At 40.1% G+C, this 57,671-nt stretch carries 46 protein-coding genes and 5 tRNA genes (1 of these 51 only partly in view); 26 read left to right on the top strand and 25 right to left on the bottom strand.

Annotated features, from left to right (window positions below; genetic code table 11):
- The 4 genes in view from BUC12_RS01485 to BUC12_RS01470 are tightly spaced (at most 39 nt apart) and all read left to right on the top strand, a layout consistent with a single transcriptional unit that may run on beyond the window.
- On the top strand, nucleotides 1-2,464 hold the 3' portion of the coding sequence (locus tag BUC12_RS01485; RefSeq protein WP_062175403.1) for a SusC/RagA family TonB-linked outer membrane protein. 731 nt of this gene lie to the left of the window's left edge; the window shows 2,464 of its 3,195 coding nt (coding positions 732-3,195); its start codon lies off the left edge, out of view; it ends in the stop codon at nucleotides 2,462-2,464.
- A gap of 39 nt (nucleotides 2,465-2,503) precedes the next feature.
- On the top strand, nucleotides 2,504-4,180 hold the full coding sequence (locus tag BUC12_RS01480) for a SusD/RagB family nutrient-binding outer membrane lipoprotein (protein WP_062175402.1): 1,677 nt from the start codon (nucleotides 2,504-2,506) through the stop codon (nucleotides 4,178-4,180).
- Nucleotides 4,181-4,205: 25 nt separating this feature from the next.
- Nucleotides 4,206-5,462 (top strand): hypothetical protein, encoded by a 1,257-nt coding sequence (locus tag BUC12_RS01475; protein ID WP_062175401.1) that lies wholly within the window; start codon nucleotides 4,206-4,208, stop codon nucleotides 5,460-5,462.
- Nucleotides 5,463-5,490: 28 nt separating this feature from the next.
- Entirely contained in the window at nucleotides 5,491-7,815 is a 2,325-nt protein-coding gene (locus BUC12_RS01470; protein WP_062175400.1) for a glycoside hydrolase family 3 N-terminal domain-containing protein, read from the top strand.
- A 161-nt stretch (nucleotides 7,816-7,976) separates the two neighbouring features.
- Here the strand turns inward: BUC12_RS01470 and mnmE are convergent, their stop codons facing one another.
- Entirely contained in the window at nucleotides 7,977-9,371 is a 1,395-nt protein-coding gene (gene mnmE, locus BUC12_RS01465) for a tRNA uridine-5-carboxymethylaminomethyl(34) synthesis GTPase MnmE (protein WP_062175399.1), read from the bottom strand.
- A gap of 165 nt (nucleotides 9,372-9,536) precedes the next feature.
- Between mnmE and BUC12_RS01460 the strand changes: the two genes are divergently transcribed.
- Together BUC12_RS01460 and BUC12_RS01455 are read left to right on the top strand one after the other, a co-directional pair.
- On the top strand, nucleotides 9,537-10,964 hold the full coding sequence (locus BUC12_RS01460) for a sensor histidine kinase (RefSeq protein ID WP_062175398.1): 1,428 nt from the start codon (nucleotides 9,537-9,539) through the stop codon (nucleotides 10,962-10,964).
- A complete protein-coding gene (locus tag BUC12_RS01455) occupies nucleotides 10,961-11,656 on the top strand; it encodes a response regulator transcription factor (protein ID WP_062175397.1) in 696 nt (231 codons plus the stop codon). The genes BUC12_RS01460 and BUC12_RS01455 overlap by 4 nt, the downstream gene beginning before the upstream one ends.
- Before the next feature lie 20 nt (nucleotides 11,657-11,676).
- Here BUC12_RS01455 and BUC12_RS01450 read toward each other — a convergent pair whose 3' ends face one another.
- The gene (locus BUC12_RS01450; protein WP_139261984.1) at nucleotides 11,677-12,162 is read right to left on the bottom strand and encodes a hypothetical protein; all 486 of its coding nucleotides are present in this window, start codon (nucleotides 12,160-12,162) and stop codon (nucleotides 11,677-11,679) included.
- A 563-nt stretch (nucleotides 12,163-12,725) separates the two neighbouring features.
- On the opposite strand from BUC12_RS01450, the gene BUC12_RS01445 reads away from it, so the two are divergent.
- The 5 genes from BUC12_RS01445 (at nucleotide 12,726) to BUC12_RS01425 (ending at nucleotide 18,387) form a co-directional block, all read left to right on the top strand.
- Entirely contained in the window at nucleotides 12,726-13,073 is a 348-nt protein-coding gene (locus BUC12_RS01445) for a translation initiation factor (RefSeq protein WP_062175395.1), read from the top strand.
- Nucleotides 13,051-16,308 carry a UvrD-helicase domain-containing protein gene (locus tag BUC12_RS01440; RefSeq protein ID WP_062175394.1) on the top strand — a complete coding sequence of 1,086 codons (3,258 nt, stop codon included), beginning with the start codon at nucleotides 13,051-13,053 and terminating at the stop codon, nucleotides 16,306-16,308. Before BUC12_RS01445 ends, BUC12_RS01440 begins: the two co-directional genes overlap by 23 nt.
- A gap of 80 nt (nucleotides 16,309-16,388) precedes the next feature.
- The gene (locus BUC12_RS01435; protein WP_062175393.1) at nucleotides 16,389-17,015 is read left to right on the top strand and encodes a tetratricopeptide repeat protein; all 627 of its coding nucleotides are present in this window, start codon (nucleotides 16,389-16,391) and stop codon (nucleotides 17,013-17,015) included.
- The gene (locus BUC12_RS01430) at nucleotides 17,012-17,809 is read left to right on the top strand and encodes a polymorphic toxin type 23 domain-containing protein (protein ID WP_062175392.1); all 798 of its coding nucleotides are present in this window, start codon (nucleotides 17,012-17,014) and stop codon (nucleotides 17,807-17,809) included. Before BUC12_RS01435 ends, BUC12_RS01430 begins: the two co-directional genes overlap by 4 nt.
- Nucleotides 17,809-18,387 carry a hypothetical protein gene (locus tag BUC12_RS01425; RefSeq protein ID WP_062175391.1) on the top strand — a complete coding sequence of 193 codons (579 nt, stop codon included), beginning with the start codon at nucleotides 17,809-17,811 and terminating at the stop codon, nucleotides 18,385-18,387. The genes BUC12_RS01430 and BUC12_RS01425 overlap by 1 nt, the downstream gene beginning before the upstream one ends.
- Before the next feature lie 4 nt (nucleotides 18,388-18,391).
- On the opposite strand, the gene bla is transcribed toward BUC12_RS01425, so the two are convergent.
- The 19 genes from bla to BUC12_RS01330 form a co-directional block, all read right to left on the bottom strand.
- Entirely contained in the window at nucleotides 18,392-19,126 is a 735-nt protein-coding gene (gene bla / locus BUC12_RS01420; RefSeq protein ID WP_062175390.1) for a subclass B1 metallo-beta-lactamase, read from the bottom strand.
- A 103-nt stretch (nucleotides 19,127-19,229) separates the two neighbouring features.
- On the bottom strand, nucleotides 19,230-23,513 hold the full coding sequence (rpoC, locus tag BUC12_RS01415; protein WP_062175389.1) for a DNA-directed RNA polymerase subunit beta': 4,284 nt from the start codon (nucleotides 23,511-23,513) through the stop codon (nucleotides 19,230-19,232).
- Nucleotides 23,514-23,604: 91 nt separating this feature from the next.
- Complete coding sequence (rpoB, locus tag BUC12_RS01410) at nucleotides 23,605-27,417, bottom strand: DNA-directed RNA polymerase subunit beta (RefSeq protein ID WP_062175388.1); 3,813 nt, start codon at nucleotides 27,415-27,417, stop codon at nucleotides 23,605-23,607.
- Nucleotides 27,418-27,524: 107 nt separating this feature from the next.
- A complete protein-coding gene (gene rplL, locus BUC12_RS01405; protein ID WP_062175387.1) occupies nucleotides 27,525-27,902 on the bottom strand; it encodes a 50S ribosomal protein L7/L12 in 378 nt (125 codons plus the stop codon).
- A gap of 44 nt (nucleotides 27,903-27,946) precedes the next feature.
- Entirely contained in the window at nucleotides 27,947-28,459 is a 513-nt protein-coding gene (gene rplJ / locus BUC12_RS01400; RefSeq protein WP_062175386.1) for a 50S ribosomal protein L10, read from the bottom strand.
- A gap of 16 nt (nucleotides 28,460-28,475) precedes the next feature.
- Nucleotides 28,476-29,174 (bottom strand): 50S ribosomal protein L1, encoded by a 699-nt coding sequence (gene rplA / locus BUC12_RS01395; protein WP_062175385.1) that lies wholly within the window; start codon nucleotides 29,172-29,174, stop codon nucleotides 28,476-28,478.
- Nucleotides 29,175-29,191: 17 nt separating this feature from the next.
- A complete protein-coding gene (gene rplK / locus BUC12_RS01390) occupies nucleotides 29,192-29,635 on the bottom strand; it encodes a 50S ribosomal protein L11 (protein WP_062175384.1) in 444 nt (147 codons plus the stop codon).
- A 67-nt stretch (nucleotides 29,636-29,702) separates the two neighbouring features.
- On the bottom strand, nucleotides 29,703-30,248 hold the full coding sequence (gene nusG / locus BUC12_RS01385; protein ID WP_062175383.1) for a transcription termination/antitermination protein NusG: 546 nt from the start codon (nucleotides 30,246-30,248) through the stop codon (nucleotides 29,703-29,705).
- An 18-nt stretch (nucleotides 30,249-30,266) separates the two neighbouring features.
- Nucleotides 30,267-30,458, bottom strand: coding sequence for a preprotein translocase subunit SecE (secE, locus tag BUC12_RS01380; RefSeq protein ID WP_062175382.1), 192 nt, complete (start codon nucleotides 30,456-30,458; stop codon nucleotides 30,267-30,269).
- An 18-nt stretch (nucleotides 30,459-30,476) separates the two neighbouring features.
- Nucleotides 30,477-30,549 (bottom strand) — tRNA-Trp (locus BUC12_RS01375).
- Between the two features lie 53 nt (nucleotides 30,550-30,602).
- Nucleotides 30,603-31,790: an elongation factor Tu gene (gene tuf / locus BUC12_RS01370; protein WP_062175381.1), complete on the bottom strand. Its 1,188-nt coding sequence runs from the start codon at nucleotides 31,788-31,790 to the stop codon at nucleotides 30,603-30,605.
- Between the two features lie 118 nt (nucleotides 31,791-31,908).
- Nucleotides 31,909-31,980: transfer RNA gene (locus tag BUC12_RS01365), tRNA-Thr, on the bottom strand.
- Between the two features lie 6 nt (nucleotides 31,981-31,986).
- A tRNA-Gly gene (locus BUC12_RS01360) sits at nucleotides 31,987-32,059 on the bottom strand.
- Between the two features lie 6 nt (nucleotides 32,060-32,065).
- A tRNA-Tyr gene (locus BUC12_RS01355) sits at nucleotides 32,066-32,148 on the bottom strand.
- A 49-nt stretch (nucleotides 32,149-32,197) separates the two neighbouring features.
- A tRNA-Thr gene (locus BUC12_RS01350) sits at nucleotides 32,198-32,271 on the bottom strand.
- 118 nt (nucleotides 32,272-32,389) lie between these two features.
- Nucleotides 32,390-32,689 (bottom strand): ribosome hibernation-promoting factor, HPF/YfiA family, encoded by a 300-nt coding sequence (gene hpf, locus BUC12_RS01345; RefSeq protein ID WP_062175835.1) that lies wholly within the window; start codon nucleotides 32,687-32,689, stop codon nucleotides 32,390-32,392.
- A gap of 33 nt (nucleotides 32,690-32,722) precedes the next feature.
- Nucleotides 32,723-33,607: a tyrosine-type recombinase/integrase gene (locus BUC12_RS01340; protein ID WP_062175380.1), complete on the bottom strand. Its 885-nt coding sequence runs from the start codon at nucleotides 33,605-33,607 to the stop codon at nucleotides 32,723-32,725.
- Nucleotides 33,608-33,670: 63 nt separating this feature from the next.
- The gene (rpsU, locus tag BUC12_RS01335; RefSeq protein WP_062175379.1) at nucleotides 33,671-33,862 is read right to left on the bottom strand and encodes a 30S ribosomal protein S21; all 192 of its coding nucleotides are present in this window, start codon (nucleotides 33,860-33,862) and stop codon (nucleotides 33,671-33,673) included.
- 264 nt (nucleotides 33,863-34,126) lie between these two features.
- On the bottom strand, nucleotides 34,127-35,917 hold the full coding sequence (locus tag BUC12_RS01330; RefSeq protein WP_062175378.1) for a hypothetical protein: 1,791 nt from the start codon (nucleotides 35,915-35,917) through the stop codon (nucleotides 34,127-34,129).
- Between the two features lie 486 nt (nucleotides 35,918-36,403).
- Here BUC12_RS01330 and BUC12_RS01325 point away from each other — a divergent pair, with 486 nt between their 5' ends.
- The 5 genes from BUC12_RS01325 (at nucleotide 36,404) to thrA (ending at nucleotide 43,517) form a co-directional block, all read left to right on the top strand.
- A complete protein-coding gene (locus tag BUC12_RS01325; protein WP_062175377.1) occupies nucleotides 36,404-37,222 on the top strand; it encodes an enoyl-ACP reductase FabI in 819 nt (272 codons plus the stop codon).
- 104 nt (nucleotides 37,223-37,326) lie between these two features.
- Nucleotides 37,327-37,935, top strand: a complete 609-nt coding sequence (locus BUC12_RS01320) for an L-threonylcarbamoyladenylate synthase (RefSeq protein WP_062175376.1) — start codon at nucleotides 37,327-37,329, stop codon at nucleotides 37,933-37,935.
- Between the two features lie 74 nt (nucleotides 37,936-38,009).
- Nucleotides 38,010-39,461, top strand: a complete 1,452-nt coding sequence (locus tag BUC12_RS01315) for a S41 family peptidase (RefSeq protein WP_062175375.1) — start codon at nucleotides 38,010-38,012, stop codon at nucleotides 39,459-39,461.
- Nucleotides 39,462-39,627: 166 nt separating this feature from the next.
- Complete coding sequence (locus BUC12_RS01310; protein ID WP_157257467.1) at nucleotides 39,628-41,052, top strand: S41 family peptidase; 1,425 nt, start codon at nucleotides 39,628-39,630, stop codon at nucleotides 41,050-41,052.
- Between the two features lie 23 nt (nucleotides 41,053-41,075).
- Complete coding sequence (gene thrA, locus BUC12_RS01305) at nucleotides 41,076-43,517, top strand: bifunctional aspartate kinase/homoserine dehydrogenase I (RefSeq protein ID WP_062175373.1); 2,442 nt, start codon at nucleotides 41,076-41,078, stop codon at nucleotides 43,515-43,517.
- 94 nt (nucleotides 43,518-43,611) lie between these two features.
- Here thrA and BUC12_RS01300 read toward each other — a convergent pair whose 3' ends face one another.
- The 3 genes from BUC12_RS01300 to BUC12_RS01290 are packed head-to-tail and all read right to left on the bottom strand — an operon-like array spanning nucleotide 43,612 to nucleotide 46,233.
- Nucleotides 43,612-44,466: a hypothetical protein gene (locus tag BUC12_RS01300; RefSeq protein ID WP_139261983.1), complete on the bottom strand. Its 855-nt coding sequence runs from the start codon at nucleotides 44,464-44,466 to the stop codon at nucleotides 43,612-43,614.
- An 11-nt stretch (nucleotides 44,467-44,477) separates the two neighbouring features.
- Nucleotides 44,478-45,374 (bottom strand): hypothetical protein, encoded by an 897-nt coding sequence (locus BUC12_RS01295; RefSeq protein WP_062175371.1) that lies wholly within the window; start codon nucleotides 45,372-45,374, stop codon nucleotides 44,478-44,480.
- A gap of 10 nt (nucleotides 45,375-45,384) precedes the next feature.
- Nucleotides 45,385-46,233, bottom strand: coding sequence for a hypothetical protein (locus tag BUC12_RS01290; RefSeq protein WP_062175370.1), 849 nt, complete (start codon nucleotides 46,231-46,233; stop codon nucleotides 45,385-45,387).
- Between the two features lie 331 nt (nucleotides 46,234-46,564).
- On the opposite strand from BUC12_RS01290, the gene BUC12_RS19965 reads away from it, so the two are divergent.
- Nucleotides 46,565-46,714 (top strand): hypothetical protein, encoded by a 150-nt coding sequence (locus tag BUC12_RS19965; RefSeq protein ID WP_175552596.1) that lies wholly within the window; start codon nucleotides 46,565-46,567, stop codon nucleotides 46,712-46,714.
- A gap of 502 nt (nucleotides 46,715-47,216) precedes the next feature.
- Nucleotides 47,217-48,359: a carboxynorspermidine decarboxylase gene (nspC, locus tag BUC12_RS01285; RefSeq protein WP_062175833.1), complete on the top strand. Its 1,143-nt coding sequence runs from the start codon at nucleotides 47,217-47,219 to the stop codon at nucleotides 48,357-48,359.
- 2 nt (nucleotides 48,360-48,361) lie between these two features.
- Here nspC and BUC12_RS01280 read toward each other — a convergent pair whose 3' ends face one another.
- Nucleotides 48,362-49,195 carry an RsiV family protein gene (locus tag BUC12_RS01280; RefSeq protein WP_062175369.1) on the bottom strand — a complete coding sequence of 278 codons (834 nt, stop codon included), beginning with the start codon at nucleotides 49,193-49,195 and terminating at the stop codon, nucleotides 48,362-48,364.
- A gap of 122 nt (nucleotides 49,196-49,317) precedes the next feature.
- Between BUC12_RS01280 and BUC12_RS19960 the strand changes: the two genes are divergently transcribed.
- The 8 genes from BUC12_RS19960 (at nucleotide 49,318) to BUC12_RS01245 (ending at nucleotide 57,545) form a co-directional block, all read left to right on the top strand.
- The gene (locus BUC12_RS19960; protein WP_157257465.1) at nucleotides 49,318-49,485 is read left to right on the top strand and encodes a hypothetical protein; all 168 of its coding nucleotides are present in this window, start codon (nucleotides 49,318-49,320) and stop codon (nucleotides 49,483-49,485) included.
- A 97-nt stretch (nucleotides 49,486-49,582) separates the two neighbouring features.
- Complete coding sequence (gene rpe / locus BUC12_RS01275; protein ID WP_062175368.1) at nucleotides 49,583-50,233, top strand: ribulose-phosphate 3-epimerase; 651 nt, start codon at nucleotides 49,583-49,585, stop codon at nucleotides 50,231-50,233.
- A gap of 18 nt (nucleotides 50,234-50,251) precedes the next feature.
- Nucleotides 50,252-52,213, top strand: coding sequence for a ComEC/Rec2 family competence protein (locus tag BUC12_RS01270; RefSeq protein ID WP_062175367.1), 1,962 nt, complete (start codon nucleotides 50,252-50,254; stop codon nucleotides 52,211-52,213).
- Between the two features lie 33 nt (nucleotides 52,214-52,246).
- Nucleotides 52,247-53,305: a DHH family phosphoesterase gene (locus BUC12_RS01265; RefSeq protein ID WP_062175366.1), complete on the top strand. Its 1,059-nt coding sequence runs from the start codon at nucleotides 52,247-52,249 to the stop codon at nucleotides 53,303-53,305.
- On the top strand, nucleotides 53,302-53,898 hold the full coding sequence (locus tag BUC12_RS01260; protein ID WP_062175365.1) for a DUF4827 family protein: 597 nt from the start codon (nucleotides 53,302-53,304) through the stop codon (nucleotides 53,896-53,898). The genes BUC12_RS01265 and BUC12_RS01260 overlap by 4 nt, the downstream gene beginning before the upstream one ends.
- Nucleotides 53,899-53,920: 22 nt before the next feature.
- Nucleotides 53,921-55,306 carry a phosphoglucosamine mutase gene (gene glmM, locus BUC12_RS01255; RefSeq protein ID WP_062175364.1) on the top strand — a complete coding sequence of 462 codons (1,386 nt, stop codon included), beginning with the start codon at nucleotides 53,921-53,923 and terminating at the stop codon, nucleotides 55,304-55,306.
- Between the two features lie 606 nt (nucleotides 55,307-55,912).
- Nucleotides 55,913-56,272, top strand: a complete 360-nt coding sequence (locus BUC12_RS20435; RefSeq protein ID WP_062175363.1) for a DUF6713 family protein — start codon at nucleotides 55,913-55,915, stop codon at nucleotides 56,270-56,272.
- Between the two features lie 436 nt (nucleotides 56,273-56,708).
- Nucleotides 56,709-57,545, top strand: coding sequence for a lysophospholipid acyltransferase family protein (locus tag BUC12_RS01245; protein WP_062175362.1), 837 nt, complete (start codon nucleotides 56,709-56,711; stop codon nucleotides 57,543-57,545).
- Nucleotides 57,546-57,671: the final 126 nt, after the last annotated feature.

Raw genomic sequence — 57,671 nt, 5'->3', positions numbered from 1 at the left:
GGCTCTTTATGGTAGCCGCGCAAGCCACGGCGTAATTTTGATCACAACCAAGAAAGCCGGAGGAAAGGATAGTTTCAGTGTAGAATACAACGGAACACTAACCTTCGATACACAGTTGGCCAAATGGAACAATGTACAGCAGGTATATGGTATGGGCAGTAACGGAACTTACAGTATCGATGCCGTATCTAATACCAATAAAAGCTGGGGACCGAAAGCGGACGGAACCAACATGCTCAAATACTTCGACGGCGTGGAGCGTCCTTACCTCATCATACCCGACAATACTTCGGGCTTCTTCCGTACAGGGCTTACAGCCACTAACTCTGCCATAGTCAGCGCAAACAGCGGAAAAACGGGCGTACGTTTCACTTATACCGATATGCGTAACAAAGATATCGTACCCGAAACGCATATGAGCCGCGACATTTTTAATCTGCGTACCAATACCACCCTGTCTAAAGTGGATTTAGACTTCAGTGCTAATTATACGCGTGAAGATGTAAAGAACCGTCCTGCATTGGGAGACAGCAAATCGAATATCGGTAAAAACCTGATGACACTTGCCACAACTTACGATCAAAAGTGGCTGAAAACTTATCAGGACGAAAACGGAAATTATGCAAACTGGAATGGTATGGACCCTTACAACGTGAATCCTTACTGGGACATATATAAAAATTCAAACGATTCGAAGAAAGACCAGTTCCGCTTCAACGGAAAAGCTCTCTGGAATATCAACAGTCATGTAAAGTTGCAAGGAACTATCGGAGCCGAACTCAACTGGTTTACCTTCGAGGATTACAAAGCTCCTACTACACCCGGTTATGAAGCAGGTCGCCTGCAAAACAGCAGCTTCCGCAACCGTATGTATAATTTTGAGGTACTTGCTCTTTACAATAACAGCTGGGGCGATTTCGATTTCAACGCTACTCTCGGAGGTAATATGTATAAAGTGAACAACCAGACTACTATCATTACCGGACAAGATATGCAAATCCGTGACGTGGTGGCTATGATGAGCTTCAATGAAACCAGCTTCGATCAGAACAGTTACCGCAAGCAAATCAACTCTGCCTACGGAGCTATCAATCTGGGATGGAAACACATGTTATACTTTGACACTACCCTGCGTGGCGACCAGTCTTCGACCTTACCTACAGGCAACAATATGTATGTTTATCCATCGTTCTCGGGTAGCTTTGTATTCTCGGAACTGACCAAATTGCAGGATGCCATGCCTTATGGAAAACTCCGTATGTCATGGGCACAGGTAGGTAGCGACACCGACCCTTATCAATTAGGGCTTGTTTATACCAAGTCGAAGTTTACTTATCCGGGCTATACTATCGGATATATCAATAATAATACGATACCTAATAAAAACCTGAAACCGACAAAGACCAATTCATTTGAAATAGGTCTGGAAATGAAATTCCTGAAAAACCGTGTTGGTCTCGATGTTACCTATTATACACAAGTCAGCAAGAACCAGATTATGAGTATGGCCACTTCATGGACATCAGGTTACACTCACCGCCTCATCAATGCCGGCGAGATAGAGAATAAAGGGATAGAGATCTCACTCAACACACGCCCTGTCGAAATCAAAGATTTCTCTTGGGACTTGAATATTAACTTCTCTAAGAACAGTAATAAGGTTAAGAAACTTGTAGATGGAATGGACATGATCGAGTTGGAGAAAGCCAGTTGGCTCGATGTTCAGGTGGCAGCTAAAGTAGGCGAAAACTTTGGTTCTATCGTCGGTCCTGACTTCTTACGCAATGAAAACGGAGATATCCTTATCGATCCAACGACAGGTTTACCTCAGTACGACAAGAGCAACCATGTACTAGGTAACGCTTCATGGGATTGGACGGGAGGTCTCGCTACTACTTTAACTTACAAGAACCTTTCGCTCTCGGCTCTCTTCGATGTGAAGGTGGGCGCCGACCTCTACTCTATGTCAGCCCGTGCTTCTTATGAATCGGGTAAGGAGAAAGCAACACTTACCGGACGCGAAGAATGGTACAGATCGGAAGAGCAGCGTCAAGCCGCAGGCATCGCCAAAGGGTCATCTGATTGGAATCCTACGGGCGGCTTTGTCTCTCCAGGTGTAATTGACAACGGTGACGGTACCTACCGCCCCAATGATATTTACATCAATCCCGAAGATTACTGGATGAGCGTCAGCCGTAATGCCCCGTCAATGTTTATCTATGACAACTCCTACATAAAATGCCGCGAGATAACATTGACTTACAATGTACCACAATCATGGCTGAAAAGTACAATAAAAGGTCTCACCCTCTCATTTGTTGCGCGCAACCCGTTCATCGTGTGGAAGAATATTCCAAATATTGATCCGGATTCAAACTACAATAATACAACCGGTATGGGGTTAGAATATGGTTCGTTGCCATCCCGCAAGAGTTATGGTGTCAATGTTAACGTAAAATTCTAACGAGACCTCAATTTTTATTCACATATAATAAGATATACAATGAAATACAATCAATCATATATCACAACAATACTGGTGGCATGCGCCATGTTCTTCGCCGCATGTAGCGACAGTTACATGGAAGACATGAACACCGACCCGTCGAAGGCTCCATCCATTGATCCTAATGCCCAGCTTACTACAGCTCAATTACAGACTTATGGAAGTCTCGATATGGTAGAAATTTACCGTAACTACCTATATGCATTCAATCAGCACCTTATGGGATGCTGGAATACTACTAACTTTGGAGGCCGCCACACACAGGATAACAGTGAGATGGGTCGTGTATGGACTATATTCTATTCCAATGGTATTAAAAACATCACCGATGCTGAATACCGTACAGCCGATGATCCCGAAAAGGTAAATATTAACTCTGCTCTGCGTATATACAAAGTTTATCTGATGTCCATTATCACCGACATTTATGGAGATGCTCCTTACAGTGAGGCGGGCAAAGGCTACTTAGAGGATAAATTCAATCCCCGCTATGATACACAGGAAGAAATATATAATGGTTTCTTCGTTGAGTTGAAAGCTGCTGTTGCCAATTTCGATGCCAGCAAAGACAAGATTACAGGTGACGTTATTTTTAATGGTAGTGTGGATAAATGGAAAAAACTAGCCAACTCGCTTTGCTTACGTTTCGCCATGAGAATTTCCGATGTGGCTCCCGAAAAAGCTCAAAAAGAATTTGAGGAAGCACTGGCTGCCGATGGAGGCATTATTGAAAATGCCAGTGATGACGCACTTATTAAGTATATAGATATAGCGTTCAGTTTTGGACAGGAAGCTTATACCGACTATCGTGGTAATGCCCTGTCGCAGTTACTCTTCGGTAATGACCCTGCCAATAATCCCAGTTATCTGTGCTCTACGTTCTTCAATCAACTCTACAATAGTGGCGATCCGCGTACGTTCAGAATTGCCCGCTGTTATTATGACGAACTTATGAGTACTACAAGTCCCGACAATCGTGTTGACCTGACAGATGAAATGCTTGAAAAGAATATCCCATTTCAGCCACGCGATCCGGGTGCATACTCTTGGGAACCATGGCCGGCAGGTTACGACAGCGATATATTGAAAAAAATGGCCGAAACCAATTCGAATGTCACTATCAGTGTGACTCGCGAAACCGAACCTAAATTAGCGAACAATTTCCTTAATGGCAGTAATCCGGGCGTGGTAATAACTTCTTCGGAAGTGAAATTCCTGTTGGCAGAAGCAGCATTAAAAAAATGGAATGTCGGAGGCAAATCTGTAGAAAGTCTATACAAAGAAGGTGTACGTGCGGCTATGAACTTCCTGACCGATAATTATGATTGTGAAGCGGTGTCTGACGAAAGCTTCAACGAGTTTATTCAAAATAATGGTATAGGCTATACTGACGAGCAAAAGAAGGAATCCATTAATACTCAGGCATGGATTCTCCACTTCACTAATCCGGCTGAATGTTGGGCAAATGTCCGTCGTTCGGGTTATCCAAAACTTAAATCTCCGGCAGAATATGGCTTTGGTCAATTCCTTACCGGCGGTTCTGAAATTCCCGTACGCCTTTGCTACCCCGTACTTGAGTCGTCTTACAACAAAAAGAGTTATGATGAGGCATTGAGCCGCATGGGCGGCACTAATAGCTGGAACACAACTGTATGGTGGGATGTTACGAAATAACTATAACAACAAATAAGAGTCAAATATGAAAAAGATATATTATATACTACTTGCCATGCTGGCTATGAGTTTTACATTCACAGCCTGCAGCGACGAAGATCCGTTCTCAACAGCTACCGCTGATGATGAACCACGGATACTTGATCCTATTTTTCCCGATCGGACAAACGGACAACTACCTGTTATTGCGACTATCAGCCGGAATGCGAATCTTACCATAAAGTTGACAGTCACACCAGCAGATCATACCACTATATCGTGGCTGATCGATGGTAATGAAGTGCAGACAGGAACTACGCTCGACATGAATCTCAAAGCGGGCACATACGGTTTTAAGGTAATAGTCTCGACCGAAGCCGGTAAATCAACTTATAGGGAAGGTACCGTACAGGTAAACCCTCTATCAGATGATCCATGGGCAATAGACAAAGGACTTGAACGCATTATCGTTCCGGGTACAAAAGCGCTTCTTTACGGCGATAACCTCAACAAGGTGAAAAGCATTATCATTGATGGTAAAACTATTACCGATGTTACTTATATCACATCTGAAGACGGGAACTATATAGAATATGCCGTACCTGCCGATTTGACGGAAGGCGAGTATCGAGTGATTTTCGTAGATGCTGATGGCAATGAATATGGAGCAAATAAAGTCAATGTGTCCCGGTCTGCGCTTGTCACCGGAGGAGCCGACCGCACCAATGCCAACAAAGAATGGGTGATAACCGGTATTAATCTCGATCAAATCGCCTCATTGACATTTGCCGGACAAGCTATCACCGAATTCACACGGCAGACTGCTACAGAAATTGCAATTATCTGTCCTGAACTAGGAGACGGAGAATATAAGCTGACAGGAAAGACGAAAGACGGAGAAGATGTGCAATTCTATAATTCCGGCATCATTGTTACCGAACAGACAGTTGTAGTTTCTTCTGAAACAGTTCTTTGGCAAGGACGTCATTATGTGTCATGGGATTTGCCAGACGGTAATCCGAACAAAATGTTCAACCTGATCGGTAAAGATGTATTTGCTTCTATTAAGGCTGGTGCGACTTTGAGTATCCATTATTCTGTAGCTTCAGAAGATGCTTATCATCAGTTGCGTACTACTTCTGGCTGGTGGGCCGATCTGCCCGGCACTTCTGTGATTGAATTCTCGGAAGGCGGTGTGAAAGAAGTACAACTCACCCAAGAGGTTTTGGATAAGATTCAGGCAGAAGACGGATTCCTTTGCATAGGACATGGCTACTATGTGGATATGGTAACTGTTCTGTAATATTGATTAAAGAATAATATTTTCTGATATGATACTAAAAAAAATACTACTAATTTCAACAACAGTGGCAATGGCTGCCTGCTCTACGCAGGTAGCTCCTCCTGCCATTCCTAAAGACTCCAAGATAGAACAACAGGTCGATTCTGTCCTCTCCAAGATGACTCTAGATGAAAAGATAGGTCAAATGACAGAACTGGCCATTGATGTACTGGGTGACTTTGAGAATGGTGAGTTCAAACTCGATGATGCTAAAGTCCATAAAGCCATTGCAGAGTTCAAGGTAGGCTCCTTTCTCAATGCACCGGGACCCGTTGCACAAAGCAGGGAAAAATGGCAGGAAATTATCGGCAAGATACAAGCCGTTTCAATGAAAGAAATTGGCATCCCATGTGTTTATGGGCTTGACCAAACTCACGGTACTACTTATACATTGGACGGTACTTTGTTCCCGCAAAACATCAATATCGCCGCTTCATTCAACCCTGATCTGGCTTACGAGTCGGCACGTATCACTGCTTACGAAACCCGTGCCGCCAATTGTCCGTGGACTTATTCACCCACAGTAGATATGGCACGTGACCCGCGATGGTCTCGTGTTTGGGAAAGTTTTGGCGAAGATTGCCTCGTTAACTCGGTAATGGGAAGTTCAGCTGTTCGTGGTTATCAGGGCGACGATCCTAATCACATTCCCGCCGACCGCATCGCTACATCTGTAAAACACTATATGGGTTATAGTATGCCACGTACCGGTAAAGACCGCACGCCGGCCTATATATCCGAATCCGATCTGCGCGAAAAGTGTTTTGCGCCTTTTAAAGCATGTGTAGAAGCCGGAGCTTTGACTATCATGGCCAACAGCGGTTCTATTAATGGAGTACCCGTACATGCCAGCTACGAACTGCTCACCAAATGGCTCAAGGAAGACCTGGGATGGGACGGTATACTGATAACCGACTGGGCCGACATCAATAATCTATACACACGCGAACACATTGCAGCTAATAAGAAAGAGGCTATTCAAATAGCTATTAATGCAGGTATAGATATGGCAATGGAACCTTATGACCTTAGCTTCTGCACACTGCTGAAAGAATTGGTGGAAGAGGGTAAGGTACCGATGAGCCGTATTGATGATGCCGTTCGTCGTGTTCTCAGGCTCAAGTTCCGTTTGAACCTCTTCGAACGTCCCAATACTTCGTCAGAAGATTATCCGCTTTTCGGAGGCAAAGAACATGCGGAATTGGCTCTTCACGCAGCCGAAGAATCACAAATCCTGCTTAAAAATAAAGATAATATATTGCCGCTAGTTAAAGGCAAAAAACTTCTTGTTACAGGGCCTAATGCCAATTCAATGCGCTGTCTGAACGGAGGATGGAGTTATTCATGGCAAGGACATCTGGCTGACAGATTTGCAGAGAAATACAACACCATTTACGAGGCACTTTCTAACAAATTCGGTATTGAAAACGTTCGTCTGGAACAAGGGGTAACCTATAAACCAGAAGGTAGTTATACCGAAGAGAACGAGCCGGAGATTGAAAAAGCAGTTGCTGCTGCACGCAATGTGGATATCATCATTGCTTGTATCGGAGAAAATTCTTACTGTGAAACTCCCGGAAACCTCTCTGACCTTGCTATATCAGCTAACCAAAGTAAACTTGTAAAAGCGTTGGCGGCTACAGGTAAACCCATTATATTGATAATCAACGGAGGTAGACCTCGCATCATCAATGACCTTGAACCTTTGGCAAAGGGCATCATAAACATCTTGTTACCCGGAAATTATGGTGGAGATGCATTAGCTAATATCTTAGCCGGCGATGTCAACCCTAGTGGTAAGATGCCTTACACATACCCGCGCAATCAAGCTGAACTTACCACCTACGACTATAGGGTAAGCGAAGAAATGGACAAGATGGAAGGTGCATACGATTATGATGCGGTTATTTCCGTTCAATGGCCTTTCGGTTACGGTCTCAGCTATACCACGTTTGAGTACAGCAATTTCCAGACTAATGCAGCTTCTTTTACCGCAGAAGATGAACTTCATTTCTCTATAGACGTAACCAACAGCGGTACACGTGCCGGAAAAGAAGTTGTCATGCTATTCAGTCGCGACTTAGTAGCATCACTGACCCCTGAGAGTCGCAGGTTACGAGCCTTCGACAAAGTGGAATTACAACCCGGCGAAACAAAAACTGTTACAATGTCTATCAAAGGTAGCGACCTTGCATTTGTCGGAGCCGACGGAAAATGGATTCTGGAACAAGGAGATTTCCGTATGCAAAGTGGTAATCAGACAGTGAATATTACATGCAGTAAAACTCACATATGGGATACTCCTAATAAATAAACATTGCTTAAGTACTTTCTGTAACTTATAGTACAGAAATACAGATTTAGGGTTAGTAAAATAAGAACGGATTGAATAAAATTCAATCCGTTCTTATTATAGATATTCTTGGTTTTATAAGCTGGTCTTTTTATTTGAGAATCTATCTTATAAATCACTTATCATTTGCCGATACAAAACTTACTAAAAATATTCCCCAATATCTCATCAGTAGAAATTTGACCCGTAATCTCTCCTAAATAATGCATACATTCGCGAATATCCTGGGCTATAAAATCCGATGATAGACCCGACTCCAATCCAGCCGAGACACGTTCAATTGCCTCCTGAGCTTTTCGTAATGCTTCGTAATGGCGCATGTTCGTTACAATAACATCCTGTTCCCCAAATTCGGGAATATTAGCAGCCTCTACCAGCATTGTTTGAAGGTCATCTGTACCTTGATGGTATTTTGCTGAAATAAATATCCGGTCGGGAATCATATCTTTCAGTAACAATTCTTTACTTTCTTTCCGGGCAGCAGGAATAATATCGACTTTATTGAAAACCAAGATTAATTTTTTACCCTCAACTCTCGGTAATATCTTTTCCGATAAAGCAATAGCATATTCATCCTCTGTTTCGGCATCGACAACCCAAAGTACAATATTTGCCTGTTCCATCTTTTTAAAAGTACGCTCAATACCCAGACTCTCCACCACATCGTCCGTATCGCGAATACCTGCAGTATCAATCAATCTGAACATTAACCCATCTATTGTGATAGTATCTTCAATTACATCACGAGTAGTTCCATGAATATCCGATACAATTGCTTTTTCCTCTCTTAGCAAGAGATTCAACAAGGTTGATTTCCCGGCATTCGTTTCCCCGATAATCGCTACCGGAATACCTGTTTTTACAACATTCCCAAGGGCGAACGAATCGGCAAGCTTTTGAATATGTCCATGTATATTCTGTGCTGTTCGTTTTAAGTTATCCCTGTTGGCAAACTCTACATCTTCTTCCGAAAAATCGAGTTCTAATTCTATCAACGATGCAAAGTTCAGAAGTTCAGTACGCAATTCAATTAACTTAGAACTAAATCCTCCACGCATCTGATTCATCGCCAAGCGATGAGTAGCTGCTGATGACGATGCAATCAGATCGGCTACAGATTCGGCTTGCGACAAATCCATTTTTCCATTCATAAAAGCCCGCTGCGTAAACTCTCCGGCTGTAGCTAAACGTGCGCCCGTGTCTAGTAATAATTGTAAAATACCCTGCTGAATATAAATAGAACCATGACATGAAATTTCTATGCTTTCTTCCCCCGTAAAAGAGTTCGGACTATGAAACACACTCACTAAAACTTCGTCCAATACAGAACCATCCTTCATTATCGCACCGAAATGGATCGTATTAGCTTTCGCATCTACCAGTTTTTTACCTGATGGCGATTTAAAAATTCTATCAACCAGATCGATACTCCCTTTTCCTGATAAACGGACAATTGCAATCCCTCCGACGCCGGCAGGGGTTGATATAGCAGCTATAATGTCTGTGTGAGGTACCATAAGCAGGATTTTTTATGTGTTTTAGTCAAAGTTACTATTTTTTTCAGACCTGACAAATCTCTATAAACAGAACCCTTTCTCTATCAAAAAACTTATTTAGTCTTAACAGATAATCGTTTGAATGATTAATCTTTATACATTTGTTAAAAAAGAAACTATAAGTATATGAAATCCAACTTCAAATATATTGTTGCGGGCTTTATTATTTGCCTTTCGCTTATATTCATCTGGCAGCTCTTTTGGCTCAAGGATCTTTACTCCTCCATAAAACTGGATACAGAAAGGAGCATTCTGGAAAGTATGTCTTCTGCAAACATGGATGAATTACAATTTCGGATCGATAGCATGGACCAGTCTCCCAAACAGGGCAAAACCATCACGATAAAACAATCTATAGGGGACGCTGACAGTAAGGGTGAAGACAAAGCAACTATCAGTAAAGAGTATATTAATGACGGAGATACTGTTTCATCTTCCAGACCGACAGAAGATGATGGATTCGAGATCAGGGCCATGGAGAATCTGGTTGGCCTTATAAGAGAAGCTCTGCATCAGTCTTTGGATACAATTGCACCTATCAATTTTCATATTATCGATAGCTCTTTGATCAGCAATTTCACGGAGAAAAAAATCTATTTGAAACTCAAAAAGATAGAGATAATTAACCTCAACAACGATAGTGTTTACCAATCTTTCACATGTGATTCTTTATTTAACGCTAAAGTTCAGACTTTTGATTATAAATACGACTCGGACAATAATATGGTGTACCGTATACACACCGAGTCTCTGACTAAGACTATCCTGATGCAAATGGCAGGTATACTCGGCACAACTCTTCTTATCATAGTGATACTCGGTTTTGCATTTTGGTATCTTATCCAGACAGTTATACAGCAAAAAACGCTGGAAGAGATGAAGGATGACTTCACCAATAATATGACCCACGAACTAAAAACGCCTATTGCCGTAGCCTATTCGGCTGCCGATGCCCTGCTCAATTTTAAACAAGGAGAAGATAAAGAAAAACGTGACCGTTATCTTGCAATATGCAAAGATCAATTAGAAGAATTAAGCGGGCTGGTAGAACAAATCCTGTCGATGAGCATGGAACGCCGGAAAACTTTTATCCTTAATAAGGAAACAGTACACCTAAACCAGCTTATAGAAACTCTTGCGGAACAACATAAGCTCAAATCTAAAAAGGAAATACAGATACATACACATATATCGCCGGAAAACCTGACGATAGAAGCCGATCGCACTCACCTGAATAATATTATCAGTAACCTTATCGACAATTCGATTAAATACTCAAAAGAAGAAGTAAATATCGACATAGATGTTCACACCAAAGGACGGTACTGTATCATCCGCATAACAGATGACGGAATAGGTATATCTCCGGATAGAATAAATTACATTTTCGACAAATTCTACCGTGTATCCACCGGAAACCAATATAACGTTAAAGGATATGGCTTAGGGCTATTCTACGTAAAGACAATGGTCGAAAAACATAACGGAACTGTCTCTGTCGAAAGCACTCCGGGCTCGGGTTCAGCATTTACCATTCAACTACCCCTATCATGAAAAACGAAAAAATCAAGGTTCTGCTAGTAGAAGACGAACTCACTTTATCGATGATCATCAAAGACACTCTCGATGAAGAGGGTTTCGATGTTATTCAGGCTGAAGACGGGAATAAAGGATTAAAGCTCTTTTTCGAAAACAAACCGGATATCCTTGTTGCCGACGTAATGATGCCTCACATGGATGGGTTTGAGATGGTCGAAAAAATCCGTAAAGCAGACAAAACAACCCCCATATTATTTCTCACGGCACGATCGGCCATCAAAGATGTTGTATCTGGTTTCGAACTGGGAGCCAGTGACTATCTCAAAAAGCCATTCAATATGCAGGAATTGATTATCCGCATCAAATCTTTAGTGAACAGAGCATATGTAGAACGGCAAGAAAAGCCGAAAGAACGGTTTGAGATAGGCACTTATACTTTTGACCCTATCACTCAAAAACTTATTTGTGCCGGAACTGAGCAAGAACTGTCTCACCGCGAATCGGAAATACTCAAACGCTTATGTATTAACAGGAATGAGGTTGTGAATACTCAGAACATCTTACTCGAATTATGGGGCGACGACAGCTTCTTTAATACTAAAAGCCTTCATGTATTTATAACTAAATTACGCCACAAGTTATCTGAGGATGCGCATATTCGTATAGTCAATGTCCGGGGTATTGGTTATAAACTGGTAGTAGAATAAAGAATAGTATCAGATATGCATTAGCTTTGCTTTAACAAGCCCAATATTCGTAAAAGCTCTCTATTATTATTAAGGGTTACAACAATCAGGCGGTCATACATCCCATGTTCTTTTAGTATTATCTTTTCTGCCTCAAAAGGATAATCTTCAATCCAATAAAAATCTGATTGAAAGTCTATTCCTTCTGTTTTTAATGTATCCCAATGGGTTGGTTTTATTTTAGAGAGCATTACGCAAACATCCTTTGGAAAAAACTTCTGCAAATACGCCATTGTTGGTATAGTATCTCCTTTGCAATGAGTCGTTAACCAATAACAATCAAATTCTGAGGTAACAAAAGTTATAAATTGTATGGCATCAGCAGCAATTCGCTTATTCTTTACAGTCAATAAGACCCCATCTATATCTAAGTATATACATTTTCTCATAAAAGTACCTTTGTCTGCAAACATACAAAGTATTTGTAAAAAACAAGAGCAATCCTGCACTTCCGGATTGCTCTTCATGTATTAGAAATTTACGAATCTAATAACAACACCTAATTATCCATTTTAACTACTACACTGTGTGCTTTGGTGAATTTGAAAATGATTCTCAAGTTGGCCTGATTAATGCAAATATATAACGTAAATCTGTAAAGAATCTGGAATATTCAATAGCTTTGAGCTTTCTCTTCCGTTTGTAAACAACAAATACATAAGCAATTATATTTCAAGAATAAATTATTCCGGATTTACTATTAATGCGAATCAATAGCTAAAACTAAAAACACTCTTATTTTTATCTATTACCAAAGAGACCTTTGATATATTGGAACAGAACAAGCTAAAAGTGGAAACGAAAAACTAAAAAAATAAATTCAAAAATGGTGTCACTTTTGTCACCTTTGTCACCCTTTTTAAGGGTATTTAGTTGATGTATAACAAAATAACAAGGTAACAAAAGTGACACCCAAGTAACAGCCGAATGTAACCTTTGTATACTTAGTGTAACCTTTGCCATAAAAAATATGACATAGTATAACTTTTCAGTATATTTGAACTACTGAATATTTATCTCTCCGAATAAGATGAAGAAAAATAACGACTGGAAAGACAGACTCAATGTAGTATATTCAACTAATCCTGATTTCAGTTACGAATCAGAAGATGCGGAAGAAACTGAGACCCTCCCCAAAGAGAAGCAATTGCTCAGAATAGAGCTTGATAAACGCAACCGGAAAGGCAAATCGGTAACTCTCATCACTAATTTTAGTGGTTCTGATGACGATTTGCAGGATTTGGCTAAGCTCCTTAAAACCCGTTGTGGTGTTGGAGGTTCAGCCCGTGACGGAGAGATTCTACTTCAGGGCGATTTCCGTCAAAAAGTACTCGAATTATTACAAAAAGAAGGCTATGCCAAGTCACGGATCATCTGACAAAGCAAATCTCACAGTTTATAAAGCATCTGCCGGATCGGGTAAAACCCATCGATTGACGGCGGAGTACCTTTCATTGCTCTTTGCCTCGCCCTTTGCCTACAAACATATACTTGCCGTAACTTTTACCAACAAAGCTACTGAGGAGATGAAATCCAGAATTATACTGGAACTGGCAAAGCTTGCTTCGGGACAAGAATCCGATTACATTAAAGACCTGGCATGTCAATATAGAAAACCGGAAGATGCGATAAGGGAGGACGGACGCCAAATATTGATCCGTATACTGCACGACTATTCGTCTTTCTCGATCAGCACTATAGACCGCTTTTTTCAGCAGACAATGCGTGCCTTTACCCGCGAAATAGGGTTAGGCGGGGGATACAATGTCGAACTTGATACAGGTAAAGTATTAGGAGAAGCTATAGACTCGATGCTATACGACTTGGAACAGTCGGAGAATCAGCAACTACTGGACTGGTTAATCCGCTTTTCGGAAGAAAAAATCGAGAATGGCGAAACATGGAATATCCGTAACGACATACAATCCCTTTCGTCCGAAATATTTAAAGAAAGCTATAAAGCATTCAGCGATCAGATACAAGCAGATATTGCCAATAAAGGGCTACTGGACGACTACAAAAAGATGCTGATAGCCTATATCCAGCAATTCGAAAAAAGCTCAAGAGAGATCGGAGAAAAAGCAATGAATATAATGCTCCGGTTCGGCTTACAACCTTTCGATTTTGTACGGGGTAAACAATCTGTTTTTATCAATTTTCTAAGATGGGCTGGCGGAGATGTAAAAGAACCTCCGGCTTCTTTCTCTAAACTGCCCAACGATGTTACAACATGGTATACCAAAACTGCTGCTCCCGATATCAAATCGAAAATAGAGGATGCTTACAATAATGGACTGAACGATTGTGTTTGCGATATTATAGAGCTCTACAACAACTCAGTGACATATCAGACCGCAAGCGAGATAAACCGGTATTTCTTTACTCTCGGCATTTTAGGAGACGTAGACAAAAAGGTTCGCAGCTATGCTTCCGAAAACAACATTATGCTAATATCGGACACCACCGAACTTCTGAACAAAATAATTCAGGGTACGGATAGTCCTTTCGTATATGAGAAAGTAGGTACACGCATCGAGCATTACATGATAGATGAGTTTCAGGATACATCAGGCATGCAATGGAACAACTTTTTACCTCTTGTAAGAGATAGCCTCTCGGCTGGACAAAAAAACCTGATAGTAGGAGATGTGAAGCAAAGTATTTACCGCTGGCGCAACTCTGACTGGAAACTTCTGGATGAACAACTCGATGTTGATTTCCGGTTGAACGGGATTAACCACCAGTCTCTCGATACAAACTGGCGAAGCGACCGGCATATCATAGACTTTAACAATGCCATATTTGAGGCAGGGTCTACCCTACTTCAGAATACTTACAATGAAGGTCTCGAAGATATGACCGTCAATTCTTCACTGGCATCTTTTTACACTAAAATTAAACGGGCATACAGCGATTCGTATCAATATTTACCTGAAAGAACGTCGCGGGAAAATTCATCCGGGCACGTTCAGATAGAGTTTATCGATACGGAGGAAAACCCCAATTGGCAAGCCTACTCTTTAGAGCAACTGCCTCATACTATAGAACAGTTACAGGATAAAGGGTACTCCCTGCGCGATATAGCTATATTGGTGCGTACTAAAAAGGAAGGGGCAGATGCTGCCAATTGCCTGCTTGAGTACAAAAGCCAGCATATCGATTCGAAATATAAGTACGATATCATCTCGGATGAAGCCTTATTTATACGAAATTCGAAAAGTATTAAATTGGTTGTTTCTCTCCTGAAATATTTGAGAAATCCGTCCGATTCGACTTTACGTACCTTGGCGATCTACGAATATTATAAGTTCAAGAATCAACTCACTCCCGAAGAAACAATCAGGTCCCATTTCTCCGAATCAAGTGGTTTTCCTAACGAGGTTATTCTTAACCTGAACCGGATAAAAGAACTGCCATTGTATGAAATGACGGAAGAGATATTTGACCTCTTTAAAGACGCTATGGATACAAACGAGAATATCTATATACAGGCATTTCTGGATATGATACTCGACTTCTCTGTAAAAAAATCGTCCGATCTCGAGTCTTTCCTGCAATGGTGGGACGAAAGCGGACAAACCAAAACCATATTTACCCCGGACGGACAGGACGCAATACGTATTATGACCATCCATAAGTCGAAAGGGCTCGATTTCCCTGTTGTTATTATGCCATTCTGCAACTGGGAAATAGATCATAAATTAACGACGATACTTTGGTGTCAGCCAAAAGCGGAACCTTTTGACCGCCTGCATCTTGTCCCTGTAAAATATTCGCAGAAGCTAAGTAATACTATATTTGCCAATGACTATTTGGAGGAGAAACTACATGCATATATAGACAACCTGAATATATTATATGTAGCTTTTACCCGTCCTAAACATGAGCTTATCGCATTTTCTCCCAAACCAAAAGAAAAAGCAAAAGGCGTTACATCCATATCGTCCTTATTATGGGCATGTTTCCATTCTACCATTGAGCAACAAACACATAAAGCATTCATCGACTTACCTGTCTCGATGGATGATGAAAATGACCGCTTTGAGCTGGGAGAGTCTTTTAACCCATCAAAAGGTAAAAAGAAAGACAATGGAGCCGAGGTAAGTGTAGGCATCTTAGAGAGCATTCCTTTTGATGACAGATTGAAACTTAGATTAAACAATAAATACTTCTTTACAGATAAAGGACAACGTGAGTATGGTACTCTGATGCATGAAATCGTAAGTAACATAACTTCCGTAGACGATCTGGATAAAGTAGTCGAAAAATATCAGTTAACCGGAGAAATCACATCCGACGAAAAAAAGCGTATCACAATACTCCTGCAAGAGTATTTATCCAACCCGCAAATAGCCGAATGGTATACAGAAGGCTACCGGATTCTGAATGAAGTACAGATACTTCAACCGAACGGTACATTTGTCCGCCCCGACAGAGTAATGATAAAATCGGGCGAGGTAACGGTAATTGACTATAAGTTCGGTGAAAAAGAAGAAAAAAAATACTTAAAACAGGTCAAAAACTATATGACTCAAATAAAAAAAATGGGATATAATAGTGTAAAAGGCTATATTTGCTATATCGTATTAGGAAAAGTAGTAACAGTAGAGTAACAGCACACACTGGATTCTTCATTGAATAAGCCATCCGCAGAAAGGATATTTGGGTCTTTTATTCTTTAGTATAATACATTATGAGGATATATTTAATTGCTATCATTCTTGTCATGAGCGGCATAGTAAATGCCCAAAGCCTGACTTCCGAAGATTGGGTAAAAATAGCTGATGACAAGCTAAAAAACAACGATATTTCAGGAGCTATTTTCGGGTATGAGATAGCTACAAAAATGGACACACTTAACAGTGAAGCTTACCGTAAATGGGGAAGCCTGCTTGCACATGTAGGAACTTTCGAAAGCAACGATGAAAAGTTTACTGACGGTATCGAAAAATTCAGAACTGCCGTCCGCCTGAATCCATCTAAAGCCAGTAATTATTATGAGTGGGGCAATGCCCTTCTCAAAGAAGGACGGTATAAAGACGACCTTGACGCATATAAACAAGAGATACTTCAGAAATTTAACACTGCCGAAGCTTTATCCGATCAGGTAGGAGCTTACTGTCTCGCGTCTTTTTATTCCATAATGAAAGACAAAAAGAATTCTCTGAAATGGCTGGACACTACTCTTTCTAAAGATTATACAGTGAAAGATAAACGTATCAACAGGCGATTGCTAGAGCACGATCCTAATTTGGTCAATGTCCGGCAGGACAATAAATTCGAAAAGCTATTGGATACTTACTTTCCTTCGCCTCAATGATCCGGATACTTTTACTTATCTCTTTAATAGTAGGGACGATTCAATATTCACAGGGGCAAAAAGTGACACACAAAGATGATTACACCTCTCTGTATATTATGGACAGGCAACGTAATGATGGATTTGAGATCAAAGCATCGCTGGTTGCCGTTTTTACATCAGGAGCCGCCGACCGGAATGGATTCCGTCTCGGAGCAGGAGTTTCAGCCTCAAAAACAGTCGGTAACTGGACTTTTGTTACCGGACTCGACAGCTACAAAGCGACCGGAAAATTCGGATTAGGAATGATCTATGCCGGAACAGTTTATGACACACCTAAAGCCGGAGCCTCGTACTACCTTACTAAATACCTCCAAGGTGACAAACAAGTATCGGGAATCATTGGAGCTAAGATACACGATTTCGAAGTGAAATTCGAAGACGATATCTTGTCCATGCCATTTACCGGATTCAGAATATACGACAGGTACCGGACCGCTGCGCTAGAAGTAAAATACAAGCATTTTCTGTTGGGTATGAATGTTTATACTACCGAACCGAATGGATTAACGGATGCGTCTCTCAAGAACCGCAAAGGGGTTTTCAAAGAAGGTTACCAAATATCCAGTCCTATTTATCTGGGATATACTGATAAAAACCTGATGATTCGCTACGGATTTAACAACCATATAGGTGGTGATGTCGGGCAGAATAGCTGGCATAGATTATTTTTCGACACAGGTGATTTTAAAGAAGGAAACTACCAGAATCAGTTTATACAAATCGGCACATACAAACCTTATACTCTCTATTGATGCAAAGATTCTCTTTTATATTACTTATCCTGTCTATAATCATTACAGGCTGCTCAACACTGAAACCTGCTGATTTCAGTTATATCTATGACAAACAGGAAACAGGGCTTGATTCAATAATTGATATAAACGGTTATTATGTATCGGAACGGGAGTGTGATACTGCATTCTACTCAGTATTTATGTTTTATCCCGACGGGCTATATACGGTTGCTACAACAAGCGATGTAAGCATGGTTGCAGATTGTTTTTCGCATGGAGGAAAATCCCGTATCTGCCAGTATCCCTCATGGGGCACTTACCGTATACTAGGAGATACAATTAAAACCCAAACCATCATTATTGAAGGAATGGGTACAGCTACTATTTTCAGAGATTATCTGATTTTGCCGGATAAAAGCGTAATGAATATCAGTGATTATGTGCAACCGGAAAAAACCCGCCTGATGTTTATGGCAAACTATCCCTCATTTCATACTAATTCATGTAGCAAAGTCTCCCGATTCTTTCCTCTCGAGAATAAACGTGATAAATCAGAATGTCCTTACTTAAAGTCTAAGTGGTTTACCGGTAAGTAAAGGCTTATTTCTTAAGTAGATCAAGAGTATGATGCATTAGCTCACATCCTCCTATAGCCCCATGTCCGGGAACTACTATTACTGCTTCGGGGAATTGTTTGATCATCCTATTCATTGTCTCGGGCCATGCATCGACATCCGCATCAGACAGATTTCCTAAGTTTACTGATGTCATATCTTTAACAGCACAACCGCCAAACAGGATTTTCTCTGAAGGTATCCATACTTCAATATTATCGGTAGTATGTCCTCCTCCCAGATAATAACATTCTATAGGTATATTCTCAAACTCGAATTCAAGAAAATCTGTAAAACCTTGCTCCGGTAGAGGTAATCCTTTCTCTTTAGCTATTTCTATAGTTTGCTGATTTGCATAAGATATGACACCTTTAGTTTGGAGAAAAGCTAATCCCCCCATACAGTCATCATGCCAATGACTTACCACAACTTCCGTTACAAGTGTGTGTAAAGAGTTTTTGATCCAATCATATAGTTCCTGAGTTTGATTATCATTCCAAGGAGTATCGATTAATAAAGCTTTATTACTCTCAACTAATATGAGGCCATTAGCTCCAACTTTACCCCAAGACTCGGTCTGCATATAAGAGGTAAACATATATACCTTATCTGACAACTTATTAATTTTAAGATTATCGGACACTGTTATCTTCTCTTGAACTTGCTGAGCCCATACGGGTAACATCGACAATAACGAAACTATAATAATCAATACCTTCATATCCCTTTTTTATTTTGCTTAAAGATAAAAATTCTTCCCCTTAAAAAAACAACAGAGGGTAAACTTTATCAGTTTACCCTCCATAAATATATATAGTATATGTTTATTCTACACTATCAAAATCTACTACAGTTTTACGGTTAGCCATCACTCTGTCAAAGTCTTCCTTAGTACCTACTACAAGTTTTTCGAATTCTCTTTGACCTGTTCCTGCCGGAATCAAGTGACCACAGATAACGTTCTCTTTCAATCCTTCCAGCTTATCTACTTTCGCATTGATAGCAGCATCGTTCAGCACTTTCGTTGTTTCCTGGAACGAAGCAGCCGACATAAAGCTGGTTGTTTGAAGAGCAGCACGTGTGATACCTTGCAGGATCTGGTTCGCGGTAGCAGGAATTGCATCACGAACTTCCACTGTACGAAGGTCACGGCGTTTCAACATCGAGTTCTCATCACGAAGCTTACGGGCTGTAACGATTTGTCCGGGCTCGAATGTAGAGGAGTCCCCTCCATCTACAACCACTTTTTTACCCCAGATACGGTCATTTTCTTCCATCACATCGTGCTTATCAACTACCTGTTGCTCTAAGAAACGTGTATCTCCCGGATCAACAACTTCAACCTTACGCATCATCTGACGAACAATTACTTCGAAGTGTTTATCGTTGATTTTCACCCCTTGTAAGCGGTAAACGTCCTGAACTTCGTTCACGATATATTCTTGTACAGCAGTTGGTCCCATAATTGCAAGGATATCCGAAGGTGTAGTCGCACCATCCGACAATGGCATACCTGCACGGATAAAGTCATTTTCCTGAACAAGTATCTGCTTAGATAATGGAACAAGATATTTTTTAGTTTCACCTAATTTAGATGTAACAATAACTTCTCTGTTACCACGTTTGATTTTACCGAATGAGATTTCACCATCGATTTCAGATACTACTGCAGGGTTAGAAGGATTACGTGCTTCGAACAGCTCTGTCACACGAGGAAGACCTCCCGTGATATCACCTGCTTTACCAACTGCGCGAGGAATCTTAACAAGTACATCTCCGGCTTTGATCATATCGCCATCTTCCTTGATAACGTGTGCGCCCAGTGGTAAACTGTACGTTTTTAAGATATTACCTTTATCGTCTAAGATATGAGCTTCAGGAGCTTTGGTCTTGTCACGAGATTCGATAATGATCTTTTCTTTCAAACCGGTTTGCTCGTCAGACTCTACTTTGTAAGTTACGTTCTCAATTACATTCTCGAACTTGATCTTACCGGTAGCTTCAGATATAATTACTGCATTAAATGGATCCCATTCGCAGATCATATCGCCTTTCTTAACATTAGCCCCGTCTTTGAAATACAGTTTAGAACCGTAAGGAATATTGTGGGTCAGTAATACTATCTTAGTATTCGGATCAACGATACGAAGTTCTACAAGACGGCTTACAACCACCTGTACTTTCTTACCTGCTTCGTCAACAGCTTCAACAACACGTAAGTCATCCAATTCCAGAATACCATCGTATTTGGTTGTAATGCTATTTTCGGTTGCAATATTAGAAGCGATACCACCGACGTGGAATGTACGAAGTGTAAGCTGTGTACCCGGCTCACCGATTGACTGAGCAGCGATAACCCCAACTGATTCTCCTTTTTGAACCATGCGCCCGGTAGCCAGGTTACGTCCGTAACACTTGGCACAAACACCTTTTTTAGATTCACAAGTAAGAACTGAACGGATCTCAACTCTCTCGATTGGCGATGCCTGAATAGTAGCAGCCGCATCTTCTGTTATTTGCTCTCCCGATTCAACGATGATTTCGCCGGTTTGAGGATGTTGGATATCGTGTACTGATACACGTCCCAAGATACGCTCATATAGAGAAGCAACTACTTCTTCGTTATTTTTAAGCTCTGTACAAACAAGTCCGCGTAATGTACCGCAGTCTTCTTCGTTGATGATAACGTCTTGAGAAACGTCAACCAAACGACGAGTCAAATATCCTGCGTCGGCTGTTTTCAATGCTGTATCGGCAAGACCTTTACGAGCACCGTGGGTAGAGATAAAGTACTCTAACACCGAAAGACCTTCTTTAAAGTTAGAAAGGATCGGATTCTCAATAATCTGAGCACCTTCTGCCCCACTCTTCTGAGGTTTAGCCATCAAACCACGCATACCTGACAACTGGCGGATCTGTTCTTTCGAACCACGGGCTCCGGAGTCAAGCATCATGTATACAGAGTTGAACCCTTGATCATCTTCCGAAAGTTGTTTCATCAGGATATTCGACAACTTAGAGTTAACGTGAGTCCATGTATCAATAATCTGGTTGTAACGTTCGTTATAAGTGATAAATCCCATATTATAGTTACCCATAATCTGTTCTACTTCATCATAACCTTGTTGTACCAGAGTTTGTTTTTCTTCAGGAATGATTACATCCTCAAGGTTAAACGAAAGTCCTCCCTGGAAGGCCATGTTATAACCCAGATTCTTGATATCGTCAAGGAAAGCTGCTGTTTTAGCAACTCCTGCCAATTTGATCACATTACCGATAATATCGCGAAGCGATTTCTTAGACAGGACTTCATTGATAAATCCTACTTCGATAGGAGTATGTTGGTTTACTATTACACGTCCGACAGAGGTCTCGCGCATTATAGTTACAATTTCTCCGTTCTCGTCCAAGTCTCTTACATATACTTTCACAAGAGCGTGGATATCCACTTTCTTTTCGTTATATGCAATGATAGCTTCTTCAGGTCCGTAGAATGTAAGGCCTTCGCCTTTCGCTCCCGGACGTATTTTTGTAATATAGTATAGTCCCAACACCATGTCCTGAGATGGAACAGTAATAGGCGCACCATTAGCAGGGTTAAGGATGTTGTGTGAACCAAGCATAAGCATCTGAGCCTCAAGCACCGCTTCGTTGCCAAGTGGTAAGTGAACAGCCATCTGGTCACCGTCGAAGTCGGCATTGAACGCCGTACAAGCAAGCGGGTGTAACTGGATAGCTTTACCTTCGATCATCTTAGGCTGGAATGCCTGTATACCCAAACGGTGAAGCGTAGGGGCACGGTTCAACAGTACAGGGTGTCCTTTCATTACATATTCGAGGATATCCCATACAACAGGTTCTTTGCGGTCTACTATCTTTTTAGCTGATTTAACGGTTTTAACAATACCACGTTCAATCAGTTTACGAATTACGAATGGTTTATAGAGCTCTGCAGCCATATCTTTAGGAATACCACATTCGTGCATCTTCAATTCAGGTCCAACGACAATTACCGAACGTGCAGAATAGTCAACACGTTTACCTAAAAGGTTTTGACGGAAACGTCCTTGTTTACCTTTCAAGCTATCCGACAATGATTTCAAAGGACGGTTAGACTCTGTTTTAATCGCACTCGATTTACGAGAGTTATCGAACAACGAGTCCACAGCCTCTTGCAACATACGTTTCTCATTACGCAAAATTACATCCGGAGCCTTGATATCGATCAAACGCTTCAAACGGTTGTTACGAATGATAACACGACGATACAAGTCATTCAAGTCAGATGTAGCGAAACGACCTCCATCCAAAGGTACAAGCGGACGAAGTTCCGGAGGAATTACAGGAACGATCTTGACGATCATCCATTCAGGACGGTTCTTTCCTTTCGATCCACGGAATGCTTCAACAACCTGTAGTTGTTTCAACGCTTCGTTTTTACGTTGTTGAGAAGTATCGGTACTAGCTCTGTGACGAAGTGTATTAGCTAAAGAATCAAGATTCAGTCTTGCTAATAAATCATACACAGCTTCTGCTCCCATTTTAGCGATAAACTTGTTAGGATCACTGTCATCCAACAATTGGTTATCTTTAGGGAGAGTATCTAATATGTTCAGATATTCTTCTTCTGTTAACAGGTCTTTGTAAGCTATACCGTCTTCTTCTTTGATACCGGCCTGAATTACAACATAACGTTCGTAATAAATGATAGTATCCAGTTTTTTGGTAGGTATACCTAACAAGTATCCCATTTTGTTCGGTAAAGAACGGAAATACCAGATATGAGCAACAGGTACCACCAAATGGATGTGACCTGTACGTTCACGTCTTACTTTCTTTTCGGTAACTTCTACTCCGCATCGGTCGCAGACGATACCTTTATAACGGATTCTTTTGTATTTACCGCAATGACATTCGTAATCCTTTACAGGACCGAAAATTCGTTCGCAGAAAAGTCCGTCACGTTCGGGTTTATATGTACGGTAGTTGATAGTTTCGGGTTTCAAAACTTCACCGCTTGAACTTTCCAGAATTTCTTCGGGAGAAGCCAGACTAACAGTGATTTTCGAAAAGCTACTCTTTACTTTACTATCTTTTCTAAAAGCCATATTTTTTCTTTATATAAAGAGTTAAATAATTATCGATAGATAATGGTTTGGATAATATGCCCCTATAGGACATATTATCCAATTATCTTATTTAATCAAGAGTGACACTTAGTCCAAGACCTCTCATCTCATGCAACAATACATTCAATGATTCGGGTATACCCGGTTGTGGCATTGGTTCACCTTTCACTATCGCTTCGTAAGCTTTGGAACGACCCATTACATCATCGGACTTGATTGTCAGAATTTCTTGCAGGATATGAGCCGCACCGAATGCTTCGAGTGCCCAAACCTCCATTTCTCCAAAACGTTGTCCCCCGAATTGAGCCTTACCTCCAAGAGGTTGCTGTGTGATAAGCGAGTAAGGTCCGATAGAACGTGCGTGCATCTTATCTTCAACCATGTGACCCAGTTTCAGCATGTAGATGATACCTACTGTTGCGGGTTGGTCAAATTGTTCACCTGTACCACCATCGCAGAGGTAAGCCTTACCGTAACGAGGTACTCCGGCTTTATCTGTCCATGTATTCAGGTCATCAAGGCTTGCTCCGTCGAAGATAGGTGTAGCAAACTTCACTCCAAGCTCACGTCCTGCCCAACCAAGAACAGTTTCGAAAATCTGTCCCAAGTTCATACGAGAAGGCACACCCAGAGGATTCAGCACAATATCTACCGGTGTTCCATCAGGTAAGAACGGCATATCTTCCTGACGAACGATACGCGAAACGATACCTTTGTTACCGTGGCGTCCTGCCATCTTATCACCAACCTGAATCTTACGTTTTTTAGCTACATACACTTTAGCTATCTGAACGATACCCGAAGGTAATTCGTCTCCAATAGTCAAGTCAAAGCGTTTACGTTTCAATTCAGCATCTAATTCTTTATATTTACGCAGATAGTTTACAATAACGTCTCTGATAAGGTCATTTTTATGGTCATCCGATGTCCATTTACTAACCTGTATAGATTCGAAATCAATACTATCCAGAGCCGATTTTGTAAATTTAGCTCCTTTGGCAATTACGTCTGTATTCAGATAGTCTTTAACTCCTTGCGAAGGTTTTCCATCTGTCAATGACAATAATTTTTCAACTAAAGTATGTTTTAGTTGTGCCATTTTTTCTTCGTACTCTTCATCTAACTTAGGCAATAAAGCTTTGCTCGAAAGTTTTGTTTTTCCTTTTTTCGCGGCTTTAGAGAATAAGTTAGTTCCGATTACAACACCTTTTAATGAAGGAGAAGCTTTCAACGAAGCGTCTTTCACATCGCCGGCCTTGTCGCCGAAAATAGCACGAAGTAATTTTTCTTCCGGAGAAGGATCTGATTCTCCTTTAGGAGTAATCTTTCCGATAAGGATATCACCGGGACCTACACGGGCTCCGATACGAACGATACCTCTTTCGTCAAGATCTTTGGTTGCTTCTTCACTAACGTTAGGTATATCAGAAGTCAATTCTTCCACACCACGTTTAGTATCACGAACATCCAATGAGAATTCTTCTACGTGAACTGATGTCAACATATCTTCGCGAACTACTCGTTCGTTCAACACAATCGCATCCTCATAGTTATAACCTTTCCATGGCATGAAAGCCACTTTCAGGTTTTTACCAATTGCCAGTTCACCTCCTTCGGTAGAATAACCTTCAGTCAGAATTTCGCCGGCTACCACACGGGCTCCTTTTTTGCAAATAGGACGCAAGTCGATAGTGGTATTCTGGTTGGTTTTTCTGAATTTAGGTATATAATATGTTTTCACCGCACTGTCGAAGCTTACAAATTCTTCGTCATTCGTACGGTCATATTTAATCTTTATAGTGCTGGCATCTACATAAACAATCTCTCCGGCACCCTCCGCTACTATTTGAGTACGTGAGTCCTGAATCAATTGCCCTTCAATACCTGTACCTACTATCGGAGCTTCGGTACGCATCAACGGAACTGCCTGACGCATCATGTTCGATCCCATCAGTGCACGGTTCGCATCATCATGTTCCAAGAACGGAATCAAAGATGCAGCAATCGATGCAATCTGTGTAGGGGAAACGTCCATCAACTCTATTTCCTCAGGAGCTACAACCGGATAGTCTGCATCCTGACGTGCTTTTACACGAGTGTTGATAAATGTTCCATCGTCATTCAACGGAGCATTACCTTGAGCTATGATTTTATCTTCTTCTTCTTCAGCTGCCAAATAGATAATACCATTGTCGGATAAATCTACTTTGTTGCCTGCAACTTTGCGATATGGAGTTTCGATGAAACCTAAATCATTGATCTTTGCATATACACAAAGAGAAGAGATAAGACCGATATTCGGCCCCTCAGGAGTCTCAATCGGACATAAACGACCATAGTGAGTATAGTGAACGTCACGCACCTCGAAACCTGCTCTTTCACGAGAAAGACCACCCGGTCCAAGAGCCGACATACGACGTTTGTGAGTAATCTCTGCCAATGGATTCGTTTGGTCCATGAACTGAGATAAAGCATTTGTTCCGAAGAATGTATTTACCACAGACGAAATAGTCTTAGCATTGATCAAATCTATCGGAGTAAACACCTCATTATCACGCACGTTCATTCTTTCACGGATGATACGTGCCATACGGTTAAGACCTACACCAAATTGGTTGTAAAGTTGTTCACCTACGGTACGTACACGTCTGTTACTCAAGTGGTCGATATCATCAACTATCGCTTTCGAATTAATAAGTTCGATCAGATATTTAATGATCTCTATAATGTCTTCCTTAGTTAAAACACGAGTATCATCCCCCGTATTTAATCCTAATTTTTTATTTATTCTGTAACGCCCTACTTCACCCAAATCATAACGTTTTTCGGAGAAGAACAAGCTATTGATTACCTCACGGGCACTCGTATCATCTGCAGGTTCTGCACTACGCAATTGACGGTAGATATGACGAACCGCATCTATTTCGGAATTACTCGGGTCTTTTTGCAGGGTATTGTAAATAATCGCAAAATCCGAGGCGTTTTGTGAACTTTTGTGTAATAAAACTGAAGCTACACCCGAATCGATAACTGCATCGATATGATCTTTTTCGAGCAAAGTCTCACGTTCGATTATAACTTCATTACGTTCGATAGAAGTTACCTCACCGGTATCTTCATCGACGAAATCTTCCATCCATGTCTTAAGGATACGCGCTGCAAGTCTGCGTCCCTCTATTTTTTTCAGATTTTGTTTATTAACCTTAACCTCTTCGGCCAGATCAAAAATCTCTAGTATATCTTTATCACTTTCGAAGCCGATAGCTCTAAGCAATGTAGTTACAGGTAATTTCTTTTTTCTGTCGATGTAAGCATACATGACATTGTTTATATCTGTTGCGAATTCGATCCACGAACCTTTGAACGGGATAATACGCGCAGAATATAACTTGCTTCCGTTAGCATGTACACTTTGTCCAAAGAACACGCCCGGTGAACGGTGCAGCTGGGATACGACCACACGTTCTGCTCCATTAATGACAAAAGTACCCTTCTCTGTCATATATGGGATAAGTCCAAGATAAACATCCTGGATTACTGTATCGAAATCCTCGTGATCAGGATCGGTACAATACAGTTTAAGCTTCGCTTTGAGAGGCACGCTATAGGTAAGCCCTCTTTCGATACATTCTTCGATAGTATAACGAGGAGGATCGATGTAGTAGTCCAAGAACTCTAACACAAAGTTGTTACGTGTGTCTGCAATCGGAAAATTTTCAGCAAAAACTTTATATAAGCCTTCTTTCTTTCTCTTTTCGGGAGGTGTATCAAGCTGTAAAAAGTCTCTAAACGACTTTAATTGTACTTCAAGAAAATCGGGGTAATGCAGCGGATTTTTAATTGAAGCAAAGTTGACTCTTTGATTTATTGTTGATGAAGACATGGAATACTATTTTTTTTGAACTAATTACTTTTGACGCAAAAAGGTCAAGAACCTCCTTCAGTTAGAAGGTTCTCAACCAACATCCTGATAAACAGGATCTTTTTGTTTTATTTAAGTTCAATTTCAGCTCCAGCTTCTTCCAATTGTTTTTTCAATGCTTCAGCTTCATCTTTAGATACACCTTTCTTAAGATCAGATGGTGCAGCATCTACGATGTCTTTTGCTTCTTTCAAACCTAAACCTGTAAGTTCTTTAACAGCTTTAACAACTTGAAGTTTGTTAGCTCCAGCTGATTTCAGAACAACGTCAAATGATGTTTTTTCTTCTGCAGCTTCAGCAGCACCGCCTGCAGCGGGAGCAGCAACAGCTACAGCAGCAGCAGCTGGTTCGATTCCGTATTCTGTTTTAAGAACTTCAGCTAGTTCGCTAACTTCTTTAACTGTCAAATTTACTAGTTGTTCAGCAATAGCTTTTACGTCTGCCATTTTTTGTATGTATTAAAATTGTTATTACTTCTTTTATTAAAAATTTATTTTTTTGATAGAGTCTCAAGTACTCCGTGGATGGTATTACCACCCGATTGAAGTGCAGATACAACATTCTTGATAGGAGATTGTAACAATCCGATAACGTCTCCAATAAGTTCTTCTCTGCTCTTAACATTAACAAGGGCTTTCAGGTTGTTTGCTCCGATATAGAAGCTTTCTTGTACATAAGCAGCTTTCAATGAAGGTACACCTTCTTTGGTGTATTTGTCCAACAATTTAGCCGGTGCGTTAGCTGTATTAGAAAACATGATAGCTGTATTTCCTTTCAAAACCGGAGTTAATTCAGAAAAATCTGTATCTAGTGATTCTAAAGCTTTTTGCAACAAGGTGTTTTTAACAACCATCAGCTTGATATCGCTCTTGTAGCATTCTTCTCTTAATGCGCTGGTTTTTGCAGCGTTCAGAGTAGAGATGTCTGTCAGGTAAAAGAAATCATATCCTTTTACAGTTTCAGCGATAGTGCTTATAATAGTGCTTTTATCTTCCTTTCTCATAATTCCGTAGTTTTAATTAGTTTTCGTCTACTGATTTAGGGTCGATCTTAATACCCGGACTCATAGTACTTGAAAGAAACACACTTTTCACATAAGTACCTTTTGCTGAAGTTGGTTTCAATTTGATAAGCGTATTGATGAACTCTCTTGCATTATCTTTGATCTGATCAGCAGAAAACGATACTTTACCAATAGAAGCATGGATAATACCTGTTTTGTCTACTTTAAAGTCGATTTTACCAGATTTAACCTCTGTTACCGCTTTTGCAACATCAACAGTCACAGTACCACTCTTAGGGTTAGGCATAAGACCACGAGGTCCTAATACACGTCCCAGAGCACCAATCTTACCCATGATGGCAGGTTGAGTGATAATCACGTCGATATCTGTCCAACCACCTTTTATTTTTTCGATATATTCATCCAAACCTACGTAGTCTGCTCCGGCTTCTTTAGCTGCAGCTTCTGCGTCAGGCGAACATAATACTAGAACTCTAACTTGCTTTCCTGTTCCGTGTGGCAGAGATACTACACCTCTCACCATTTGGTTAGCTTTACGAGGATCAACTCCCAGACGTACGTCTACATCAACAGATGCATCAAATTTACTGGTAGTAATTTCTTTAACCAGTTGCGATGCTTCTGCCAGTGAGTAAGATTTCCCTGCTTCAATTTTGCTGAAAGCTAACTTTTGATTTTTTGTCAGTTTACCCATTTCTCAATTGAAGTTAATTAATTATTATTCGGGAAAGCCCCTTTTACTGTGATCCCCATACTTCTTGCTGTTCCGGCAACCATCTTCATTGCTGATTCGATTGTAAAACAGTTCAAATCGTTCATTTTATCTTCTGCGATAACGCGAACTTGTTCCCAAGTTATTTCAGATACTTTTTTACGATTTGGTTCTGCAGAACCACTTTTAAGCTTAGTTATCTCAAGAAGTTGGACTGCTACAGGAGGATTTTTGATTATAAAGTCAAAAGATTTATCTGCATAGTAAGTAATTACTACCGGAAGAATCTTTCCTGCTTTGTCTTGAGTTCTGGCATTAAATTGCTTGCAAAAATCCATAATATTGATCCCTTTAGAACCTAAAGCAGGTCCTACGGGAGGTGATGGATTTGCTGCACCGCCTTTAATTTGTAATTTTAATTGTCCAGCAATTTCTTTAGCCATTTTTGTTTTAAATTTTTAGTTTTTGTTTAAAACGGGTGGATAGAACAAATAAATGCGTAACCAAATATTATTGTTCTTTTTCGACTTGCATGTAATTCAATTCGAGCGGAGTTTTCCGTCCGAATATCTTTACCATAACTTTGAGTTTCTTTTTCTCAGCATTTACCTCTTCGATAATACCTGAAAATCCGTTGAAGGGACCGTTGGTTACTTTTACTGTTTCACCAACAATGTACTGAACGTCCATTTCTTCCGATTGCTCTTCCAACTCATCCATAGTACCCAAGATACGGTTTACCTCAGATTGTCGTAATGGCTGTGGATTGGTAGCATCCGGTAAGAATCCAGCAACATAATTTATGTTGCGTAGTTCATGTACAACTTCCCCAACCAAAGCTGCTTCTATCAAAATATAACCGGGAAGATATGCTTTTTCTTTAAGCACCTTCTTTCCGTTACGCATGATATAAGTTTTTTCGGTAGGAATAAGAACTTGCGAGATGTATTTTCCTAACTCGGTCTTCTTCATCTCTGCCTCAAGATACTCTTTGACCTTATTTTCTTTTCCACTAACAGCACGCAGTACGTACCATTTCTTTTCGATTTCAGTCATTTTAATAAATTGAGGAGATTAAACAATACCGTAGAAATACTTCAAGCCCCATTCAAACAACGAGTCTACACCAAAGACAATTATTGCCATGATAAAGGAAGCGATCATGACGATAACAGCACTACTGGTAAGTTCGGCACGAGTTGGCCAAGAAACCTTGTGTGCAAGTTCGTTATATGAATCTTTTATGTATTGAATTACTTTTTTCATTACCCTTTATAAGATTTGCACGGGTTGAGAGACTCGAACTCCCGACACCTGGTTTTGGAGACCAGTGCTCTACCAACTGAGCTAAACCCGTAGAAATAAGCCGGCAATATTTCAGCCGGCTCGGCTTTTATCTAGATAATCTTATTAGTCTAGGATTTCTGTGATCTGACCAGCACCTACTGTACGTCCACCTTCACGGATAGCGAAACGTAAACCTACGCTACATGCTACTGGATAGATAAGTTCTACAGTAATTGTCAAGTTATCACCAGGCATAACCATATCTGTTCCTTCTGGAAGAGTGATCTCACCAGTTACGTCCAATGTACGGATGTAGAACTGAGGACGATATTTGTTATGGAATGGAGTGTGACGTCCACCTTCTTCTTTTTTCAAGATATAAACCTCTGCTTTAATTTGAGTATGAGGTTTCACTTTTCCTGGGTGAGTAATAACCATACCACGTTTGATCTCTTCTTTGTCAACACCACGAAGTAGAAGACCTACGTTATCACCAGCTTGACCTTCGTCTAGGATCTTACGGAACATTTCAACACCTGTTACTACAGATTTCTTACCTTCTGAACCAAGACCGATGATTTGAACTTCTTCACCAGTTTTGATGATACCTGTTTCGATACGTCCTGTTGCTACTGTACCACGACCTGTAATCGAGAATACGTCTTCAACTGGCATAAGGAATGGTTTATCGATATCACGTGGAGGAAGTGGAATCCACTCATCTACAGCTTTCATTAGCTCTAATACTTGACCTACCCAAGGTTCAACACCGTTCAATGCTCCAAGAGCAGAACCGCGGATTACCGGAGTATTGTCACCGTCGAATTCATAGAATGAAAGAAGTTCTCTCATTTCAAGTTCAACTAATTCCAACATTTCTTCGTCTTCAACGATATCGCATTTGTTCATGAAAACAACTAGGCGAGGTACGTTTACCTGACGAGCTAGAAGGATATGCTCACGAGTTTGAGGCATAGGACCATCAGTTGCAGCAACTACAATGATAGCACCATCCATTTGAGCAGCACCAGTAACCATGTTCTTTACGTAGTCAGCGTGACCTGGACAGTCTACGTGAGCGTAGTGACGGTTAGCTGTTTCGTATTCTACGTGAGATGTATTGATTGTGATACCACGCTCTTTTTCTTCAGGAGCGTTGTCAATTGAATCGAACGAACGCGCTTGAGAAAGACCAGCGTCTGCCAATACTTTTGTGATGGCAGCAGTAAGAGTAGTTTTACCGTGGTCAACGTGACCGATTGTACCGATATTTACGTGTGGTTTCGACCGGTTAAAATGTTCTTTTGCCATAATAAAAATGTACTTATTAATTAATGATTGCTTATTTCTTGTATTACTTCAAAAATGCGACAAAACATTTTGAAAAAAAAATCTAGCCTCTACGCAAATTGCTTATCGGCAACCTTTGAGCCCATGACGGGACTTGAACCCGTGACCTCTTCCTTACCAAGGAAGTGCTCTACCACTGAGCTACATTGGCGAACAGAGCGGAAGACGGGGTTCAAACCCGCGACCCTCAGCTTGGAAGGCTGATGCTCTATCAACTGAGCTACTTCCGCAAAGAGTGGGCAGTGATGGATTCGAACCACCGTAAGCTTACGCTATCTGAGTTACAGTCAGACCCATTTGGCCACTCTGGTAACTGCCCAAACTTTATGCTTGCTAAAGCAAAGGATAGCTTTCGCTATTTCCTTTTGAGCCTCTTGTCGGATTCGAACCAACGACCCCGAGATTACAAATCACGTGCTCTGGCCAACTGAGCTAAAGAGGCATTTTTTCAATATATAATTGTCCCTGGGAACAAATCGCCGTTCCGACATTGTGATTTGTGCGAAACGGCGACAAAAATAGAAATTATTTTTTTTAATCCCAAACTTTATAAGCCTTTTTTATTTCGCTTGAGCTTTTTCTTTGTATTTCACCAACTGTTTTTCTAAAGCTTCGGCGCATAAGTCTATTGCTTCTTCGAAACTTTCGGCCGTTTTATTAGCAAACAGGTCATCGTTTTTTACACTTAACTTAATCGAAGCCTCTTTATTCATCTTCGTTTCGGGCTTTACTACTTTAAGTATTACTTCGGCTATTAATATATCGTCTGAATATTTTTCTAGTTTAGTTACTTTTTTTTGTATAAATTCTTTCAGCTTGTCTGTTGCATCGAAATGCAATGATTGAATGTTAATGTTCATCATAAATTCCTCCTTTTTATTGGTTGCTTAAAGTTACGCTCGAGGATGAGCTTTACTATATATTTTCTTTAATTCTTCAAACGATGTATGTGTATATATTTCGGTTGATGCCAAACTCGAATGACCTAACAGCTCTTTCACGGCATTTATATCTGCCCCATTATTCAGCATTCCGGTTGCAAACGAATGCCTCAATACGTGAGGGCTGGCCTTTGCCAATGTCGGTATCCATTTCAGATGCACTGTTACAACTCTATGTATAAGCATCGGATATACAGGATCTCCTCCCTTTCTAACAAAGAACGTTTCGGTTTGGTTCTTAAATTCGGCTTGTCTTACCTCTAAATATTTATTGAGCAGATCTACCGTCGATTTACTTATCGGAATGATCCGTTGCTTATTGCGCTTCCCTGTCACCCTGATACTACCTGTTCCCAGATCAACATCTACATCTCTAAGACCTATAAGTTCGGCTCGACGCATACCGGTTACATAAAACAACTCCAGGATCACCTTATCCCGGAATGCTTCGTAATCATCATCAGAAACATCTACATCCAGCACCTTCTCCATATCATTATAATTTATGAATGAAGGTATTGGTTTTGCAGCTTTAGGCCCTGATACTTTTTTCAACGGGCTCACTTTCACCTCCCCTATTCTTTGCAGGTAGCGATAAAAGGATTTCAGAGAACTGAGCTTCCGGTTAACTGACCGGGCTGTGGTTTTCTGTTCCATCAGCAGCATAACCCACGCTCTGACAATGTCACCATCTACATCGATTAATGTATGCTCGGGATAATTCCTCTCAAGAAAGGAATTAAACTGCGCAAGGTCTGTGGAATAAGAAATCTCCGTATGTGAAGAGTAATTCTTCTCATAACGGAGATAACTGATATATTTTTCCACAATTGTCATACTTCTGTTTTTTACAGGTTGATGACGAAGTTATGAAAACGCTGTTACAAATACAAATTTAAATTATTCTTCTATTTCTTGAAGTTTTTGTACGTATACAGCATGAATTCTTTGCTTTCTATTTGTAATTGAAGGCTTTTCGAATGCTTGACGGCGACGAAGTTCCTTTACAACGCCTGTTTTTTCAAATTTTCTTTTGAATTTTTTTAATGCTTTTTCGATGTTTTCACCTTCTTTAATTGGTACAATTATCATGATCTTAATTTTTTTCTTTGTTTATAAATGAATTTTGTTTTGATTTTTTTTATGCACAGGCTTATTTATATACCTATGTATACATTGCAAACAATATACTAAATGCATACCTTTTTTTGCAATTCTCTAAATTATCTTTCTATGTCTAACTTAAGTTTTAATCAAAACCTCCCTTCATTTTCGGAGTGCAAAGATAACCAATCCAATAACATATACAAAAAATTCACCGGATTTTATTAGAACATTCAAATAGAAGTCTCCGGATCACTGGTCTTTAAACTGGGCTTTCTTTATTCCCCAAGCTATTGCATTTGCCGTAAATACCGAATTATAGACAGGATAGACTGAATTGGTTATACGCCCGTATCTCTGGCGTGCAACCGGCGCATTATTTGCATCAACTCTAAACGGGCAGATTGTATATGGAGAGGTATTTACTGTATTGCTGGAATTAAAACCTCCATCTCCTACATAGACAAAATTCAATGTTTTATGCACAAATGCAGTTACAGCACCTGTATACGAATTAGTCCCCGAAAGGTCTTCGTCTGTAGAGAATACTATAATATCATCCGCAGGCAAACCCGTAGCGCCTTGCGTGTAAGATGCATCCTCGCCCCAATACAACCCCCTGATATCCCCGAAAGGGCCATTAAGAATTTCATGCTCTATGTTAGAAAACGCATAGACCATACCGGGTGCAGCTCCGGCTATATTAGTTGCCGTAATTGTAGAACTATTGAATACAGCCCGTAACAAGGGTTGAGCCTGAACCCCGTTATTATCCATAAAGGCCAGTACAACTCCCCCATTTTGCAGGTATTGCCTGATAGCCGCTCCTTGCGCAGCGTTACCTACAGTTGCATTTACGTAGCCGATAATAACAATGTCGACCGGATTAGATCCTGTTAGCCACTCCTGCATTTGTGCATCGGTCGGGTTCACACTACCATCGATGACATCAAATCCTTCGCATTTAACAATACTATTAGATAATGTCCCGTAGTTATTTGCAGCTTTAAGCATCCGCCCCGACTGTGCTGTTCCACTAAAATTATACCCAAAGCCATTAGGCTCTGAACCTATGGTCAGAATACGTTTTTTTGTATATGCTACATTAACCGTCGCCGAACATGTTGTTGATGACGTGGAGCTATTACTCGTAATTGTCAAACGGATCGGATCTAAAGTATTAGGAGTACCTACTCCTGTAAGTGTTACAGTTTGGGTACCTGACACCAAAATCCCCGAAGCCGAGAATCTGATCCCCCCTATCTCATCTGTTTCAATAATATATGTTGCACCTATGGCATTAGCCGTAGCTGTTATAGTCATCGTTATTGTATTTCCCGGAGCAAGTTCTTGATCCAACAAATAAACTCCATTGACCTGTACTTTGCTACAGTTCATCGTATATTCCGGCTTTTTGCTTGAGTCTTCAATCGGGATATAAGTTGTACATGACGATACGACCCCATTTAATGTAAAGCGGATCAGGTCTCCAGGTTGCCCCGTAGGTGTATAATCAGTAGGCGTTCCCGCTCCGGGAATAACTAATTGATATTCGCCTGTTGCCAAAAATTCGCCTGACTGGGTAAAATAGTATCCATTCTCGGGATCGGGCATAGCTGTGATAGTATAAGCGCCCGCCTTTTTAACATTAACGGTCACGGTAATATAATGTCCGGTTCCTAATGATTCTTTATTCCGGTAAAGGCCTGTAACTTTAATCGAATTACAATCGCTGATCTCAAAATCAGCTTTTCCGATCTTACCACAAAGGCTTTTCCATTCTTTCTCGACTTTATGCCAATAATTAAAACAATCTTCATCGGTGTTAAATATCAGGAGGCTTTGCTGATTCTCTGTCGTAGGATTTATGGCATCCCTTTCTTTTTCTGTCATTCGAGGTACCAGAATACCCTTTTCCGACGAAACTATCTCCATTGCAGCCTTCTCATCCGGACTATCTGTATTTATACCTACTTGACTATAACATTTAAGTGATGTGAATAATATCAACATCATTAATAAAAAACCAGTATTCTTCTTCATTAATTTTATTATTCCGTATAAACTAGATGGACCACAAAATTACCTAAAAATCAAACAGTTCAATTTCAAGTTAACATAAATTCACAAAATAAGCATTCATCCTTTTTGACTCTACACCGATATAATATACTGATATATATAGAAATCTAGAGTATGCATGCATATTTTAGAAGATAAAAACCGATTCACACTTATTATGTTAAAATGACGCATCAAAGCGTATAAAAACACCAGATTTAACATAAAAAACAACTGAGCAGACAAATTATTTAACCGTTATTAGTGTAACAAAACACTATACTGGTTATTAAAAACCTGATTAAATGAGAAATAGCCAATTAAATAAAATAGAATGGCACTTTACAATGAAAATTAGCTAATAAAACTTCAATCAATTGCACATTTTTAGTATTTTTGTGCCGATTTGCTTTTACCTTTATTTAAAAGCTATCGGTAATTGATTATTTATTTATCTCTAATAAAACAATGGGTCATAATTTACTAAAAGGCAAAAGAGGGATTATCTTCGGAGCCCTTAACGAAAAATCTATAGCTTGGAAAGTTGCAGAAAAAGCTGTTGAAGAAGGTGCTACTATTACACTATCAAACACAGCGATGGCTTTGCGTATGGGCGAATTAAACGGATTGAGCGAAAAACTTAATGCGAAGATTATTCCTGCAGATGCGACCAATGTTGAAGAACTGGAAGAAGTTTTTAAACAATCAATGGAAGTTCTTGGCGGAAAGATAGACTTTGTACTCCATTCTATCGGCATGTCTCCCAACGTAAGAAAAGGACGTGCTTATGATGATCTGGATTACAGAAACCTGGATAAAACTCTCGACATCTCGGCTCTTTCATTTCATAAAATGATGCAAGCTGCTAAAAAGCTGGATGCTGTTGCCGAAGGTGGTTCTATCCTTGCTTTAACCCATATCGCAGCACAACGTACATTTACCGGATATAACGATATGGCAGATGCTAAAGCTCTGCTAGAGTCGATAGCGCGCAGCTTCGGATATGTATATGGCCGTGACAAAAAGGTACGTGTTAATACCATCTCCCAATCTCCAACATTAACTACAGCCGGACAAGGAATCGGTGGTATGAATGCATTTTTCGATTTCGCTGAAAAAATGTCGCCACTGGGCAATGCTAATGCCGAAGAATGTGCCGAATATTGTGTAGTTATGTTCTCTGACCTTACCCGTATGGTAACTATGCAGAACCTGTTCCACGACGGAGGTTTTTCTAACATGGGACTGACTCAAGCAATCGTTGAAGATTATATTGAGAAAAAATAATTGCTATTGATGCAACAAAATTGCATAAACAGTTGTCTTATATATTGTATAAGGCAACTGTTTTTTCGTTATCGGAATATAACTCTAAAACTGAGGACTAATTCATGTTTATTAAAATATACGATACTAACCCCAACCCTAAAGAGATAGAAAAGGTAATAAAGGTACTCCGCGACGGGGGACTCGTAATTTATCCGACCGATACTGTCTATGCAATGGGATGTGATGCCCTCAATGTAAGAGCAGTTGAACGGATTTGTAAGATAAAGGGAATAAATCCGGCCAAAAACAACCTGTCTATTATTTGCTATGACCTGAGTAATATCAGCGAATATGCCAAAGTAGATAATGCTACGTTCAAATTAATGAAGAAAAATTTGCCGGGCCCTTTCACTTTTCTTCTCAAAACAACATCGTCTTTACCCAGAATATATAAGGACAAAAAAATGGTTGGAATAAGGGTTCCCGACAATGTCATTATCCGAGAGATAGTCCGTGCATTGGGTAATCCAATATTAACAACATCTATAAAAGGAGACGATGAGGTTATCGAATATCTGACCGATCCTGAACTCATAAACGAGAAGTACGAAAACACCGTAGATATGGTAATCGATGGAGGATACGGAGGCATAGAAGGCTCAACCATAATCGATTGCACAGACACAGAACCTATTATTACCAGGCAAGGCAAAGGAGAGGTTATTTGGTAGGGATAAATTAAATAACTATTTTTGTCTCCGATAAAACACTAGATCAAACAATACAATTTTTATACATATACAAAATGAAAAAGATTTTTTTTTCAATATTAATAGCAACATGTGGACTAGTCTTCAGCTCTTGTAGTAAGGACGGTGGGGAAAACATGCCCCAAACGCCAAATGCTGCTAATCAGAGAATTCTGGAAATTATGCAGGCAAATTACGCATGGGACTTACCCGATCCTTTGCCTGACGAAAGAACTGTAACTAATCTCTATTTCGAAGGCCTGTTAAGCTCTCTTGATACTTACACATACAAAGATGTGGGTGGCGCAAAGGTGACTAAAAGATATTCTTCAATTTCAAAAATTGCAGATTTAGCCCCGGCTACCACAAGCTATGATATTGGTTTTGAATATGCAGCCAATGAATACTCTGATGGTAAAGCATACTATGTAGTCCTTTATGTAAAAAAGGGATCTAAGGCTGAATCTTTAGGCATCAAAAGAGGTTATCTAATCTCCCGCGTAGGGGTAGGTACCAATGCCGATGACCTTACTGTAGTTACAACAAGTAACTGGGGAACACTTCTGCCTGACTATATCAATTCAGGACAAGAATTCACCATGCTTATACGTATACCTAACGGTCAAGAAGGTCCTTTCTCTATGGCTGCCGAAGATACAGCGGCCCAAAGTGCGGAAACACGCAATCCGCTCTATACATCAACCACACTGACATATGGTTCAGCTAAAATAGGATATGTGGTTATGAATAATTTCCTTAATGCATCGTCGTATGTATCTCCATTATTGAACCAACTTTCTTCTTTCAAGAGTGCAGGTATCAATAATCTGGTTTTAGACTTACGATACAATGCAACCGGAGGGTACGATTATCTGAAGCCTATAGGCAGCGCCTTAGTTAAAAGTCAAGATAAAGGAACGACATTCGCTTACCTTACAAATGCAAGCAAGACAAGAACTACAGCTTACGATTTTGTAACAAGTGCAAATGGCACGAGCGTTCCAAACTTAGGCGATCAACTGGATAACGTCTATGTTATTACAGGACAAAATACAGCAGGACCTGCAGAAACCCTGATACATGCGCTTAGAGCATATTGGGGAAGTAACTTAAAGGTTATGGGTGAGTTATCGAAAGGCCGTAATGTTGCCAGCAGCGGTAACGTATATGACAACGAAACTGCGGCAAACTCTACATGGGTATTCCAAATAGCTCTTGGTTATATGGCTGATAAAAATCTGGATTATTCATATAACACAGGTATTTTACTAAACTCTGAAGTAAAAGAAATCAATACTACTTCGGGTACAACCTCGTTGCTTAAAGCTTTAGGAGACCCCGAAGAGTATGTATTGTCAACTATTATATTTGACTTAACGGGAACTACTCCGGGTGCAACAGCAGGTCTGCGCTCTTCTGCGTCTGATATGCCTACACCGGTGAAATACCTCGGCTCATCAATCAAAGAAGCTCCGGGCACAATCTCTCTGGAAAGTTTATACAAATAAAAGTGTACAAACAACCACAATATAGAAAGGCAGAATCAATAGATCCTGCCTTTTTTATATATCAAAGAAGCCGATAAATCATTGCTGTCAATAATTAAATCTTTATATTTGTGAAATGCAACACATTACTATATTTGTGCTGTATATAATATCAAAAGGACAAGAAATGCGTCAGACAAAAACCCTATTCTTTATTATTTTGTCAGTAGCTTTTTGCTTATTCTCATCTTGTAGTGATGACGATAAAGACAATGGCTCATCTCTGACCGACAATGAATATGTAAATAACTGGATATATACCCAGATGAACGAATGGTATCTCTGGAATGCCAACATGCCGACATCTCCGAATGCCGATATTACACCCGACGTATTCTTCGAAAACTTACTCTATCAGCAAGAAGACCGTTTCTCATTTGCTGTCAGTAACTATTCGGAGCTTATCGATTGGACAAATAACGTCTCAACAGACGTCGGTTTTGAATATTATACGATAGTTGATGACAATAATATACCTCAATATTATATTATCGTATACGTAAAGCCCGACACCGATGCTCAAACCAAAGGGCTGCAACGGGGAGATAAGATAAGCGCCGTGAACGGAGTATCCCTTACTTCTGATAACTACTCTACCCTACTGAATGGCGCAAGTAGTTATGCTTTAACTATAGAAGGAAAGGCTGAAGCAGTTTCTATTAACACAATGACCAACTATCCGGAAAACCCTATACTATACAGTAACATTTATACTGAGGGATCGAAAAAGATAGGGTATCTTGTTTACAATGCTTTCACTCAAGATAACGGGGATGGATCTGGCGACTACGATGCTGCACTAATGGCTAAACTACAAGAATTTTACGATGCCAATATAACAGATCTAGTACTCGACCTTCGTTACAATGGCGGCGGACTGGTACAATCAGCTCAATACCTTGCCAGCGGACTGGTTAAAAACAGGGACAGTAAAAATATATTTGTCAAAAACGAATACAATGCCAATATTACAGAAGAAATAAACCAAATGAGTTCTTCTAGACAGGACGAATGGCTTTATTCATATTTTCTTGATAAGTATACAATTAACCGGAAATCGGTGTCGATTCCGCGCTTAGGAGATAAAATATCCAAAGTGTATATCCTTACCGGAAAATACACTGCATCAGCCAGTGAGCTTATTATTAACGGATTGAAACCTTATATGGATGTGGAATTGATAGGCCGTACTACTTATGGTAAAAATGTAGCGTCAATTTCTCTCTACGAAGAAAAAGACAGCCGCAATAAGTGGGGCTTGCAACCTATTATAATGAAAATGTATAATAACGACAATCAATCTGATTACACTCAGGGATTTACTCCCACCATAGAGATTAACGAGTTTGGTTATGAGATGAAGCAATTAGGCGATACAGAAGAAATACTATTAAAAACAGCTATAGAACAAATTTCCGGCACACAATCACCAGCGCTTCGTGCCCTTCCTCTTAAACAGGATGGAATATCTCCTGCTGCCCGCAGGAAAGGTGCTTTAGATATGTTTATCGATAACAGCCGGATAAAAGAACTCTCTCGAAATATACAATAAACTAAGAAAAACAGATACTCCTGATGAAAGTAATGAAATTTGGCGGAAGCTCTATAGGCTCTGCACAAAACATTCTGAAAGTTAAAGATATAATTGCTGCTGAAAAAGGCGCTTTAGTAATCGTCATTTCTGCATTTGGCGGAATCACCGATAAACTATTAACGACCTCGGAACTGGCTGCAAGCGGCAACATTAACTACGCTGCCTTATTTGCCGAAATAACCGAAACCCATACGACAATTATAGAAGACCTGCATCTGACTAAAGATAAGAAAGCCGAACTATCGGGCAAGATTAATGTATTGATAGAAGAACTTAGCAATATATTCAAAGGAGTATTCCTGATCAACGACCTTTCGTTACGGACAGCCGATAAAATAGCCAGTTACGGAGAACGCATGTCTACTCTTATCATGAGTTATGTACTGGACGAATTCGATACATTTGATGCTATACAACTTATCAAAACGGATTCGGCATTCGGAAAGCATACTCCGGATATAGAGTTGTCGTCGTCTCTCATTAAGAACGCATATGCTGCATCTTCGGGCAAGGTGGTCGTTTCGGGATTTATTTCAGCCTGTAAAACTCACGGCGAAATAACCAACCTTGGAAGAGGTGGCTCTGATTACACAGCTGCAATCTTCGCTTCGGCACTGGACGCTGATGTTCTGGAAATATGGACGGATGTAGACGGATTCATGTCAGCCGATCCTAAAGTGATCAGTGGGGCATATGTCATAGAACACCTGACATTTACTGAAGCCACCGAATTATGTAATTTCGGGGCGAAGGTTATATATCCGCCGACTATATTCCCTGTATATCACAAGAATATTCCGATACGAATCAAGAACAGTTTTAAACCCGAATTGCCGGGCACATATATATCAAATGATATTGTAACCAGCCGCCGGAAAGCCCTGATCAAAGGTATTTCTTCTATCGAAGACAGTTGCCTGCTTACAATCCAGGGATTGGGTATGGTTGGTATTATCGGTGTCAACTACCGCATATTTAAGGCATTGGCGGATAATGGTATCAGCGTATTCCTTGTATCTCAGGCCTCATCTGAGAACAGTACATCTATCGGGGTGCGGACAGCTGATGCCCAACTGGCTGTAGACGTTATAGAACATGAATTCCAAAACGAAATAATATTGGGGAGCATCAACCGTGTTCAGTTGGAGCGTGATATGGCCACTGTAGCCATCGTCGGAGAAAACATGAAATATACACCGGGGATAGCCGGAAAACTATTTGAGACCCTTGGCAAAAGTGGTATCAGTGTTGTAGCTTGTGCACAGGGTGCGTCGGAGGTAAATATTTCTTTTGTTATCAGGCGAAAATACCTTCGGAAAGCCTTGAATTCGATACATGATTCATTCTTCCTGTCCGAATTCAAAGTTCTAAACCTATTTATTGTGGGTACAGGCATCATAGGTAAACACCTCATACAGCAAATACGCATGCAACAACCGAAGTTGCAGGAACAGTATGCACTAAAATTAAATGTTGTAGGTATATCGAATAGCCGCAAAGCCTTGCTTACCCGTGACGGGATAGACCTCGAGAAATACGAAGAGTTGCTAGATAAACAAGGTATTGCCAGCTCACCCAGCATCTTACAGGATAAGATATTGGATATGAATATCTTCAACGCTGTTTTTGTAGACTGCACCGCCAGTGAGCCTATCGCATCGTTATATGGACAGATGCTGGCAAACAATGTATCTGTAGTTACTGCTAATAAGATTGCAGCATCATCGGCTTACGATAGTTACCTGAAATTAAAGAATACTGCCCGTGAACGGAACATTAAATTCTTGTTTGAGACAAATGTAGGAGCAGGACTCCCTATTATCAACACAATGAATTCTCTTATAAACTCGGGAGATAAAATTGTAAAAATAGAGGCTGTATTATCCGGTACCCTCAACTTTATATTCAATACGATTAGCCCTGATATCCCTTTCAGTAAAGCCATAAAGATGGCTAAGGATGCAGGATTTGCCGAACCCGACCCCCGCATAGACCTGTCGGGAATGGATGTAGTTCGGAAACTTGTGATTCTCTCGCGTGAGGCGGGCTACAAAGTAGAACAGAAAGATGTAGAGGTAAACCTTTTTATCCCTCAAAAATATTTCGATGGCACTCCGGATGAATTCTGGAACACTATTCATGAAATGGATGAACAGTTTGAGCAACGCCGCAAAAAACTGGAAGCTGAAGGCAAACACCTGCGCTTTGTTGCCAAATACGAAGACGGACTATGCAATGTAGGTTTGCAGGAAGTCGATATGCGCCATCCTTTCTACGAACTGGAGGGCAGCAATAATATCATACAGATCACCACAGAACGGTACAACGAATATCCAATGATTATAAAAGGATACGGAGCCGGAGCAAGTGTTACTGCCGCCGGGGTTTTCTCCGATATTATCAGTATCGCGAACGTAAGATAAGGTCTCAGACCTTTTTACTGCTGTTACCTAATAAAAAAACAAGAGAGATGGGGTATAATCAATTATACCCCATCTCGTTTTGCATATTCTGTACTTACATCGAAGCCTGCTCGAGCCTCCAATACATCATAAACGTCCGGGATGTATCAATGTACATCGGATGGTAAGTCGTGTAATAAGACAACCGGCAGGATAACTTATCCCCTACCGAAAATTGTCCACCCAGAAATACTGTATAAGTAAACTGGTTGCCGGATGTAAACCCAACCATATTTAATTCCGCCACATCAACCGGAGTATCATTAGCCATCAGCCATACATAAAGCACCTCACGGCTGGGTGCAGTCAGATTCGTTCCCGGCTTGCCATATAAACTAATCCCGATTCCATAAGCTCCTGCTTCGGGGATAATAATATCATCTCCAAAATTCATTAATGCAGCACAGGCATAATCACTCGAACTACAAACAGGAGTAACGAATGAGCTCTGCAAAGTTCTCATTTGTAATCTTTTTATATCTTCGGTAAACAGATATTGCCACTTACTGTTTTCATAAACATATAGCCCCGGGATAACGCCATTCGTTCCGTTAACTGTCACCGTATTATATACCAACATTCCGGTTTGAGGGCTTGGTACCGTTGTTACGTCTAACTGAGATGTTAGAGCTACTTTGTTTGGCAAGAACGCCTTATTGGGATCGGTCATTAGTAACTGTGTATTATTCAATGGGAGCGCTCCTATAGAAATAACCGCTTCATCACCGAACCCTTTGCTAAAATACACATCATCGAGTTGCTGAGCCGTTGATGGTGTTGTTCCCGTATTATTCCTCAAAGGGTCAACATGAAACAAAGTCTGCGGAATTTCGGTATTGATCCCGATCTGGGCTTTTAAGCTGTTTCCTGAAGCTATCAGCACAAGAATCAGGTATATAATCTTTTTCATAAAGTACATTTTTATATTTTCCAATAAATCAAGGATGTCTTATTTGCCCGTAAATAAGGATTGGCATATAACTGCCAGCCGTAATACCCGGTATAATGCCCCAGACGGAATGTAACAATATCGTCCTTATCGAGTACAGCCTGCATTGAAACTGTATGGGTAAAAGCAACTGTTCCCCCTGCGGGCAGAGGTACATTAATTTCCATTGAAGCTACTTTGGTCGATCCGTTTTTCATCATATACAAATAATTTATGGTACGTGTAAATGTCGGAGCGGTAGCACCGGATGAATTTGCTGTAGCCGGCCCATACAAACGAAGGGAGAATATATAAGTACCTTTTTCCTTTATCTGGATAGTTCCAAAATTTGCAAGAGTAGCTGTCATCGGAGATGATGCATTTCCTAAACTTGGCAGACCGACTGAAGTACAACTGGTCAATAAATCGTGTTGTGACAGATCGGAGTTTACCTGCCCGTACTGCCATTTGTACCAGACTACTCCATTGAAATAATAATAGCCGGGAATGATATTGTCGGGATAAGTTCCTGATGTTGCTGTATTATAAACAATCGTTCCGGTTTCGGGATTTGGTATAGTCGTTATATCCCTCAGATCGGTAAGAGCCACCCTGTTTAGTAATATAGCTTTATCGGTAGCCAGCAGGGCTAATTGGGCAGAACTGTTTGCTGCTGTTTTTCCGCCTATACTCATATTTACTCCTGTCGAAGCATTTGCCGCAACAATAACATCGTCTGTTAGCTGCGATGTTGCCGGGACACCGGTTGTTGCATTATTCCCCCGGGTATCTATATGAAAAATACCCTGGGCATTATTCGTGTTAATTCCTACCTGAGCATTTCCTGCAAAGCAGAAAATCAGCATCAGGCTAACTATATTGTATTTCATTTTGATGTCTTTATAATTTCCAGTATACCAGATATGTGTTGCCTGTAAGGGTGATAGAAGGATAGGTCGAATAATGGCGTGCCGTAAATTTCAACTCATCTTCGGCTTTAAGTTCCATTCCGGCAATGGCAGTAATGGTGAAAGATTGCCCATTCGGGAATAAAGGAGGGTTTACCTCTATCGTCTGAAAGACAGAAAAGGCACTTTCGCCTACACTTTTTTTCAGAACATGTATATAAAGTATACCCCGTGTAATCTTATCGGTTAAAGCTCCGGTAGATGAAGTCCCTGCAATATTGAAGGAAAATGCATATGCTCCGTCTTCAAAAATAGTTATGCCGCCAAAATTAAGGACAGGGGCATCTAAGGCAGCAATAGTTGTAGAGGATACTGTTGTTACCGATGCCTGTAACGAACGGGTCTCACTTACTCCGAGATAAGCAGCTGTCCTCAGCCTCTTCCAACGGGAACCATTGTATGAATAATAACCCGGCAGAGTATTGTCGGGATATATACCCGATGCTAAGGTATTATATACTACCATTCCTTCGACCGGCGAAGGTACCGTTGTGATATCGAGTGCTGATGTTAACTTCACCCTGTTTGGAACAAAGCCTTTAGCCTCACTGTGTAATGCTATGGAAGCTCCTGTCACAGGTGCTCCCCCTATAGACATACCTACGCCGGAACCACCATCGCTTGCAATTACAATATCATCTTTCATATTCGTAGTTCCGGAGGTATCCCCTTTATTGTCTATATGAAAAATCCCCTGTGGTGTTTGTGTGTTTATTCCTACTTGGGCATATAAGAGCCCAAATGAGAATATCCCCATCAATAAAAGTGTTTTCTTTTTCATTGTTGTTTTAATTTGAGTTGTTGGGGTCGCAGACCCTTTTGTTGCTGTTTTTATAATATGAAGTAATTGTTTTTGAAACTGTATATTGTAGAAGCAGGACTTTGCTCTGCTCGATAATAAGAGGCATGACATAAAGGTCACAAAGCGGTTACAAGAGTCACTGCTGTGTTTTTCAGCACAAAGGGTAAAGCAGAGCCTTACCCCTACAGTACATCTTTGAATAAAACCTTTGTGCCTTTGCGTCTTTGCGCTTAAAAGAAAATCATTAATCATTCGGAAAGAAAGCAGCAAAGTACACTCTCTGCACTCTGCTGCACATTTCAGCTGACTGATGGACAAACCATTGTCGGGAATTATACTCGAACGACAACAAAAAAACAATGACTCAGCCCGAGACGGTTTGCCCAGCCAACTTATCTTTAGGAAATGGATATATACAACGAAAGGAACGAAAGCATTAAAAAACGCCCCGTCATTTTGACACAATAAAACTTTTTGTTTAGTTAACGCAAGTGATACGTCTCTCTCTCTCTCTCTCTCTCTCTCTCTCTCTCTCTCTCTCTCTCTCTAATATTTCAGCACATAAAAGCAAATCCAAACTGTTAATTTTTGGTTCACTAATAATATTTCTATGTGTGAAAACATTTATCATATAGAATGTCAAGTTGTGACTATTTCTGAAGTCGCAAATATAATCCTTTTTTTGAGAATATACTTTGATAGTCTAAAAATAACTAATAAAACCGCCATATGTTAATTATAATACCGGATATATTTTATCCATATATGAAAAAACAGATAAGTATTAAGACGAAATAAAAACCCAAAAAGATGGCGCTCCTATTACTTTTGTCACTTTTTATTTGATCCCTATTTGAGAATAAAGCCTATGCCGCCCATATAAAGGAGATAGCTGTGTGACATTTGCTTACTTTTTGCTTACTTTGTATGTTATTTGTTTATTCAGATTAGATAATGAGAAAATGATTAAAATACACGAAATACCTTCTCCCTGTTATGTAATGGAAGAAGAATTGTTAAGGAAGAATTTATCGCTGATCAAATCGGTAAAAGACCGCACTGGGGTAAATATTATTCTGGCATTCAAAGCTTTTGCTTTATGGAAATCGTTCCCGATCATCCGTGAGTATATCCCCCATTCGACCGCAAGTTCGGTATTCGAAGCACAGCTTGCTTTCGAAGAAATGGGCAGCCCTGCCCATACTTTTTCTCCGGCATATACCAATGAGAACTTCCCTGTATTTTTAAAGTACAGCAGTCATATAACATTCAATTCGCTGAGCCAGTTTGAACGGTTCTATCCAATGGTAGTAGCAGACGGGAATAAGGTTTCTTGCGGAATCCGTGTCAATCCCGAATATTCGGAAGTGGAAACGGATCTATACAACCCATGTGCTCCGGGGTCAAGATTAGGGGTTACTGCAGATCTCTTAGGAGACAACCTGCCTGAAGGATTAGACGGCATACATTTCCATACCTTATGCGAATCATCGTCATATGATCTGGAGAAAACGTTAGAAGTTGTTGAAGCTAAGTTTGATAAATTACTCAGGCAAGCTAAATGGCTGAATATGGGAGGAGGGCACCTGATGACACGGTCGGACTACGATATAGAACATTTGGTTGGCCTATTAACGAAACTGAAAGCTAAGTATCCGCATCTCGAAATAATCATGGAACCCGGAAGCGCCTTTGCCTGGCAAACCGGAGTATTGATATCTACTGTAGTGGATATTGTGGAGAATCATGGGATAAAGACCGCTATGCTCGATGTTTCATTTGCCTGTCACATGCCCGACTGTCTCGAAATGCCTTACAAGCCTCAAATCAGGGGTGCATATCACGATCCTATCGAAGGGAAGCCAACTTACAGAATGGGAGGAAACAGTTGTCTCAGTGGCGATTTTATGGGAGACTGGTCTTTTGACGAGCCTCTGGCTATTGGAGATAAAATTGTATTTGAAGATATGATACATTATACAATAGTGAAAACAACGATGTTCAATGGAGTATCACATCCTGCTCTCGCCCTGTGGTCGAAAGACGACAAACTACAGATATACCGCGAGTTTGATTATAATGATTATAAAAACAGAATGAGTTAAACTCATTCTGTTTTTGTTTTCTGTGCTATCAATTCCTGATAAGGGCCTGCGACAAGGGCTTTTATCTTAGCGTAAGGAATAGTTACTTCTATCAACCCGTCGGAATGAGGGGCTATCTCATATGTATTGTAAACAAACACAATTCCCTGCTTAGCAAAATAGAAATTGGGGCTTGGTGTAATCGTTGTAGGATCAAACAATGACAAAGGGTCTCCATTTGCATTCTTAGTTGTATTCAGTACTTCTTTGATCAATACAAGAAGTTGTTTCGATGCATCGTCGCCATTCAATAGTTCATCCAGTTCCAGAAGTTTACCATTCCTCAAATCAACGGTGAAATAATCTACATAATGCGAATCATGGGCACCTCCCGAATACTGGGTAACTTCTGTTCTTCCGGTGATAGTGACCGCCGTAGTATCTGTTACTGTAGTTTTTACTGTTTTATAATATTCCGAAAAATCGATTTCACTTCCTTCGGCTGCTTTTCCCAGTTTAATACTTTCGGCAACATTATTATCTACAAATGCATTGAAACCGGCTACCGGATCCAAGCCTCTATAAGTTCCGTCTTCATCTTCGGTAAAATAGCTCACGAAGTGCTCCTGAACAGCTTTTAAGATTGTGTCATTATCAAACTTCGAAGGATAATCAAACTCAAGAGTCAATGTTAAGGCACTTTTGGTAGAATCATTGTCCATATAGATTTTCTTCTCTATATGCAAGGTATCGAACGACCACCTTGAACTTTCGGTTACTGTAGTTTCCGGCTTCGTATTTTTACAAGAAGAGATAACTAAGATCAATAAAAGTGCTAAAATTCCTGCTTTCTTCATAATAAATAATATTGATATAGAATATAAAAAACAATTATTCTATAAAAAATGTTCGATATATATAATAAGTTGAAAATACAACCGTTATTATTAATGACAATCAAAAAAGTAATTTAATGCCTATGACTGAGAAAACTACTCAAGTAAAAGCAGACGAAAATTTAGTGGAAACATTATTATCAAACAAAGGGCCTTCGGAGGAAACATTAGACTTTCTCAAAGCTTTCGCCCGTGCATATCATGCGGATACTACGCTTCCCAATTCGTTAAATGCTACAATCCTGAATTAAAATTTTTGATTCGGAGAGATATCGAACAGCCTTTCTTAATAATAAGGAAGGCTGTTTTTTTATTATCTTTGCCTGAAACTTGTAGAAAACTAAACTTATGAACCACAAGATAGCTCCATCGTTATTATCAACCGATTTTCTGAATTTACAACAAGACATAGATATGCTCAATGCTTCTGATGCAGACTGGTTGCATTGCGATGTTATGGATGGTGTTTTTGTCCCCAATATTTCGTTTGGATTTCCGGTGCTTGAGCAGATCAAAAAAGTGGCGCAGAAACCGCTCGACGTACATTTGATGATAGTAAACCCTGACAAGTTTATTCAACAAGTAAAAGATGCCGGTGGATACATGATGACTGTACACTACGAAGCGTGCACACACTTACACAGAACAGTTGGCGCTATACATGAAGCAGGGATGAAAGCCGGAGTATCTCTCAACCCTCACACTCCGGTCGAATTACTAACTGATATTATTGAAGATCTTGACCTTGTTCTTATCATGTCGGTAAACCCGGGATTCGGAGGGCAGAAATTCATTCCTAATTCTATCAACAAAGTAGCCCGTACCCGCAAAATGATAGACGAACGAAACCTGCATACCTTGATTGAAGTAGACGGTGGTGTCAATCTGGATACCGGAAAACAATTACTGAATGCCGGAGCTGATGTTCTGGTCGCGGGAAGTTTTGTATTCTCATCTACCAACCCTACTGAAACGATTTCTTCTTTGAAGAATTTATAAACAGATATTCCGCTTAAGATGGATGCTATACAAAGAGTTCCCTTTTTCAGGTTACTGCTTCCTCTTTTAGCGGGTATTGTTCTCCAATATTATACAGACATTTACAGATGGAGCATCATACCTTTTTCTATCGGAGCGGGCATGATGCTTTTCTCGTTATTTATCAAACAACAAGCCCAGTATAAATGGAGGCACTTATTTGGTATTGGTGCCTGCTTCGTTCTTTTCGCCATCGGTATTATATCTACGATGTTCCGTCAAGAAGCCTCACGGTTTACCTTTCCGGATATCACAGGAGTACATGAAGGCATTATTATAGATTTACCTCAGGAAAAACCTTCTACTATAGCCATAAAGGTTAAACTGACCGAATCCGGCAAACAAATAATATGTTACTTACCCAAGAGTGGATCGGCTAAATGGTTGAAACCGGGTGAATATATTTCGTTCTTCAGTAAAGTAACTCCTTTTACGAGCAATGGCAACCCTGACAGATTCGATTATTCTCAATTTATGAGAAATAAAGGCTATTCAGGGATTTCTTTTATAAAATCCGATCAATGGGAGATCGTCGATAAAGAGCCGTCGCTCAATTTATTCACCTTAGCCAGCCGATCGCGGCAAAACATCTTATTGTTCTTTCAATCTTTAGAATTAAACGAGAGTGAATACGGAATACTGGCTGCACTGACTCTGGGTTATACCGACTCACTGTCGGATGACGTAGTCCAGTCATTCAGGGCCACGGGAACAGCACATGTGCTCGCCATAAGCGGGATGCATATGATGATCTTATTCTCGATTTTCCTCGGGGTTTCCGGCATCTTATTCTCACACAGTAAAGTTAAGTCTTTCAGGTATCCTTCGATAATACTTCTGCTTTGGGTATATACTTTTATTATTGGCTTTCCTCCTTCTGCTGTCCGAGCATGTATCATGCTCACAATGCTGTGTGTATCAGTTATAATAAATAGCCGTACTTATTCATATAATACACTGTTGGCTTGCGCTTTCGTTATGCTTATATGGAATCCGCTATGGCTATTCGATCTTGGATTTCAACTGAGCTTTATAGCCGTCCTATCCATGATGGTACTATTACCTATGTTTTCTAAATTAATCGTATTCAAAAATAAATATGCCAAATACTTCCGGGATCTATTTACTGTTTCATTAGCTGCCCAACTGGGTACCCTACCCTTATGTCTTTACTATTTCGGGACATTCCCTTCCTACTTTTTCGTAACAAACCTGATAATCGTACCTTTAATATCTTTAGCTATTTACATTATTGTAATCATTGCAGTTGTAGCTATTCCTGCTCTTATTTTTCCGGTAATTGCCCCGGCTTTATATTATTTACCTGTCTCTGCATTCAGAATAGTAATCAAACTACTCACCGAAGTTTCTTTCTTTTTCGAAAAACTACCCTTTGCTGTATCCGATAATCTGAATATATCCCTTCCGTCGGTTTTCATTTTATGGACAATGATCTTTTCTTTTATCTTTTTTGTCAAATCCAGTAAGCCTAAATTATTAATAACATCCCTCGCATCCCTACTTATCCTTTTCAGTATTGGTTTATCGGGCTTGCTTCAGAACAAGGATTCATTGATTGTATACAACAACAAAAACTCTACGGATATAATCTACTATATTGACTACCGTAAATTTTCCATAAACGAGAAACAAGATAACCGCATCTTGAACCTGAAAGGAAAAACCTACCTGCTTTTGTCCGATGACAGATGGAAGAATGCCCGGGCAACTTCATCTAAAATGCAACTCGACTATCTTCATATCGCAGAGAATAATGCCGTTTCGTTATATACTTTATCCAGAATATTTAATATAAAAAAAGTTATTATCGACGGCTCTATATCAGGCTACAACTCAAAACGATTGATGTCTGAATGTGAAAAATTACGAATTCCATACTATGATATATCCGAGAATGGGGCATTAAGGATATTTTTTTAGTATTTTTGCGCAAATACATTTTATTTGGATGTAATGTTCTCAAAAATTATTGCGCAAGAAAAGATTAACAAAGTAGAAGATCTGATAGATAAAGCCGAGAAGGTTGTTATCGTAACTCATGTATCACCCGATGGTGATGCTATAGGTTCGTCACTCGGGCTATATCATTATCTGCAAGACAGTGGTATCGAAACTACAATTATTGTTCCTAACGAGTTCCCGTACTTCCTAAAATGGATGAGCGGAGCGAAGGATGTTTTAATATACGAAAAATATGCCGACTTTGCAGCAAAGTTGATTGAAGAGGCTGATTTGATTTTTTGCCTCGACTTTAATGTATTGTCTCGTATAAAAAGAGTCGGTGAATTGGTAAAAGAGTCGAAAGCCAAGAAAGTACTGGTTGACCATCATCCCGATCCCGATGCCTTTTGTGATGTAACGATCTCACATCCCGAAATATCATCGACCTGTGAATTGGTGTTCCGCCTTATCTGCCGGATGGGAGATTTTGAACACATGAGCAAGGCCTCCGCTGAAGCCATCTACACCGGAATGATGACCGATACCGGAGCTTTCACTTATAATTCCAACAGTCCCGAGATTTATTATATTATCGGACAGTTATTACTGAAAGGAATAGATAAAGACTATATTTACTCAAAGGTATATCATAGCTATACGCCGGACCGGTTCCGTTTGATGGGGCTTATGCTTTCGGAACGTATGAAAATTTATGAAGAGTACGGAACAGCCTTGATCTGGCTTGATAAAAAAGACCAGGACAGATTCCACTCTCAAAAAGGGGATACTGAAGGATTCGCTAATCTGCCTTTGAATATAAGTGGAATCACGTTTTCGGTATTCCTCCGTCAGGATCAGGAAAAAGACATGATAAAAATATCTCTCAGGTCGCAGGGCACATTTCCGTGTAATACATTTGCAGCCCAATGCTTTAATGGAGGGGGACATCTCAACGCCTCAGGTGGAGAGTATTACGGGCCGCTGAGTGACGCAATCGATCTTTTTGAGAAAACTTTAGATGAGTATGCGGAGTTATTGATTAATAATAAGAATAATTTAGATAAAAAATGAGAAAAGCAGCGCTAAAGATAAGCGGATTATTCGTTTGTATAATGGTATTGTTTGCTTCGTGCGACAATGGAGACTCATATGCAGACAGGCTGAATAGAGAACGTAAAAACATAAAGAGCTTTATAAATGCCCACGATATAGAAGTACTTTACACTTATCCTGAATCCGGGGTATTCAAGTCTAATCAATATTACTATGACTCGTCTACCGGCGTTTACATCAATGTCATTGATTCGGGTAATGGAAAAAGGGCAAACGCAAGCAACCGCTCGGTTGTAAATGTCCGTTTTTGGGATGCGATGTCTCTGCCTACAGCAGACTCCGACACTATAACATACAATCCTGATGGGGTTCAACCTATCGAGTTTTTATACGGGGTTTCGTCTACATACACCAGTAGTTCCACCGACTCTTATCTGGGTACTATCCAGTCATACTATATGTCGTCGGGGATGGCTGTACCTCTTCAGCATGTGGGAGAAAAAGCTATTGTTAGCCTGATCGTTCCTTTCAACAGCGGATCGTATGTACAACAGAGCGGTTATTACGCAATCTTTTTCACCCGCTTACAATATACTAAAATCATACAATAACAACATTTGAAAACGGAATCATATGTCTTTAATTAAATCTATATCAGGGATCAGAGGTACAATAGGCGGAAGTATCGGCGAAGGGCTTAACCCTTTGGATACCGTTAAATTCGTTTCTGCTTATGCCACATTCATAAAGAAGAATACAAAAGTAAACAGCAATAAAATAGTAGTAGGCCGCGATGCCCGCATATCAGGCAATATGATGGAGCATGTAGTGGTAGGTACCCTTATGGGGATAGGCTTCGATGTGGTAAATATAGGCCTTGCAACAACTCCTACGACCGAATTGGCAACTGCGATGGAAGGTGCATGCGGAGGAATCATCCTGACAGCCAGCCATAATCCAAGACAATGGAACGCCTTGAAGTTGCTTAACGAAAAAGGTGAATTCCTGAATGCTGCGGAGGGTGAAGAAGTTCTAAAAATTGCAGAGTCCGGTGAGTATATATATGCAGATGTAGACCATCTGGGTAAAGTTACCGGCAAAGATTACTCCGATGCACATATACAAGCCGTACTTGATCTGAAACTAGTTGATGCAGCAGCAATCAAAGCTGCCAATTTTAAAGTAGCGATAGATTGTGTAAATTCAGTTGGAGGTATTGTCGTACCTAAACTATTAAAAGCCCTTGGGGTAAACAATATAGTTGAGTTGAATTGTGATTCGACCGGTGATTTTGCGCACAACCCCGAACCTTTGGCTGAAAATCTGACTGAAATATCTGATTTGATGAAATCAGGCAAAGCGGACGTAGGAATTGTCGTAGATCCGGATGTTGACCGTTTAGCATTAGTCGACGAAAAAGGAAACATGTTTGGCGAAGAATACACCCTTGTGGCTGTTGCCGATTATGTATTAAAACATACTCCGGGCAATACTGTATCAAACCTTAGCTCGAGCCGCGCATTACGCGATGTTACCCGTAAATATGGAATGGAATATAATGCCGCTGCTGTAGGTGAGGTAAATGTCACCACCAAGATGAAAGCTACAAACGCCGTTATTGGTGGCGAAGGCAATGGTGGGGTTATTTATCCTGCGAGCCACTACGGAAGAGATTCGTTGGTAGGTATCGCTTTATTTCTGAGTCATCTTGCCCATGAGAAAAAAACCGTAAGCGAATTGCGTGCCACATACCCTGAATATTATATTGCTAAGCAAAAGATAGAATTAACTCCCGATATCGACGTGGACGCTATTCTTCTGGCTGTAAAAAATAAATTCGCCTCATTTGATGTAACAGACATTGATGGCGTGAAGATAGATTTCCCTGATAAATGGGTGCATTTACGGAAATCGAATACGGAACCGATAATCAGAATATATTCAGAAGCATCTTCAATGCAACAAGCAGAAGCTGCCGGAGCAGAAATTATAGACATAATCAAAAGTCTTACAAAATAAGACTTCAGTATAAAACAGATCGGCTTGTAACATCAAAAAATGTAGCAAGTCGATTTGTTGTCATTTTCTAACAGTCATTCTGCTTGTTATTGAATTATGCGAATCAGTATTAAAAAAAAACGTTCTTTGCTTTTCTGTAATTAACTAACGCGCCTAAAGGCTTGTTTTTCATTTTGCCTTGATGCAAAACGAAACAAAAAATCAAGACTGCGCCTGCAAGCCCGACCCGTTACGTGTTCGAAAGCGAAGACAAAAGAAATACGTTTAATACAACTTCTATTTGTCTTTTAACGCTTTCTTCTCACAACGGGCACCCCGTACTTTACGACGATGTCAAAGCCTGACGGACGAAAACGTACGTATGCGAGGACTCGGTCTGCCAATGAGTTTTGCCTTCTTTTGAGGCTTAGACCAAAAGAAGGGTAAGCAATCTATGATTGCGCGCAGAAAAAGATGTAATATTTAAAAGAACCTTTATAGAGGACCTTCTAAAAGTCATTGATTTTTTGAAATATGTAGAATTTAACAAAAGTGATTCAATTGAAGATAGATAAGTGAATTATTTTACTCCTGTTTCTTATCTTTGAGAATAATAATATCAAATAAATGGCAGAATATTTTCTATTTTACATTGGTCTTTCGCTCTTTTTGATACACGAAATGGATGCAATACGTTATAAAGAATGGAAAATGTTTCCTATACTTTCTTCCTTAAGCGAAAAACAAGGATATATTATATTTGTAAGCTTTCATATCCCTATATTTGTTTTAATTTTTTGGTTAATAACTAATGCTTCCACTATTGAAATATTTGCCAAAATATTTGATGTTTTTATGATTGTTCATTTTCTACTGCACGTTATATTTTTAAAACATGAAAAGAATAAATTTAAAGATAAATTTTCGTGGTCAATCATAACAAGTATAGCAATCTGTGGAATTCTTGATATAATTTTATTCAGATAAAAATCAATGAGAAAGCGACAAAAAGAAGAAATCTTCAATTTGCCGCTCTCAGTGCGGTAAGGTATCAGATTACCGAACATTTTCAACGAAAAACCAACATGAATTATCTTTCAGTGTATGAACCAGTAGCTGAGAAATTTATCTATAAAACAAAGGAAGGATTTGTATGAAATATTGGTCGCAAGTTTATAATGTATCAGATATCAGTAGAGATAAGGACAAAAAATAAAAAGTAAAAAACAGTGTCACTTTTGTCACCTTTGTCACTTTACAGCATTTAAGAATCTAATTTAAAGCAATTTACCAAGGTGACACATACCTTACAATAGTGACACACATGTATACTTTGTGTTACGCTTTAGATAATATATAACTGGTTATTGTTGCTTTGCCTACAAAACCAATAAAAGTCTAAGGACTCAATAATTAATTCAGGATGAAAGAGAAACTAATCAGTGCAGACGAAATAAGGAAAATGCACCCTATATTTAGGGGAAGGTTTGGCAATATTCTTATAAAAATGGGAATGAGCCTCACCGGACTAAATAAGGTAAACCGTATATACGACACATCAAAACAATACGAAGGAGTGGCCTTTTGTGACAGTCTCCTGAAGGATGTAGGAGTAAATATCGTTATCGAAAACCGTGAAGTGTTAGATCAGTTCAAAGATCAGGCTTTCATTACCGTATCCAATCATGCTTACGGACATATTGACGGCATTACGGCTATAGATGTAGTAGGGTCGGTACGTCCCGACTATAAAATGATGGTTAACTTTATTCTCGGAATGATCGATACTATGTCGATGCACTTTATTGCAGTAAATCCATACCAGAAGGGAACGGTTTCCAACAAATCGAGCCTCGAAGGTGTTAAGCAATGTATAGCACATGTAAAAGCAGGTCATCCTCTGGGTTTTTTCCCGGCCGGGGCAGTTTCCAAAACAAAACTGAAAGGCTTAAAAATGACTGTACGGGACAGGGAGTGGCAACCTTCCGTTATTAAACTGATAAAGGGATCGAAAGTACCTGTTATCCCTATGTACTTTAGTGGAAAGAACTCTTGGCTCTTCAATTTCCTCGATCTTGTAGATTGGCGTTTGCGAAGCCTTCGCCTTGGACATGAGGTGTATAATAAAAAGGGTAAAACCATACATGTAAGGTTTGGAACGCCCATCATGCCTGATGAGATTGCCCGGCATAACGATCTGGAAGAACTAGGAGAATTTCTGAAAGAGAAAACATATGATTTGGCTAGAGATAATGATTAGTCAATTACACGATCTATTATTCGGAGAATTTCGCTAGGTATAAAATAAATATGTAAATTTGTCTATAGGCGTAAGCAGTTGTTATGCTTTTCTGTAAAAGCAGGCTTTTATCACTTACTACACACT

It is taken from the genome of Indolivaga macrotermitis (genome assembly GCF_900128985.1).
Taxonomy (GTDB): Bacteria; Bacteroidota; Bacteroidia; order Bacteroidales; family Dysgonomonadaceae; genus Dysgonomonas_A; species Dysgonomonas_A macrotermitis.
This window is presented reverse-complemented; position numbering and strand designations above follow the sequence as displayed.

Excerpts from the sequence above, each read along its gene's own strand:
- rplK (WP_062175384.1), bottom strand. The coding sequence starts at position 29,635 with ATGGCTAAAGAAATTGCTGGACAATTAAAATTACAAATTAAAGGCGGT.
- rpe (WP_062175368.1), top strand. The coding sequence starts at position 49,583 with ATGAACCACAAGATAGCTCCATCGTTATTATCAACCGATTTTCTGAAT.
- BUC12_RS01270 (WP_062175367.1), top strand. The coding sequence starts at position 50,252 with ATGGATGCTATACAAAGAGTTCCCTTTTTCAGGTTACTGCTTCCTCTT.
- BUC12_RS01295 (WP_062175371.1), bottom strand. The coding sequence starts at position 45,374 with ATGAAATACAATATAGTTAGCCTGATGCTGATTTTCTGCTTTGCAGGA.
- BUC12_RS01455 (WP_062175397.1), top strand. The coding sequence starts at position 10,961 with ATGAAAAACGAAAAAATCAAGGTTCTGCTAGTAGAAGACGAACTCACT.
- BUC12_RS01330 (WP_062175378.1), bottom strand. The coding sequence starts at position 35,917 with ATGAAGAAGAATACTGGTTTTTTATTAATGATGTTGATATTATTCACA.
- rpoC (WP_062175389.1), bottom strand. The coding sequence starts at position 23,513 with ATGGCTTTTAGAAAAGATAGTAAAGTAAAGAGTAGCTTTTCGAAAATC.
- rplL (WP_062175387.1), bottom strand. The coding sequence starts at position 27,902 with ATGGCAGACGTAAAAGCTATTGCTGAACAACTAGTAAATTTGACAGTT.
- BUC12_RS01315 (WP_062175375.1), top strand. The coding sequence starts at position 38,010 with ATGAAAAAGATTTTTTTTTCAATATTAATAGCAACATGTGGACTAGTC.
- nusG (WP_062175383.1), bottom strand. The coding sequence starts at position 30,248 with ATGACTGAAATCGAAAAGAAATGGTACGTACTGCGTGCTGTTAGTGGA.
- BUC12_RS01460 (WP_062175398.1), top strand. The coding sequence starts at position 9,537 with ATGAAATCCAACTTCAAATATATTGTTGCGGGCTTTATTATTTGCCTT.
- thrA (WP_062175373.1), top strand. The coding sequence starts at position 41,076 with ATGAAAGTAATGAAATTTGGCGGAAGCTCTATAGGCTCTGCACAAAAC.
- rplJ (WP_062175386.1), bottom strand. The coding sequence starts at position 28,459 with ATGAGAAAGGAAGATAAAAGCACTATTATAAGCACTATCGCTGAAACT.
- BUC12_RS01325 (WP_062175377.1), top strand. The coding sequence starts at position 36,404 with ATGGGTCATAATTTACTAAAAGGCAAAAGAGGGATTATCTTCGGAGCC.
- BUC12_RS19965 (WP_175552596.1), top strand. The coding sequence starts at position 46,565 with ATGGACAAACCATTGTCGGGAATTATACTCGAACGACAACAAAAAAAC.
- BUC12_RS01450 (WP_139261984.1), bottom strand. The coding sequence starts at position 12,162 with ATGAAGAGCAATCCGGAAGTGCAGGATTGCTCTTGTTTTTTACAAATA.
- BUC12_RS01265 (WP_062175366.1), top strand. The coding sequence starts at position 52,247 with ATGTTCTCAAAAATTATTGCGCAAGAAAAGATTAACAAAGTAGAAGAT.
- mnmE (WP_062175399.1), bottom strand. The coding sequence starts at position 9,371 with ATGGTACCTCACACAGACATTATAGCTGCTATATCAACCCCTGCCGGC.
- BUC12_RS01470 (WP_062175400.1), top strand. The coding sequence starts at position 5,491 with ATGATACTAAAAAAAATACTACTAATTTCAACAACAGTGGCAATGGCT.
- rpoB (WP_062175388.1), bottom strand. The coding sequence starts at position 27,417 with ATGTCTTCATCAACAATAAATCAAAGAGTCAACTTTGCTTCAATTAAA.
- bla (WP_062175390.1), bottom strand. The coding sequence starts at position 19,126 with ATGAAGGTATTGATTATTATAGTTTCGTTATTGTCGATGTTACCCGTA.
- rpsU (WP_062175379.1), bottom strand. The coding sequence starts at position 33,862 with ATGATAATTGTACCAATTAAAGAAGGTGAAAACATCGAAAAAGCATTA.
- BUC12_RS01260 (WP_062175365.1), top strand. The coding sequence starts at position 53,302 with ATGAGAAAAGCAGCGCTAAAGATAAGCGGATTATTCGTTTGTATAATG.
- glmM (WP_062175364.1), top strand. The coding sequence starts at position 53,921 with ATGTCTTTAATTAAATCTATATCAGGGATCAGAGGTACAATAGGCGGA.
- BUC12_RS20435 (WP_062175363.1), top strand. The coding sequence starts at position 55,913 with ATGGCAGAATATTTTCTATTTTACATTGGTCTTTCGCTCTTTTTGATA.
- BUC12_RS19960 (WP_157257465.1), top strand. The coding sequence starts at position 49,318 with ATGACTGAGAAAACTACTCAAGTAAAAGCAGACGAAAATTTAGTGGAA.
- rplA (WP_062175385.1), bottom strand. The coding sequence starts at position 29,174 with ATGGGTAAACTGACAAAAAATCAAAAGTTAGCTTTCAGCAAAATTGAA.
- hpf (WP_062175835.1), bottom strand. The coding sequence starts at position 32,689 with ATGAACATTAACATTCAATCATTGCATTTCGATGCAACAGACAAGCTG.
- BUC12_RS01480 (WP_062175402.1), top strand. The coding sequence starts at position 2,504 with ATGAAATACAATCAATCATATATCACAACAATACTGGTGGCATGCGCC.
- BUC12_RS01290 (WP_062175370.1), bottom strand. The coding sequence starts at position 46,233 with ATGAAAAAGAAAACACTTTTATTGATGGGGATATTCTCATTTGGGCTC.
- BUC12_RS01310 (WP_157257467.1), top strand. The coding sequence starts at position 39,628 with ATGCGTCAGACAAAAACCCTATTCTTTATTATTTTGTCAGTAGCTTTT.
- BUC12_RS01445 (WP_062175395.1), top strand. The coding sequence starts at position 12,726 with ATGAAGAAAAATAACGACTGGAAAGACAGACTCAATGTAGTATATTCA.
- BUC12_RS01430 (WP_062175392.1), top strand. The coding sequence starts at position 17,012 with ATGATCCGGATACTTTTACTTATCTCTTTAATAGTAGGGACGATTCAA.
- BUC12_RS01320 (WP_062175376.1), top strand. The coding sequence starts at position 37,327 with ATGTTTATTAAAATATACGATACTAACCCCAACCCTAAAGAGATAGAA.
- BUC12_RS01245 (WP_062175362.1), top strand. The coding sequence starts at position 56,709 with ATGAAAGAGAAACTAATCAGTGCAGACGAAATAAGGAAAATGCACCCT.
- BUC12_RS01300 (WP_139261983.1), bottom strand. The coding sequence starts at position 44,466 with ATGAAAAAGATTATATACCTGATTCTTGTGCTGATAGCTTCAGGAAAC.
- tuf (WP_062175381.1), bottom strand. The coding sequence starts at position 31,790 with ATGGCAAAAGAACATTTTAACCGGTCGAAACCACACGTAAATATCGGT.
- BUC12_RS01425 (WP_062175391.1), top strand. The coding sequence starts at position 17,809 with ATGCAAAGATTCTCTTTTATATTACTTATCCTGTCTATAATCATTACA.
- BUC12_RS01440 (WP_062175394.1), top strand. The coding sequence starts at position 13,051 with ATGCCAAGTCACGGATCATCTGACAAAGCAAATCTCACAGTTTATAAA.
- BUC12_RS01340 (WP_062175380.1), bottom strand. The coding sequence starts at position 33,607 with ATGACAATTGTGGAAAAATATATCAGTTATCTCCGTTATGAGAAGAAT.
- BUC12_RS01475 (WP_062175401.1), top strand. The coding sequence starts at position 4,206 with ATGAAAAAGATATATTATATACTACTTGCCATGCTGGCTATGAGTTTT.
- secE (WP_062175382.1), bottom strand. The coding sequence starts at position 30,458 with ATGAAAAAAGTAATTCAATACATAAAAGATTCATATAACGAACTTGCA.
- BUC12_RS01280 (WP_062175369.1), bottom strand. The coding sequence starts at position 49,195 with ATGAAGAAAGCAGGAATTTTAGCACTTTTATTGATCTTAGTTATCTCT.
- BUC12_RS01435 (WP_062175393.1), top strand. The coding sequence starts at position 16,389 with ATGAGGATATATTTAATTGCTATCATTCTTGTCATGAGCGGCATAGTA.
- nspC (WP_062175833.1), top strand. The coding sequence starts at position 47,217 with ATGATTAAAATACACGAAATACCTTCTCCCTGTTATGTAATGGAAGAA.